Genomic DNA, 57671 nt, shown 5'->3' with positions numbered 1-57671 from the left:
AGTGATGGGAACGAAAGCCGCATTAGAAGCACAACAAGAGGATAGTTCCTATTACATCATCGGAACCCGCTGGGATTTTCATCCCTCTGCGGCGCTAAAACTGGAATACACCAATTACAGTAATGATAAGCCGACCTCCGACGAACAACTCTTAAGCATGGCTGTTGATCTTGTTTTCTAAGGAGTCATTTATGAATTTACCTCACATTGCTAAATACATCGTCAAGCCAATCAGCTTGTGTGCACTCCTATTGCTCAGTCAATGGGCTCAAGCGGAAATCGCCGTAATCGTTCACCCTTCGAACAGTTCAGAGATATCAGCTGCCGATATTTCAAGAATTTATTCGGGAAAGCTTAAAACCTTTTCGACAGGAGGCACGATTGTCGCACTCGATCAAGCGGAAGGCTCACCTGTCAGGGAAGCCTTTGTAAAACAAATCCTCAATAAAACAGAAAGTCAGTTAAAAGCCTATTGGTCAAAACTCGTATTTTCTGGACAAGGACAACCGCCTAAAGTAGTCGAATCCAGTGCAGAGATTCTTACTCTCGTCGCCGCCAATCCAAATATGATCGGCTTTGTGGATGCAGCAGAAGTGACGCCCAATGTCAAAGTTGTAGGTAAGTTTTAGGGATTAACCTGATTGTACCTATTGATGCCTTCTTTCAATAAGAAGGCATCTAATTTTTACATTAATCATTTAAATCATATAGATATATACAAACCCGGCCTAAGTTAAACGAAAAGCTCAGCGTGATTGCACCATGCGCAATAACAGATTTACCCATTCATTCCAGTGTTCCCTCTTTTGCCAACAGTAACATTGAGCTCTTAGGCGCAGGCTAAATAAATTTTATCCAAAAAATTCAAAGCATTAGACAAAATTATTAAACTGTTGATGGAATTAAGTCACGGTCAAACCTGAGTTTAAACTTAATTGGATAGACCAGAGGCCACGATTTTGCTGGTATACTCAATCGCAAAAAAGGTGCGGCTTGCATCATTTAGGGCAAAAGACATTTTAATATGTCTATAAAACAATAGGTTAAAATGAAACTACTCAAACCCTTATTCGATAATAACCGCCGTTGGGCCGGACGCATCAGTCAAGAACACCCTGATTTTTTTGAACAACTGGCAAAACAGCAAAACCCTGAGTATCTCTGGATTGGTTGTTCAGACAGCCGAGTCCCTTCTAACCAAATCATCGATTTAATGCCTGGCGAAGTCTTTGTTCACCGCAATATAGCCAATATGGTGATCCATACCGATCTTAACTGCCTGTCAGTACTGCAATACGCCATCGATGTGCTTAAAGTGAAACATATTATGGTCGTCGGTCACTACGGCTGCGGTGGTGTACGTGCAGCAATGGGTAATCAGCGCCTTGGACTTATCGATAACTGGCTCGGCCATTTGCGCGATGTCTATCGCCTACATCATGATGAATTAATGCAAATGGATGAAGCCAAACGTTTTGATCGCCTGTGTGAGCTCAATGTGATTGAACAGGTTTCCAATGTCACCAGTAGTACTATCGTGCAAGAAGCCTGGTCTCGCGGCCAAGAACTAGCTGTCCATGGGTGGATTTACGGTATCGATAATGGTCTATTAACGGATCTTGATGTTACGGTAGACCGTGCACAAGTCGTGTAAATGCTCATACTGCGATTGAGATTAACACCGAGATTGCATGACAAGGTTACACCACAAAAACCTGCCACTGTGCAGGTTTTTGGTTTTACGCCCTAAAGGCAAATACTCACTATTCATTTACGAGAAATAACCAAAATCTATCTCAAGGAGACCATTTCACTTCATCGCGTTAGACAACATTTATCATTTCATTCATCTAGTATTGCTAAGTGAGCAAAAACTAAGCGCGAAATCTCAACATGACCTTATTTTCATCAAGAAAACATCGCAAGGGATCTTTAGCCCAGTTATAATCCGCCAGTTAATTGCAGCGCGACCATGCGCCACAAATTCTAAGGAGATACCTTCCATGCCCGGTTTTGAATTATTTGGTCCAGAAGAAAAACAAGAAGTCGCCGATGTGATGGAGCACGGCTTTACCTTCCGTTATAACTTCGACCATATGCGTAATGATCGCTGGAAGACTCGCGATATGGAGCAACTGCTCTGCGAGAAAATGAATGTTAAGCATGCGCATCTGTTATCAAGCGGTACAGCCGCGCTGCAAACGGCTATGATGGCCGCGGGCATTGGCGCTGGCGACGAAGTTATCGTGCCACCTTTTACCTTCGTAGCGTCTGTAGAAGCAATTTTCATGGCCGGTGCAGTACCGATTTTTGCCGAAATCGACGAAACCCTGTGTTTATCGCCAGAAGGCATTGAAGCCGTAATCACTCCACGCACAAAAGCGATTAACTTAGTGCACATGTGCGGCTCGATGGCCAAAATGGACGAAATCAAAGCCATCTGCAAAAAGCACAACCTCGTATTACTTGAAGATGCCTGCCAAGCCATCGGCGGCAGCTACAAGGGCCAAGCCCTAGGTACTATCGGTGATGTAGGTTGTTACTCTTTCGATTCTGTTAAAACCATCACCTGTGGTGAAGGCGGCGCGGTGATCACCAATAACACCGAAATTTACGATAACGCCCACCAGTTCTCCGATCACGGCCATGACCATATTGGTAAAGACCGTGGCGCCGAGTCACACCCGATTATGGGTCTGAACTTCCGTATTTCTGAAATGAATGCGGCCTTAGGTTTAGCCCAGTTACGTAAACTCGATACCATTATCGATATTCAACGTAAAAACAAAAAAGCCATTAAAGATGCTATGGCGAGCATTCCTGAAGTCAGCTTCCGCGAAATCCCCGATCCAGAGGGTGATTCCGCTGGCTTCTTAAGCTTTATGCTACCAACAGAAGCCCGTACCCAAGAAATCAGCAAAAAACTGGCTGCAAATGGTGTAGATGGCTGCTTCTACTGGTACGTGAACAACTGGCATTATCTGAAAAACTGGAAACACATTCAGGAGCTTAAGGCCCCTGCTGCGTTACCAATCACATTAATCGCCGACCGACCTGACTATACTCAAATTTCTGTGCCGAAATCTGATGCCATTATGAGCCGCACTATTTCTATGCTCATTAAATTGTCTTGGACCGATGCTCAGATTGCCGAGCGTATTGAAAACATTAAGAAAGCATTTGCCCAATAATTAAACGGGAGTTTTTGCAATGAGTTTTAAAAATTTTAAAGTAGTTGAAAAGATGATCTTCGGTCGTGGCTCTTTCGCTCAGTTAGACGACGTCTTAGCTGCCCAGCGTAAAACCGACGATGACTTCGTGGTATTTTTAGTCGATGACGTTCACCAAGGCAAACCACTCGAAGCACGTATCCCAGTCAAAGCCCAAGACTTACTGATTTGGGTTAACGTTGATGAAGAGCCAAGCACAGTGCAAATCGATGCCCTGACCGAACAAGTGCAAGCTTTCAATAGCAAACTGCCCGTCAGCGTCGTCGGTTTAGGTGGCGGTTCAACCATGGACGTGGCAAAAGCGGTATCGCTAATGCTGACCAATCCAGGCGGCTCAGCCATGTACCAAGGTTGGGATTTAATCAAAAACCCAGCGGTACACCACATTGGTATTCCAACAATTTCTGGTACCGGTGCTGAAGCGTCACGCACCGCAGTATTGTGTGGTCCAGTGCGTAAACTGGGTCTGAACTCAGATTACACAGTGTTCGACCAAATCATCATGGACTCAGAGTTAATCGATGGCGTTGAAACTGACCAATGGTTCTACACCGGTATGGATTGCTATATCCACTGCGTTGAATCCTTAGAAGGTACCTTCTTAAACGAATTCTCTAAAGCCTATGCCGAAAAAGCCATGGAGCTTTGCCGCCAAGTGTACTTAGAAGATCACCCAGAAAAAGACGACAAGCTGATGATGGCGTCATTTATGGGCGGTATGAGTATCGCTTACAGCCAAGTAGGTGCGTGCCACGCGGTATCCTATGGTCTGTCTTATATCCTCGGCTACCACCATGGTATCGGTAACTGTATCGCCTTTGACGTGTTAGAAGAATTCTACCCAGAAGGTGTGGCAGAGTTCCGTCAGATGATGAAGAAACACAACATCACTCTGCCAAAGAACATCTGTAAAGATCTACCAGATGAAACCATCGCGAAAATGGTTGCCGTGACTAAGAGCATGGGTCCATTATGGGCAAACGTGTACGGCCCAACATGGGAAGAGAAAGTCACTGACGAAATGTTGACTGCCCTGTTCCGTCGCATTTAAGCTCTCAAGCAGATGACAAGGGCTCATTGTGAGCCCTTTTGTCTATCTACACTGCATATCTCTGATAAAGTAGGATAATTTAATGAATGTGACTCTGTTAATCCCGGCGCGTTATGGTTCAAGCCGCTTCCCGGGCAAGCCCTTAGCCCCGATTAACGGCAAGCCGATGATCCAACACGTGTATGAACGCGCGTCGTTAGCCAAAGGCCTCACCAATATTTACGTTGCAACCGATGATGAGCGTATTAAAAGCGCCGTAGAAGGTTTTGGCGGCAAAGTGGTCATGACCAGCCCTGATGCGGCATCGGGCACAGACCGTATCAATGATGCGATTAACCAATTAGGTTTAAAGGATGACGATCTGGTCATCAACCTTCAGGGCGACCAACCCTTAATCGACCCAACCTCCATTGAGCAAGTGATCAGCCTCTTCGAACGTCACCCTGGCGAGTTTGAAATGGCGACCCTCGGCTATGAAATTGTCAACAAGGCCGAACTTGACGATCCTATGCATGTGAAGATGGTGTTCGATAACGACTATTACGCGCTGTATTTCTCCCGCGCGCGTATTCCCTTCGGGCGCGATACCAAAGATTATCCAGTTTACAAGCACTTAGGCGTGTATGCTTACACCCGCAGATTTGTGCAAGCCTTTGCAGCCCTGCCATTAGGCCGCCTCGAAGATCTGGAAAAATTAGAGCAACTACGCGCCCTAGAACATGGCCATAAGATCAAAGTTGCCATCAGCGCCTTTGACTCAATCGAAGTTGACACGCCAGAAGATATTCGTAAGTGTGAGCAGCGCTTAGCCGTTGATTAATCAGGGTGTTGCTCAATAAGGAGTTGTTATGTCGAGCTTAGAAGTGTGGATCATTATAATTTTGGTGGTAGGTGTGATTGCCAGCAATCTTGCCGCACTGAAATACAGTGCCAAATTCAAACTGCCACAGTTTGGTCAGCACGATAAAGAGAAACAACTAAAATCCGACATAACTCAACCTCCACACGAAGCCGATGGTAACGAAACGCAAAATCCAGATAAGTCTTCGAATCAGTCCAAATAGACTAAGATTAACATTCATCTTGATCTCCCCTCACAAAAAGGCGCATCGGCGCCTTTTTGCATTTCTTACCATCCCTTTAAATCCTACTTCAGATTTTGTAACAAACGAACTCAAGTGATTCATCCATAAACTAGCGGTTAGCACAAAGCTACAATTAACATTCGCGCATAAAAAAACCAGCCGAAGCTGGTTTTTTATGTATTAAGTCACGCATTAAGCAATCAGGATAAAGCCAAAGAATGCAATAACCGCGGCAATTAGCGCATAAGGTAACTGAGTCACCGCATGGCTTACTAAGTTACAACCCGAGCCTTGGGCAGCTAAAACGGTTGAATCAGAGTAGAAACACGCTTGGCTACCAAAAGAAGAAGCCGACAACAGCGCACCAATCACTAATGGAATATCCGCACCCACCGATTGCGCCAGTGGCATCACAATTGGGATAGTTACTGCAAAAATTCCCCAACTAGAACCCGTCGCAAAGGCCAAAATCGCCATTGATAGGAATACCACGGCAGGTAACAGCTTAGGCGTCATAAATGGGCTTAAAGATTCAATCACGTACTGTGGCAGTAATAGCGCATCACACACATCTTTAAACACAAATGCCGCAATGACAGTACCAATAGCTGGCAACATGCTCTTAAAACCATCAATCATTTGATCCATCATTTCTGAGAGAGGCATCAAACGCTGAACTGCATAGTAAGGGAGCGTGATAACCAGCGTCGCTAATAACCCTTTCCACACGTCGATATCAAAATAAACGGTAAAAGCAACCAGTAATAAAATTGGCACTAAAAAGTTATGCAATTTGCCTTGATTGTCAGCATGCTTAAACTCTTCTTCAATTGCCGCGATGGCATATTCATCAGAGGTTTGCACTTGGTCTAAATCGACTTGCGCTTCAGCGGGCTCGCCTTTTGCTGCGCGCAGCTCGGCTTTTTTCATCGGGCCAATAGCAGGTACCACGCCCAATGCAACCAGTAATACCATCGCGACGGCTAACCAAGCATAAAGCATATAGGGTATAGCTTGCATGTAGACGCTAATGCCCTGACCTTCAGCGGCCACACCGTTATCGACCAGTAAGCCACCAAAAAACACCGCCCACGTGGAGAGCGGCACTAATACACACACAGGAGCCGCTGTGGAATCCACCACATAAGCCAGCATTTCGCGGGAGACTTTAAACTTATCCGTTACACGCTTCATGGTTTCACCCACAGTTAGCGCATTCAGATAGTCATCAATAAAAATCACAATTCCCAGAATAAAGGTCATAAACAGGGAAGATCTTGGCCCTTTTGCAAATTTCAATGCATTTCGACCAAATGCCAAAGCACCGCCAGTACGTACTAACAGCGCAATCAAGGCACCAAAACAGCCACACACCAAAATCAACCAACCGATAGTTTCATCGGCCATGACTTTTAATGAAGTACTTGCAAAATTATTTAAAACTTGCGTTGGATCAAGTAACAAAAAACCCGTTACCGCACCAATGATCAAAGATAAAATGGGGCGGCGTAACCAAATGGCCAACACCAATACCACCAAAGGTGGAATAAGACTTAACGCTGTCGGTTCAGACATGCACTTAGGTCCTCTAAATAAGTCGCCTAAAAGGCAAAAGTTTTTAGAACAGCGCCTGAAATCACCTCGATAACGGACGCCAATATTGCTGCTTCATGATGACTAACTCCGCTGATAAAACCTGCTAAAAGCTTGTTATCTTAGGTGCCCTGCCGAAAACATCGCGCAGAAAATAAAGCGCATCGAATATCGAGTCAACTATAAATTTATGCTAGCGCTAAATAATTTTTTATCTTGAATTAAAAAATGATTTATCAACTTGATTTTAAACAAAATAACTAGAGTGTGATGAATTTTTTATTTCAACCTAAATGCTTAATAAGCATTCAGTTAATCTGCCTAAATATCGAAAAATTACCGAATGCAGGATAATGCGACATTAACTTAAATCAACTCTGATAAATCAGCAGTTAAGCAAACACTGATTAACATTTTTACTAACATCTTGCCCCTAGGGTAATGTGGTTGTAGTAAAACAGAGTGCATGAGCCAATGCAGCCTAATTGATAGGTACAAAGGCTAACCCCATAACAAGATGCAGTATAAAAAATCAAAATTAGACACAATAACGGCACATATAACTTGTATGAATTTATTTAATGCCAGGTTAAAGCATATTTAACTAGTACGTTTAATAAAAAAAACATGGTATTTGTGCTCAATGCCCCTTCCTTAAATCAGATAATTTCGTTATGGTGCACAAACTTAAGCCAAAATTAACTGCATGTTTCGAGGTGTAAATGCGCCCTATCATCAAATCCAATAAGCTGGATACTGTTTGCTACGACATCCGCGGCCCAGTGCACAAGGAAGCCAGACGTTTAGAAGACGAAGGACACAGGATCCTCAAACTCAATATTGGTAACCCAGCTCCCTTCGGTTTTGAAGCACCCGAAGAAATTGTGCGCGATGTGATCCTTAATCTCCCGAGTGCCCAGGGCTACTGTGAATCAAAAGGATTATTCTCAGCCCGCAAGGCGATCGTGCAGCATTATCAAGCGCAGGGTATCTATGGCGTTGATATCGAAGATGTCTATATTGGTAACGGCGTGTCAGAACTGATTATGATGGCCATGCAGGGCTTATTGAACACCGCTGATGAAGTACTGATCCCTTCGCCCGATTACCCACTGTGGACGGCCGCAGCTAACTTAGCCGGCGGTAAAGCCGTACATTATCGCTGTGATGAAGAAGCGGATTGGTTTCCCGATCTTGATGATATTAAGAGCAAAATATCTTCTCGCACCCGTGGTATTGTACTAATCAACCCGAATAATCCTACGGGTGCGGTTTACAGCAAAGAATTACTGCTGCAAGTTATCGAGCTTTGCCGTGAACACAACCTGATTTTATTTGCTGATGAAATTTACGACAAAATTTTATACGACGAAGCCAAACATATTCCTGCGGCTAGTCTGTCGGACGATATTTTAACGGTTACCTTCAATGGGCTATCCAAGGCTTATCGCGCTGCGGGCTTTCGTGTTGGCTGGATGATGTTGTCTGGTAATCTTAAGGCTGCAAAGAGTTATATCGAAGGGTTAGAGATGCTCTCCTCGATGCGCCTGTGTGCCAACGTGCCCAATCAACATGCGATTCAAACCGCACTCGGTGGCTATCAAAGTATTAACGAGCTGATACTGCCTAATGGCCGCCTCACAGTCCAAAGGGATGCCTGTTACGAGCTGTTGAATCAAATCCCAGGCGTGAGCGTGAAAAAGCCTAAGGGCGCACTCTATGCTTTCCCCAAATTGGATATGAAAAAGTTCAATCTCAGGGATGATGAACGCCTAGTACTCGATTTATTAAGGGATAAAAAAATCCTATTAGTGCACGGCACGGCCTTTAATTGGCCGGAACCTGATCATCTCCGTGTGGTGTTTTTACCCTATAAAGAAGATCTGACGAAGGCATTAACTGAATTTGGTAACTTCTTAGAAGCCTATAAACAATAAATGGGTTTAAGCATCACGGTTACTTAGCAAACCTAGGCAATAAAGCGGTCAACAAGATCGCTTTATTTTTGTATTTGTTCTGTAAATCCTGCCATTATTTCACTCACTTATCCTTGCGATAAGTGTTAGGCTTACGCTCAATAGCCGTACTTGCACTTTGCTTTTCACTTATCTTCAGAGTCGAGTGACGCGCCTTTTAGCCTTCATTTAAAGGAGCCTTATGAGTCATTTATTTGCCCACCTTGCCAGAATGAAACTTATCCAGCGCTGGCCTTTAATGTACAACGTGCGCACCGAAAACGTTCAGGAACACTCTCTGCAAGTCGCCATGGTGGCACACGCCTTAGTCATCATCAGTAATAAGAAATTTGGCACGACTCTCGATGCCCATCAAGCAACCAGTTTGGCCATATTCCATGATGCCAGTGAGATCTTAACTGGCGATTTACCCACCCCGGTGAAGTATTTCAATAAAGAAATTGAAGCCGAGTATAAAAAAATTGAAGCCATTGCCGAACAGCGCATGCTCGATATGGTACCTGATGAATTTAAAGAGGATTATCGCAGCCTGTTTATCAGCGATAACGCCGATCCAATCTACAAAGCCATAGTTAAATCAGCCGATACCCTGTGTGCTTACCTGAAGTGTTTAGAGGAAAATCGCGCTGGCAATACTGAATTTAACACCGCACGAAAACGCCTCGAAGCCATGCTCGAGTCCAATCCTAATCCTGCCGTGAAATATTTTATGGATTGCTTTGTACCCAGTTTTACCTTGAATTTAGACGAAATAAACAAGATGCTCTGATGTACCACTCCCGCTAGGAATGCATATGACCGCAAGTGTTTGGCAAGAACGCCGCCATGGTGAAGATAAACAAAGACGTAATGATCATCGCAGCCCATACCAAAGGGACAGGGCGCGGATCCTCCACTCTGCTGCATTTCGTCGCCTGCAAGCAAAAACCCAAGTGCTTGGCGTAGGCATGAATGACTTCTATCGCACACGCTTAACCCACTCACTGGAGGTCTCACAAATCGGCACGGGGATCGCCGCTCAGCTAAGTCGTAAATATCCCGAGCATAAGCCCTTATTAGACTCAATGAGTTTGCTGGAATCATTATGCCTTGCCCATGATATTGGTCATCCGCCCTTTGGTCATGGTGGTGAAGTTGCCCTTAACTATATGATGCGCCACCACGGAGGCTTTGAAGGCAATGGCCAGACATTTCGTATTCTCTCTAAACTCGAGCCCTACACCTTAGATTTTGGGATGAATCTGTGTCGCAGAACCATGTTAGGAATTTTAAAATATCCCGCACCACAATCGCACCTGTTTGTCGCAGGCAATCATCCTGAAATCACCAACCACAGACAGCTTAAACCGTCACAATGGCCGCCAGTTAAAGGCATATTCGACGATGATAATGACATCTTCGACTGGGTGCTTGAGCCATTATCTGCGGCAGATAGAACTCGTTTTACCTCAGTCCAACCAAGTGTTCAGCCCAACTACCCGCACCTGCGTACCCAATATAAATCCTTCGATTGCTCCATCATGGAGCTGGCGGACGATATTGCCTATGCAGTACATGATCTTGAAGATGCCATCGTCATGGGGATAGTAACAGCATCACAATGGCAGCAGGATGTGGCGCCAACATTTGAGCACAGTAATGATCTCTGGATCCGCCAAGAATTGGCCGATATCGGTACTAAACTGTTCTCCCACGAGCATCATCTGCGTAAAGATGCCATAGGTACCTTAGTGAATGGCTTTGTCACCGCCATTATCATCAATGACGATCCGGCTTTCGAGGAACCGTTGCTGCGGTTTAATGCCAGCCTTGAACCCGACTTTGCCCATGCGCTCAATGTATTAAAACAGCTAGTGTATAAATATGTTATCCGTAAACCCGAGATCCAAATGCTCGAATACAAAGGGCAACAAATTGTGATGGGGTTATTTGAAGCATTTGCCTCCGATCCCGAGCGCCTGTTACCGCTTAACACTCAAGAGCGGTGGCGCGCAAGCGAACAACAGGGTCTAAACAGTCACAGAGTCTTAGCCGATTATATATCAGGGATGACGGACGAGTTTGCCGGACGGCTCTATCAACAACTCTTTAGCCCTAAGGCTGGCTCAAACGTGGAGTTGAGTAAAGAAATGTAGCCTTTTGATTTAGTAATAAAAAACCACCGCAAAGGTGGTTTTTTATTCACAAATTAATCCGTGCAATAGCGGATTAAAGTCCGCCAATCGCCTCTTTACAGAGCTGAGTGATACGATCCCAATCGCCCTGCTCCATCGCATCAGTAGGTGCAATCCAGCTGCCACCAATACAATCCACATTTTTCAGCGCTAAGTAATCTTTATAGCTGCTCGGCGTAATACCACCTGTCGGGCAGAAGCGGATATCGGCTAAGGGGCCAGAGAAAGCCTTGAGTGCATCCACTCCACCAGACGCTTCAGCAGGGAAGAATTTAAAGTGGGTGTAACCAAGCGCCATACCCGTCATCACTTCGGAAATACTGGCAACGCCAGGAATTAACGGCACCGGGCCTTGCATCCCCGCTTTGAGCAGTTCAACTGTTGCACCAGGGGTGATAATAAATTGCGCGCCCGCAGCAATCGCTTGCTCAAGCTGGGCTTCATTTAAAATAGTCCCAGCGCCGACTAGCGCCTCTGGTACTTCCTTAGCGATTTTGGTGATCGCTTCAAGAGCACACGGCGTGCGCAATGTCACTTCTAACACGCTAATCCCACCGGCGACCAGAGCTTTGGCTAACGGCACCGCATGTTCAATCTTGTTAATCACCATAACAGGAACAATAGGGCTGCGTTTAAAAATATCTTGTGGTTGTAATGACCAGTTATTCTCAAGCATTGCGTTATTCTTCCTTTGTATTAGTAAAGTTCATCGATGGCGCTAGTACTACGCGCACCGGTTTCTGGACTGCTTAAGTTTGAACGCAGTGCCCCAAATAACTCACGACCCATGCCATAACGAGAATGGCGTAAATCAATTTCAGCGGCAGTTCTGGCTGCAAGCACGGTGTCTGAGACTAATAAACTCAGTTCCCCGGTCAGTGCATCAACACGAATTAAATCGCCGTCTTGTACCTTTGCAATTAACCCACCATCAATCGCTTCTGGGGTTAAATGAATCGCCGCAGGCACTTTGCCCGATGCGCCCGACATACGACCGTCGGTCATCAGCGCCACTTTAAAGCCTTTATCCTGTAGTGAACCTAGCAGCGGCGTTAGTTTATGCAGCTCTGGCATACCATTGGCTTTCGGCCCTTGGCCTTTCACCACCACCACACAATCTCGGTCTAATGCGCCGGATTTAAATAACGCATCGAGTTTGTTTTGATCGTCAATCACCACAGCGGGCGCTTCCACCACTCGATGCTGCGGTTGAACGGCAGACACTTTTATCACCGCGCGGCCTAAGTTGCCCTTAAGCAGTTTTAAACCACCGTTGTTTTGGAAAGGTGTAGCGACAGAGGTTAATACTTCGGTATCTAAGCTGACGGTTGGACCATCGACCCAGCGCAGTTCGCCATCGAGTAATTTGGGCTCTTGGGTGTAACGACGTAGACCAAAACCTGCAACTGTGTTGACATCCTCGTGCACTAAGCCCGCATCGAGTAATTCCTTGATAAGGAAAGCCATCCCGCCCGCGGCGTGGAAATGGTTAATGTCTGCATGACCGTTTGGATAAACCCGAGCCAGCAATGGCACCGCATCGGATAATTCAGAAAAATCATCCCAGTTGACGATAATGCCGGCCGCACGCGCCGCCGCCACGATATGCATGGTTAAGTTTGTTGAACCACCGGTCGCCAGCAATGCAACAATGCCGTTCACTATCGATTTTTCGTTAACAACTTCACCAATAGGCGTGTATTGAGTGCCCAGTTCGGTTAAACGACAAACCTGCTTCGCCGCCATTTTGTTTAACGCTTCACGCAGTGGGTCGTCTGGATTCACAAAAGATGAACCAGGCAATTGCAGCCCCATCACTTCGAGCATAAGTTGGTTCGAGTTAGCGGTACCATAAAAGGTACAAGTACCCGCACTGTGGTAAGACTGGGCTTCCGCTTCGAGCAGTTGTGCTCTATCGACCTTACCTTGGGCAAATTGCTGACGAATACGGGCTTTTTCCTTGTTAGGAATACCCGATTTCATCGGGCCTGCTGGCACAAACAGCATAGGTAAATGGCCAAAACTTAACGCACCAATCAATAAACCGGGCACGATTTTGTCGCAAATACCAAGGAGTAAGGCGCCATCGAACATATTGTGGGATAAGCCAACCGCGGTTGCCATGGCAATCACTTCACGACTCAGTAAGCTCAGCTCCATCCCAGGTTGCCCTTGAGTCACGCCGTCACACATGGCGGGAACACCACCGGCCACCTGCGCAACACTACCCACTTCCTGACAGGCCTTTTTCAGCAAATCAGGATACGTTTCATAGGGTTGATGTGCTGACAACATATCGTTGAATGCAGTAATAATCCCGATATTGGCCTTCGTCAATTGACGTAATGCGTTTTTATCATCGGGGTTACAAGCCGCAAAACCGTGGGCTAAGTTACCGCAGCTTAACGAGCTACGGTGTACGCCATGGTTACGGGCATCGTTTAATGCAGCAAGGTATGCTTCACGTGATGCTTTGCTACGGGCAATAATTCTGTCGGTAACAGATTGAACGACTGAGTGCATGAGAGTGACTCCTTAAGCGCTCCAGAACACGTCAACGGGCGTTTTACGCTGCGCTAATACGGCTCTGATAGGCATAGCATTAACATCATCATTTTCTAAGGCTTGACGATATACGGATAATTTCTGTTCCCCAACCAAATGCAGATAAATCTGTCTGCTATTGAGGATCGCATTCTTAGATAATGTGATCCGACCATGGGGCGCAGTGGTGGGATTGGTTGCCACGCACAAAGCTTGAGTAGTTAAGGCATCGTTTAACTCAGCACTGCAAGGGAACCATGAGCAAGTGTGACCATCGTTGCCCATCCCGAGCACCACCACATCGAAGGGACGCGGGAAGTTAGACAGCAACTCGGCGGTCATATCGGCGCCCGCTTCGGCGGTGGAAAACATATTCTTCAATCCGCGGAACTTGGCATTGGCCGCGCGGTTTTGCAATAAATGCTCACGCACTAAACGTTCGTTAGAGGCGCTATCTTCGACATCGACCCAACGCTCATCGGCAAGCGTAATGTAAACATCACTCCAGTCGATAGATTTCATGCTAAGTAGCTCAAACAGTTTCAGCGGCGTTGAGCCGCCAGAGACCACTAAACTCGCCTTACCACGGGCATCCACCGCCTCTTGTAACTGGCTAGCGATCTTATTCGCTAACTGTTGCTCGAGCGCAGCAGGTGTATCAAAGGATTTAAATACGGTTTCTTTAATCATCAAAGCCCCCTATTCATCCCACGAACGACCGTCTTTGGTGATCAGCGCGACGGAAGCCACGGGGCCCCAAGTGCCCGCAGGATAAGGTTTCGGTTTTTCATTGCTCTGTTCCCATGCTTGGATGATGCCATCAACCCATGTCCAAGCTTGCTCCACTTCGTCTCGGCGAACGAACAAGGCTTGATTACCGAGCATGGCTTCAAGCAATAAACGCTCGTAGGCATCGGCAATGCGCTCGTTTTTGAAAGTATCCGAGAAACTCAAGTCGAGTTTGGTGGTTTGCAGACGTTGTTTTTGCTCTAACCCTGGCACCTTGTTCATCATCTGGATCTCAACCCCTTCGTGTGGTTGCAGACGGATGGTTAACTTGTTAGGTGGCAAGTTACGGTAGCTAGAGCGATACAAGTTATGCGGTGGATTTTTAAAGTACACCACGATTTCAGAACTCTTAAACGGCATGCGCTTACCGCTGCGCAGATAAAACGGCACGCCAGCCCAACGCCAGTTATCGATGTCGACACGCAGCGCCACAAAGGTTTCAGTATGCGAGTGTACGTTCGCACCCTCTTCCTCTAAATAACCAGGCACTGGACTGCCCTTGAGGAAGCCCGCACTGTACTGACCACGGACGGTGTTTTCATAGACATTGTCAGCATTAATCGGCCGCAGCGACTTCAGTACTTTCACCTTTTCATCGCGGATACTGTCAGCATCTAAGTTAACAGGTGGATCCATCGCAACCAGCGTCAACACTTGCAGTAAGTGGTTTTGGATCATATCGCGCATTTGACCAGCTTTATCGAAGTAACCCCAACGGCCTTCGATACCCACTTCTTCGGCAACCGTGATCTGGACATGGTCAATGGTCCGGTTATCCCATTTAGAGGCAAATAAGGAGTTAGCAAAACGCAGCGCAATTAAGTTTTGAACGGTCTCTTTACCGAGATAATGGTCGATACGGTAGACTTGGCTTTCTTTAAAGTAGGCAGAAACTTGATCGTTAATCACACGGGAAGATGCGAGATCAGAACCAATGGGTTTTTCGAGAACGACGCGCGAGTCGCTGTGGATCAGATTTTGTTCATGTAAACAGCGGCAGATATCCCCAAAAATCGACGGTGGGGTGGCAAAGTAACTGACCATGACGCGCTCTTCTGGTTTGAGCAATTCATGGAAGGCGCTGTAACCTGCTGAATCAGTAAAATTAGTGCCGACATAATGACAACGGGACACGAATCGGTTAAGCGTTTCTTCGCAGAGGGGCTCTTTGACGAAGGTGTTTAACGCAAGAATGACTAGCTCTCTAAACTCATCCTGACTAAATTCATCTTTTGCGACACCGATCACCTTAGTATCTTTGTCGAGAAGTTCAGCCTTATCTAACTGGTATAAAGAAGGTAACAACTTGCGTCTTGCCAAGTCGCCTTTAGTACCAAAGAGTACGAAGTCACAAGCTTTGGCGCCTGATGATGTTTTGCCCATTGCGTTACGCTCTCCTTTGTATGTCGTGTCCCTTCATGCTAATGAAGGAATCCACACTTTTGTTGTAATATAACAACAGAATTTGTTAAATGCATCTCTTTTTATCAATATTAACATTCTAGCTAACTAGGCACCTAAGGCATAAATCTGATATGATTTTTGTGCTTAAATTACTGATGATAGTAAATTCTTATTTCAAAAAACGACGTAAAACTTACTTAAGCAATCTTGATTAGTGGGATCGTCAAGCTGATCTGTGGCACTAAACAAAAAAAAATAAAATTACATACTCAATTTAGCGGACATACGCGTATGAATACCCTAGAAAAGGTTCAAAAAAGCCTCACCCATTTTAGTAAGTCAGAACGCAAGGTTGCAGAGGTCATCTTAGCCTCTCCGCAAACAGCTATTCACTCCAGTATCGCCACACTCGCTAAGATGGCAGATGTCAGTGAACCTACTGTGAACCGTTTCTGTCGCCGCTTAGATACTAAAGGCTTTCCTGATTTTAAGTTACATCTGGCACAAAGTCTCGCAAACGGCACGCCTTATGTGAGTCGCCATGTGGAAGAAGATGATTCTCCCGAATCATACACAACAAAAATATTCGAATCTTCAATGGCTTCCTTAGATACAGCACGTCAAAGTTTAGACGTAGCGGCCATCAATAAAGCCGTAGATATTCTGACTCAGGCCAAGACAATTTCATTCTTTGGCTTAGGAGCATCAGCCTCAGTCGCCCATGACGCACAAAATAAATTTTTCCGTTTTAATGTGCCTGTCATCTGTTTTGACGATGTTCTGATGCAACGCATGAGCTGTATCAACAGCAATGAAGGCGATGTTGTGGTTTTAATTTCCCACACAGGCCGCACTAAGTCATTGATTGAAATAGCACGTTTAGCAAGAGAAAACGGTGCAGCCGTTATTGGTATTACGGCTCGTAACTCGCCGTTATCTATGGAATGTACACTACCTGTAACTATGGAAGTGCCTGAAGATACAGATATGTATTTACCTATGGCCTCGCGTTTAGCGCAATTGGTGACTATAGATGTATTGGCGACGGGTTTTACCCTACGCCGCGGCCCTCGTTTCCGTGATAATTTAAAACGGGTAAAAGAAGTGTTGAAAGAGTCTCGTATCAATAAAGATCCGATACTGTAATTCACTTCCTATCTTTAAAAAGGCTAGCGCAAACCCTACGTCTAGCCTTTTTTAAAGCAAATTTCAGCGATACCTCACAATTTTAAAACATAACTTCAGATCAATTTGATTGTAACTTTACTACATAATTTGGAATTGCATGCTAATATAGTCACAAGATTTTTTTAACTTTAACGGAGTATCTTATGTTCCGCAGAACCAAAATCGTCACCACCCTGGGCCCCGCCACTGACCGTGACGATAACTTACGCCGTATTATCGCGGCAGGTGCAAACGTTGTTCGTCTTAACTTCTCCCACGGCTCCCCCGAAGATCATCTCAAACGCGCGACTCAAGCTCGCGAAATTGCAAAAGAATTAGGTGTACATGTAGCGATTTTAGGTGACCTACAAGGTCCTAAAATCCGTGTTTCTACCTTTAAAGACAACAAGAAAGTCCAACTGAAATTAGGCCAAGCTTATATTCTTGATGCTGAACTCCCCAAAGGTGAAGGCGATGAGAATCAAGTCGGTATCGACTATAAGCAATTACCTGATGATGTGAATGTTGGCGACATCCTGATGCTAGATGACGGCCGTGTCCAACTACGCGTTGAGCGCGTCGAAGGTCGTAAAGTCCATACGACGGTAACGGTTGCTGGTCCTTTATCAAACAATAAAGGGATCAACAAGCAAGGTGGTGGTTTGTCCGCTGCGGCACTGACCGAAAAAGACAAGGCTGACATTCTCACCGCAGCGATGATCCAAGTGGATTATCTAGCCGTTTCCTTCCCACGTAGCGGTGCCGATTTAGAATACGCACGTTCTTTAGCACAGCAGGCTGGTAGCAATGCACTGATCGTCGCGAAAGTTGAACGTGCAGAAGCGGTTGCTAGCGATGAAGCAATGGATGATGTGATTTTAGCCTCTGACGTTGTCATGGTTGCCCGTGGAGATTTAGGGGTTGAGATTGGTGATGCTGCACTTGTGGCAGTGCAAAAGAAACTCATCGCCCGCTCGCGTCAGCTCAATAAAATTGTCATCACTGCGACTCAAATGATGGAGTCAATGATCTCAAGCCCAATGCCAACCCGTGCAGAAGTGATGGATGTGGCAAACGCCGTGCTTGATGGTACAGACGCCGTGATGTTATCAGCCGAAACCGCTGCCGGTGACTTCCCTGAAGAAACGGTTAAAGCAATGGCGAATGTGTGTGTTGGTGCAGAATCTCACCCAAGTGTGAAAGTCTCTAAACACAGATTGGATGCACGTTTCACCTCAGTTGAAGAAACCATCGCCCTATCAACTATGTATGCGGCAAACCACCTAGAAGGTGTTAAAGCGATTATTGCTTTAACAGAATCAGGTGCAACACCTAAACTGATGTCGCGTATCAGTTCATCTTTACCAATCCTTGGCCTATCTCGCCATGACACAACACTGGCGAAGATGGCTCTGTACCGTGGTGTATTACCGATTTACTTCGACTCAACGATCTATCCAGCCGATGAGCTCGCACAAAAAGCATTAGAATCATTAACCAAAACGGGTTACTTACACAGCGGTGACTTAGTGTTAATGACCAAAGGTGATGCGATGGAAACCATCGGTGGCACTAACACTTGTAAAGTGCTAATCGTCGCTTAATCTTTGCTGATTGGCTTTCGTTAGACGAAAAAGTTAGGCTAAAAGTCATTAAACTTAAAAACAAAAACCACCTCAGTTGAGGTGGTTTTTTTATCTCTTGTTACGGTGAGAAACTATTGTAGTCGTGCTAGCAAATCAGATTATAAGGCTTCAAAATCATTCACATTGATAGCGGCTAAACGTAACTTATCCGCATGCAATAGTGTTTGATGTTCTTCGCTATTAATCGTGCCCTGCTCTAACGCTTTAGCAAATAGAACCAAGTTTGGTACTTTTGCAGGTAACTCACCGCTGCGCTGTGCTTTTTTGAGTTTTTTGTAAATCTCTTTGCAGGCATACTGTGCTACAAACGCTTGTTCTACTTCAGCAATACCACCCACATCGCCTTCAAACTCAGGACAAAGGAAGGTAATACGCTCACGGGCAGGACTCGGTTTTAACATGCCAGAGACAAGCTCAGTCGCCATTTTATCGCTCGGCGCATTAAAATGATTGCCGATGGGGAAAATGAGTGCTCGCAATAACCAAGCAACTGGACGATTGGGGAAGTTGCGGATCACATCTTCTAGTGCTTTCGCCGCTAAGTGCAAGCGATTAGCCATTACATAACGTACCGCAGGTAAATCATCCTGTTGGCGACCATTGTCTTCAAATAGTTTTAGCGTTGCAGAGCCTAAGTACAACTGACTCAATACATCGCCCATCCGTGCAGACAACATTTCCTTGCGTTTTAAATCGCCGCCCATAATCAACATTGAAATGTCCGTCATAAAGGCCAGCGCCGAAGACAAACGGGACATATCTTTGTAGTACTGTTTGGTTTCGCCACTTACGGGGGCGCTACCAAAACGACTCGCAGTTAAGGCACTAAATAATGCACTGAACGCGTTACGCGTCGCATACCCCATATGACCCATTAGCAACGAGTCAAAACGCGCAAACGCCTCGTGCTGATTTTCCATAGCTGCCGCTTCCATTTCAGCCAGAACGTAAGGATGACAACGGGTTGCGCCTTGACCAAAGATCATTAACGAGCGGGTAAGAATATTCGCGCCTTCTACGGTGATCGAAATTGGATTCGACATATAAGGATGGCCAAGGTAGTTTTTAGGCCCTAATTGGATCCCCTTACCCGACTGAATATCCATCGCATCGTTCATAACAGCTCGGCCAAGTTCAGTCATGTGGAACTTCGCAATAGCCGTCACCACTGAGGGTTTGACTTTAAGATCAATCCCCGTGGTGGTTAACCGACGTGCAGCTTCTAACTGGTAGGTATTGGCAATAATACGAGCAAGGGCTTCTTGCACCCCTTCAAACTGACCAATCGCCATACCAAATTGGTGGCGCACATAACTGTATGCAGTGGTGGTTTTGGTTGCCATATGGCCTGAAGCAGTTGCCAGCGCTGGCAGAGAAATACCGCGACCCGCTGATAAACATTCAACCAGCATGCGCCAGCCTCTGCCCGCAAATTCTGGACCACCAATGATCCAATCGAGCGGAATAAAGACTTCATCGCCCTGGGTTGTACCATTCATAAACGCCATATTAAGTGGATTATGACGGCGACCAATCACCACGCCAGGATGATCGGTTGGGATCAACGCGCAGGTAATACCAAGATTCTTTTTATCACCTAATAGACCGTCAGGATCGCGCATCTGGAAGGCTAAACCCAATACCGTTGCAACAGGTGCTAAGGTGATATAACGCTTATTCCAGGTTAATTTAAGGCCTAAAACCTCTTCGCCGTTAAACTCACCACGGCACACAATGCCCACATCTGGGATTGCGCCCGCGTCACTGCCTGCTTCTGGGCCTGTTAACGCAAAGCAAGGTATTTCATCGCCTTTCGCTAATGCGGGCAACCAACGTTCCTTTTGCTCTTCAGTGCCATAGTGAGTTAATAATTCACCAGGGCCTAATGAGTTAGGTACCATCACAGTTACCGCAGCACTCACGCTACGACTAGCTAACTTGCTCACAATCGTCGAATTGGCATAAGCCGAAAACGCTTTACCACCAAATTTTTTCGGAATGATCAGCGCAAAGAAGCCTTCTTTTTTGAAATAATCCCACAGCTCTGGCGGCAAATCTTTACGATTATGGACAATGTCAAAATCATCGATCATTGTCAGGGCCGTCATGACCTGATTATCAATAAAGTCCTTCTCTTCTGCCGTAAGCGTTGGCTTGCCGTAGCTGTGCAGCGTGTTCCAGTTCGGGTTACCGCGGAATAATTCCCCTTCCCACCATACATCGCCCGCTTCCATCGCTTCGCGCTCAGTATCGGATAATGGCGGTAACACTTTTTTGAAAAAATGGAAAACTGGCTGGGTGATAAATTGCATTCTGAGGCTTTTTACTGCAAACAGCGCAATAACAGCTATCAGGGCAATAATTATAATCGTCAACATAATCAAGACCTTTTTATTAAGAAGCTACGGGAACTGATACGCCCGCGGCCATGTAGGGGATCACTTTACGGATCACGGCTTCAATATCGTTGTGCTCGCCAAATTCGGCCGCAGCAATATCGTTTAAGGCGTCAGCTGAAGCCATAGTGAAAACGATTGTGCCGAGGGTAAAGTGTAAGCGCCAAAACATTTCTGCCTGAGGAATATGGGGAGCACTGGCCGATACCGCCTTCACAAAGGTATCTAGATGTTGTCCATAGTGGGTGGTGATAAACCAACGCAGATGCCCTTGGCTTTCGATATAGCCTCGTCCAAGTAGCTGTAGGAAAATCGTGGTACCTTCCGTGCGCAAGTCATTTAAATCCAATAACGGATCGACTAACGCCGATAAAATATCCTCTAGCGAAGCCTGAGAGGATGCAGTATGTAAACGTTTTATAGCCGTCGATGCTGCGGGCATAAAAACGTCTAAATAGCGGGCTAACACTGCACGGATTAACTCTTTTTTAGAGCCAAAGTGATAATTCACCGACGCTAAATTGACCTCTGCCTTGCTAGTGATAAGTCGTAATGACGTCTCAGAAAAACCTCTTTCGGCAAAGAGTTTCTCTGCAGCATCAAGTATTCTTGTTTTTGTATCAGATCGACTTGCCATTCCGTGACCTTGAATTAATTTAAAACACTCGTTTAAATTAAACATTGGTATGGTCATTGTCAAACGAAAAATGACCAAATAAGCTGCGTCACAACAACGAGGCTTAACAAGCCAATCACAGTGATTGCAAAAAAGAGCCAAAAGCCATCAAGTTTTATTCAAAATACAATCCACTTAGGTAGAATGTGCAACACAAAAACAACAAAGGACTGCGATACATGGTTATTCGATTGAATCGTCCCACAACACTTGCGCTCACTATCGCGCTAACCTTAGGCTTAACCGCATGTAACGATGCACAAAGCAAGGCCGAAGCTACCGCCGCTAAGCCTACTGCTAACAAAAATGCACCCGATAAAGCTCAAGCCATTGCCTTTATTCAAGATGCTGAAGCGCAAATGGCGCTGTTATCCATTGAAGCGAATCGTGCCGAATGGATTTATAGCAATTTCATCACCGAAGATACCGCAGCATTATCGGCCGCAGTGGGTGAAAAAGTCAGCGCCGCGTCCGTCAAGTTCGCCACTGAAGCCGCAAAATATGCCAATGTTGAACTTGATCCCGCCAATGCCCGCAAACTAAATATTCTACGTAGCGCACTTGTGTTACCTGCGCCGCTGGATCCCGCCAAAAATGCTGAACTGGCGCAAATCAGCTCCGAGCTCAATGGGCTCTACGGTAAAGGCAAATATTGCTTCGCCGATGGCAAATGTATGACGCAACCTGAACTGTCTACCCTGATGGCGGAATCACGGGATCCCGCTAAATTACTTGAAGCGTGGAAAGGCTGGCGTGAAATTGCAAAACCAATGCGTCCGCTATTTCAACGTGAAGTTGAACTCGCTAACGAAGGCGCAAAAGACTTAGGCTACGCGAATCTGTCCGAGTTGTGGCGCAGCCAATACGATATGAAACCCGATGAATTTTCACAGGAATTAGACCGTTTATGGGGACAAGTTAAACCCCTCTACGAATCCCTGCATTGTTATGTTCGCGGCGAGCTGAATAACGAATACGGTGATGCCATTGCGCCGAAAACAGGCCCGATTCCGGCACATTTGCTAGGGAATATGTGGGCGCAGCAATGGGGGAATGTGTACGATCTCGTCGCCCCGAATGATGCCGATCCTGGCTATGATGTGACCGAGCTACTTGAGCAGAAAGGCTACGATGAGCAGAAGATGGTGAAACAAGCCGAAAGCTTTTTCACCTCTTTGGGCTTTGCGCCGCTGCCAGAAAGTTTTTGGAGCCGCTCTTTATTCTTACAACCCAAAGATCGCGACGTAGTGTGTCACGCTTCCGCGTGGGATCTGGATAACCTAGATGATATCCGCATCAAAATGTGTATCCAAAAAACCGCTGAAGATTTTACCGTCATTCACCACGAACTTGGACACAACTTCTATCAACGTGCCTATAAACAACAACCTTTCCTATTTAAAAACAGTGCCAATGATGGTTTCCATGAAGCCATTGGTGACACGATTGCACTATCTATCACCCCGAGCTATCTAAAACAGATTGGCTTGCTCGAAGACGTGCCCGATGCTTCGAAGGATATTGGCTTACTGCTTAAACAAGCTCTGGATAAAATCGCCTTTCTCCCCTTTGGTTTGATGATCGACCAATGGCGTTGGAAGGTATTTAGTGGCGAAATTACCCCTGCGCAATATAACCAAGCCTGGTGGGAATTAAGAGAGAAATACCAAGGCGTTAAGGCCCCGACTGACCGCAGCGAAGCCGATTTTGACCCAGGTGCAAAATACCATGTACCCGGTAATGTGCCTTATACCCGCTATTTTCTCGCGCATATTCTGCAATTCCAGTTCCACAAGGCGCTGTGTGAAACGGCTGGAGACAAGGGCCCTGTGCATCGATGCAGTATTTACGGCAATCAAGCGGCTGGAGAAAAACTCAATAAAATGTTAGCGCTTGGTGCAAGCCAACCTTGGCCCGTTGCCTTAAAAGAAGTCACAGGAACGGAAATAATGGATGCGAGCGCCGTACTCGATTATTTTGCGCCACTTAAAATCTGGCTTGATGAGCAGAACAAAGCTGCGAATCGTCAATGTGGCTGGTAATTAAGCCTCAGGTGCGAGTCATATCCACGCCTTAAACTAAACCGATAAAAATGCCCAACGATGTTGGGCATTTTTTTAAGCTCCAGTATTAACGTCTAACGCTCGCGACAATCAGAGAAATCAATGCGTTCGCAAATCCATTAACGCCAACCCATTCCCTTACGATTTGCCTCTTTATTCTCAATCTTAAGCTGCTCGGATTTAGTCAACATCACATATAAGGCGCCCGTGCCGCCCTGCTCGGTTTTCGCAGAATGGTAGGCAAGTACCATATCAAGCTGAGATAACCAGTGACATACCGCTGATTTAAGCAATCCAGCCACGGGTTTACTGTTATGGCCTTTACCATGAATGAGCATCACACAACGTTCACCATGGGCCTGCGCCGCTAACAAATAATTGAGTAACGCATCTCTGGCCTGACTCAAACGGTAGGCATGCACATCTAACTCCATTTTAATACTGTACTGCCCCAGCCTTAAGCGCTTAAAAACAGCCCCCTGAACCCCTTCACGCTTAAAACTGGCTATATCATCGGGTGCCATAATCGGGATCAAGCTTAAATCCAGCGGCATACAAGCTAAATAAGCCTCACGTTGCAGCGCATCACGGCGCTGAATTTGCTCATCCGTTAATGCCTTAGGTTGTAAATTCACCACCTTGACATCACCTTTAAGTGGCACAACTCCCGCCATTTCTTCAAAAAATAGTGCCGATTCATTATCCAGCATGGCAAGCTCCTCCACTCTTCACACTCAGTGTGCACTTTTACAACAGAAACACACTTTGTAAACATTCACCCCTTTAGTTCAGCGGGCGCCTCCATTATAGTGGCGCCATGAATGCTTGATTAGAATAATGTAATGAGATTTTTGCTGCTAGCCCTGATATGCCTATTGTCGCTGCCGAGTTTTGCTACCCCCTCAAAAGCCAAGACCAGCATGACAACAGATCAATTGATAAATGCGAATTATCCTTTGTTTACTCAAGCATTTAATGAACTTAATCACGACGTCACTGCCGAGATTTATGCTAAAGACGCAAGTTATCTGTCAGAAAGTCAAAGTAAAGAAATTTATTATGGCCGTGATAATATTGTCGCCATTTATCAACGCTTTTTTGATAAAATCCGAACCAAAAAGGCCCGTATCGATATCGACTTTCGGGTGCTAAACCGCAAATTATCAGGCAACAGCGCGTTCGACACAGGCTATTATTTAGTGCGTTTTTATCCCGCCGAAGAGACTGGCGAACCCGTGAGTGAATTTGCTGGCAAGTTCGTCATTGGCACACAAAAAGACACCCAGCACCGCTGGAATGTCACCCTTGATATGAACAATCGAGCCGAGCCTAGTTTTTATTTGAATGCGAAGCCTGTACCAAATCTTTACTATGGCCGTCAGTTTCCGCCGTTACCTGACAGTAAAAAACCAAAGTAATAATCTTTATTATTGAGCAAGTTACACTCATGACACCAGAAGCCTATTGTCCCTGTGGCAGCCAAAAACCTTATCAGCACTGTTGTGAAACTTTGCACCTTAATGTTGATTCAGGGACTCAAGTGGCCACCAGTCCCGAACAACTAATGCGTTCACGCTACTGCGCATTTGTGTTGAAAAATTTTGATTACATTATTAAAACTCACCATGTAGACTTTCTCGATGGCTTAACCTTCGAACAACTACAGCAAGGCCCACATCCACATTGGTTAGGGCTTGAGGTCTTAGCTGCGAATGAAAAAATCTATCCCGATGGTACTCAACGCGGCAATGTGACCTTCAAAGCTTGGTATAAACTCGCGGGTGAGATTGATGCAATCTATGAACGATCTGAGTTTATATTTGAACAGGGCCGTTGGTACTATACCCAAGGACAACAAATGCAGGCCAAACGCCCTGGGCGCAACGATCCCTGTGTTTGCCAGAGTGGTAAGAAATTTAAACAGTGCTGCTTAACACGATAGTTTTTTTGATGACAGTATCGACTCATAAAACTATCGATTCATAAAACTATCGACTCATAAAATAAAGGCAATCAATTGATTACCTTTATTTTTTCATCACACCAATACGAACATCTGGTTTAGTGGGCGATAAAACTCGATTGTTTCGCGGCCAGCAAAAACTGCGCAAACTCGGGTTCTCGCAGGGCTGGACTGTATAAATATCCCTGTGCCTGATGACACAAACTCTTGGCTAAAAACGCCTCCTGCTCAACGGTTTCTACCCCTTCTGCGGTCAAGGAAATATTGAGCGCACTCGCCATCGCAATAATGGCCGAGACGATTTCTTGGCTTTCGCGGCTAATCGTCAAATCTGAAATAAACGAGCGATCGATTTTTAACTTACTGATAGGAAACAGTTTAAGGTAGCGCATCGAGCTGTAACCCGTCCCAAAATCATCGATAGCCAAGCCTACCCCCAGTTCAGCCAACTCCTGACACAATAAGGTCGCATGGCGAATATCGCCCATGAGTTCCGTCTCTGTAATTTCCAAAATTAAGGTTTTGGGCTTTAAACGATAACGGGTCAAGAGTTGCCATACTTGTTCATACAAATTACCACTAAAAAACTGCCGCGCAGACACATTAACATGCATGCTAAGATCGGCATTGTGATGCTGCCAAATATTCAATTGCCGACAGGCCGCCTCTAATACCCAACTGCCTATCGCATTGATCATCCCCGATTGCTCGGCAATATCAATAAACGCGCCGGGATATAGCACGCCTCTTTTGGGATGATGCCAACGAATAAGCGCTTCGGCACCGATATAAGTTTGCTGTTCGAGATCCCTTAAGGGCTGGTAATAAAGCTCAAATTGTCGACCGCGAATAGCACTATGCAAATCGCGTTCAATTTGCGCATCTTCCTTAAACGCACTCAGCAATGTACTGTTAAAGACTTGAATTGCTGTGCCCTTTTTCTTCTTCGCATATTGCACTGCAATATCGGCGCAGGTCAGTGGTGCAAATAAATTTGCCACCGACGCAATATCAACCACGGCCAGTGCGGGTTTAGGTTCCACTTGTTCACGGCCAATTAATATCGGCATGGCTAAATGCTGGTATAAGCGGGTGCTGATATAGTCCAGATCATAAACTGCGTTATCGTCGGTCAGTAATACCGCAAACTCATCACTACCGACACGAGCGATTTCAGTCGCTTTATTGATGTCTGAAAAATGCTTTAAGCGCCGGCCAATCTCAATCAACAGGCTGTCGCCATTTTCATGACCATAAGTATCGTTAAAACGCTTAAAGGCGACTAAATCGACTAGCAACAGTAGCCCATGTGTTGTTCGCTCGAGCACTCGATTAAAGTGACTGCGATTGTTAAGTCCAGTCAAGCTACAACGCCACGCCAGACGTTCCAACTCCGCTTTGTAGTTATGCTCATCCGTACTTTCTTCACCCGACACTAAAGCGTAATGATTGCCTCTATCGGTGATAAATTGGCTCACAACATATTTCAGCCAATAACGACTACCATCAGCACGATTAAATTGCACCTCACCTTTTGCCAGTTCACCTCTAAAAATTTTTGCTAAGGTCTGCTCAGCTAACGCATTGTGCTGTTTGAAAAAAGTTAAATCACGTAAATTAGTGCCAACGCTCCTGCTCCGAGAAATACCACTAATATCCTGATGGGCTTGGTTAACGTACTCCACTTTTTCAGTGTGCAAGTTAATCAACATAGTCATTTGACGAGATTGTTCTATGGCGCAGCAAAAAAGGCTGAGACGTTCTTCCTTATCGTAAGCATGTTTGGTAGCAAGAGTGAGGGCTAATTGATCGGCCATTTGGCAAGCCAGATGAATTTCACTATCGTGCCAATGGTGTGTGAGCTGCGCGCGCTCAATGCAGAGCACGCCCTCAAGATGGCCATTGATACGGATGCCGACTTCAAGACTAGATAAAATTTGGCGTGGAATAAAATAACTATCGACTAATTCTGTCAACCGAGGGTCAATAAGCGTATTACCAGCATCTATATGTCTGTGATTTTTTAGTTCATTTAAATAACGCGGCACCGTTTGCAGCAGTTTAGGACGGTAGATGTCCTGTAGCGCCATCGCCCCAAACTGGGCGACGAGAGATTGGGTGTTTTGCTCGGCAGAAAAAATCCACACCGACACCAAGGAGACCGCTAAATTCTGACACAGTAGCTCTGTCGCTAACTCTGCCGTCTTAGTGAAATCACCCTGCTGCTTTGCCGTAGAATGGACTAAAGACTCTAATAAGTGTTGATGCTGACGTCGCTTCACTCTGATCCCTACAAAACTTCGTGTTGGGTAAAACGATACTGCTGCGACTAACACACTAAAGATAGGAGTGTTAATGGAGCCGATTTATCATTGTTTTTGTTGACGCAGATTACACGATCTACAGTTAAAATAGCAACATCGGCCACACTTTATTACAAATTAACCTCGACTTGTATCACAGGGGTTGCGCTATAGACCATTCTCTAACTGGAAAATCATTTTTTCGACACTGACATCAAATACCAGTTTGAGCGTCACACCCGTTTCACCTCGAGTAACGCTCGCTTGCGTGTGTCGAAAACGTGTCTGAGCACGCTCAACCATCTTTGCCGCCTCATTTTCCGCCTCGCCACCCGTAAACTGCAACTCAAGCACAGTATCTTGTTCATCAATCACAGCACCGATGTCAACAAAGCTGCCGCAATCGGTACATGTGTCGTTTACTGTGGGGGTTTGTCCTGCAATGATGCCTTTCATAGGGCTATCCTCTCTAATGGCCTCATGTTAAAAACTCAACATAAGCGACTCAACATTAATATCACTAACGACTAATTATAGGGAATGATGATGAGAGAGACTCTGGTATTGCTCACGCTTATTACCCGAAATAATACCTTTGATAATAAATAGCCTCAGTAGCATTAAGCACTGGCTAAGCGTGGGATCAAATTACGTTGGATCGCTAGTTGATCGGCAAAGTGCATGATTTCAACTTGAGGAGATGGCAATTGTCCCCGCTGACGCAAGCGAGTTGTAAACTCACAGTTACTCAAGGCTTCGGCGATGGCGATGGGTTCACCACCTCGGATCACTAACGCTTCCGGTCGCAAGGCCTGTTGCAATTGAAATGCTCTTGCCCCTTGCTGCATAAACACGGCGCTATTGTCGATAATATGATTGTCTGAGGATAAATCCGCCACTAACGTTTGTTTTGGTGGTAATTCAAACTGACGTTGTAGTTTTTCGGCAGTATCGAGTTCTTTTTGCCATTGAAACTGCGCCATGTCCCTCGCGTCAGCAGACAATAGCGACAGCAACAGGGCAAACTCACCTCGCCTGTTGTGTTCGATTGCCGCATTTAAGCGGGAGCCAATTTGGGCCTCATTGATTAAAGGAACATCGATTTGCATAAAAAAACATCGCTAAAACAACTCGTTGTCAGTTAATCGACCAGTTGAACAAGAACTTTAGGAAAATTTTCATATTTAGACTTTACATGCCTAAGGTTTCTGACTACTATGGCGGCCGCAATTGAGGAGGGGTTCCCGAGTGGCCAAAGGGATCAGACTGTAAATCTGACGGCTCCGCCTTCGAAGGTTCGAATCCTTCTCCCTCCACCATTTGCACTAACAATTAGCGATGCTATAAAAGATACTCGTGGAGGGGTTCCCGAGTGGCCAAAGGGATCAGACTGTAAATCTGACGGCTCCGCCTTCGAAGGTTCGAATCCTTCTCCCTCCACCACTTTTATCTTCTGTGGTTCGTCAATCGTTAGTCTGCTGTAAACTTGCTTTACCCTTAAATCTGGCCAAGATTTAAGATGATTTTTAAGCGCAACTTAAAAGTCGGAAGAAAATATGTGGAGGGGTTCCCGAGTGGCCAAAGGGATCAGACTGTAAATCTGACGGCTCCGCCTTCGAAGGTTCGAATCCTTCTCCCTCCACCACTTCTTTCTCATCTCACGCTATATACCGCTCTATTCCCTAAGTTTTCTTTCTAGCACTCCACCTTATACAAAAATATTTTTATCGCTTAGTTAAAACTATTGTCTTTAATTCATAGATTTTGCTGATAAATAACGCCCCTTTCGGAGCGTTAAAGAAGAGTGCACAGCACTAAGTGGCGATTAATCGATATTTAAGTACTTATGGGTCTGAATCGATAGACGCCAGTTGCGAGCAATACACACCTTCATGGCTAATTCCGTTGCCCTTGGTTTTTGGCTGATCGGTTGTAAACAAATCGTTTTCGCTGACACATCAATCCCTTTGAGTAACTCATCGAGTTCGTCGATATGATGTTCGGTCGCTATCGGATGCTTTATCTCGTTGGCGCGGATCAAGGCCTGCGCTAACACCTGATAACCACCTTTCATATTGATCTTGGGCGAGACAGTCACCCAGGTATCAGCATCACACTTCACCTCAAAGGTGCCACTGGTCTCGATTTGAGTGGCAAAACCGGCAGCGTGAAACGTGAGGGTTAATTCATTCAAATCATACATACAAGGTTCACCACCTGTGATCACCACATGGCGCGCCGTGTATCCCTTAGCGTTGAACGCCTCGATAAGACTCTGCGCCGTATGGTTAGCCCAGCGCCCCACGGAACCGTCGACGGTAATCACTTGTTCGGGTGACACCTTGTTTTCCTCAAGCAGATCCCAAGTCTGTTTGGTATCACACCAAGCACATCCCACAGGGCAACCCTGTAAACGCACAAAAATGGCGGGTACTCCGGTAAAGACACCTTCACCTTGAATAGTTTCAAAGACTTCGTTGACTGGGTAATTCATGCTAGCGTTCCATTTTTCTGGGGCGGCAGTTATAGAGGATTTTAGCTGCAGCTGCAAGTTTTTACCGCCGCTAACATAGTGATGCCAAGAACCGCATGCCCGTCACCACACGCCAGCAAAAAGTTTTCAAGCCCTAGCACCTGGGTTACACTTACGCCCTATTTTTGTGTCACTCTAAAGTGGATCTTATGTCAGCATCAGTTTCAAAGGTCGTGGTCGTATTCAGTGGTGGACAAGACTCAACAACTTGTCTTATTCAAGCCTTAACACAGTATGATGAAGTCCATGGGATCACCTTCGATTATGGACAGCGCCACCGTGAAGAAATTGACGTGGCTAAATCCCTCGCCAAACGCTTAAACATCACCAGCCATAAAGTGATGGATGTGAGTTTACTCAACGAATTAGCCATTTCTGCCCTCACCCGGGATGCAATCCCCGTATCCCACGAATTAATGGAAAATGGCTTACCCAATACCTTTGTGCCAGGCCGTAATATCCTGTTTTTGACTTTGGCGGGGATCTACGCCTACCAATTAGGAGCAGAGGCGATTATTACCGGTGTCTGCGAAACCGATTTTTCGGGTTATCCCGACTGTCGCCACGACTTTGTCCGTGCAATGGAATCAGCACTGGTGCAAGGCATGGATAAAAAGCTTGAGATCACCACGCCATTAATGTGGCTCAACAAGGCCCAAACTTGGGCGCTGGCCGATAAATACCAGCAGCTCGATTTAGTTCGCCACCATACCCTGACCTGTTATAACGGCATTGTCGGCGATGGTTGCGGTGACTGCCCAGCCTGCCACCTTCGCAAACGGGGCTTAGAGGATTACCTGCAAAATAAAGCAGAGGTGATGGCCTCGCTCGACAAGGCAACTGAAACGGGTAAACCAAAGGCGTGAGATTGGTGACGTTTAATAAACTCAGCCCCTATTGGCTGGCGCTTATCGTCAGTCTGCTCTGCGCGCTCTTGTATGTTGCGGGACTTTTTACCCCGAGCGTAGATACTCTGCTTGCCTATCGACGCAGCGATATCAGTGACGGCCAGTGGTGGCGCCTGATTACCGGTAATCTGCTACATACCAATCATTGGCACCTGTTGATGAACCTCGCTGGATTATGGGTAGTACTGTTTTTGCACCACTTTCACTACCAGCTTAAGGGATTAACCGCGCTGTTTATCCTGCTTTGTCTGTTTGAAGGCATTGGTCTGTATTTAGGTTACCCACAATTATTTGGCTATGTAGGCTTGAGCGGCATGTTACATGGCCTATTTACCTTTGGTGCAGTGCAGGATATTCGCCGCAAAATGTACTCTGGTTATTTGCTGCTGCTCGGGGTGATAGTCAAAGTCTGCCATGAACAGTTCTATGGTGCCAGTGATGATGTAACCGCAATGATCGGCGCGCGGGTGGCCACCGAGGCGCATTTAGTTGGTTTGATCTGTGGCTTAGTCTGCGCGCTCTTATTCTTTATGCTCCCACGCACGATGCTAACCAAAGAAAAAGCATAAAGTCTCGATTCTTCTTTGATGATCTAATCCAATAAAAAGCCGCTAACACAATGTGTTTAGCGGCTTTTTATTCAGTAAAACACCTTAGTGGCAGAACGTTAGCATCACAGCTTTGAGTCTCAACGCCTTGCTTAGGCGAGAAACTCATTTATGCGCTGATCAGTAATTCCCTTAAGCGTTTCACCTCATCACGCAAGGCCGCCGCCTGTTCAAACTCCAAGTTACGCGCATGTTCATGCATTTGCTTCTCGAGCTTATCGATATCATGGCTCAGCTGGGCAGCATCTGCATGATAACGTTTGGCTTTAGGCTCAGCGACTCTGCCAAGGGATGCTTGACCATAATCCTTTTCAGACTCTCTGCCGTCGTCCACATCCATCACATCGGTAATACGCTTGACCACGCCTTTTGGCACAATGCCATGCTCAAGGTTGTAGGCTCGCTGTTTCTCACGGCGGCGCTCGGTTTCCCCCATCGCCTTTGCCATCGAGTTGGTGATGCGATCGGCATAGAGGATCACCTTGCCATTAACGTTACGCGCGGCGCGACCAATGGTCTGGATCAGCGAACGCTCCGAACGTAAAAAACCTTCCTTATCTGCATCCAAAATACAGACGAGTGAGACTTCCGGCATATCTAAGCCTTCGCGCAGCAAGTTGATGCCGACCAGCACATCAAACTTACCCAGGCGCAGATCGCGGATAATCTCCACCCTCTCTACGGTATCGATATCTGAGTGTAAGTAGCGGACTTTGACACCATGTTCGTCGAGGTATTCAGTTAAATCCTCCGACATACGTTTAGTTAACGTGGTGACTAACACCCGCTCGTTTACCGCAACCCGTTTAGCGACCTCAGAGAGCAAATCGTCCACTTGAATGCCAACGGGGCGCACCTCAAGCTCAGGGTCGAGCAATCCTGTGGGCCGCACAACTTGTTCAACAATCTCGCCGCCACTCTTATCCAATTCATAGGGATTTGGCGTCGCCGACACATAAATCGTCTGCGGCATTAACTGCTCAAACTCTTCAAACTTCAGCGGCCGGTTATCCAACGCCGAGGGCAAACGAAAGCCATATTCCACCAAGGTGGTTTTACGGGAACGGTCACCCTTATACATGGCACCAATTTGTGGCACGGTGACATGGGATTCGTCGATAACCAATAAACCATCAGCGGGTAAGTAATCGAGCAGCGTTGGTGGCCCCTCACCGGGGGCGCGTCCGGATAAATAGCGGGAGTAGTTTTCAATGCCGGAGCAATAGCCTAGCTCCACCATCATCTCGATATCATATTGCACCCGCTCGTGGATGCGCTGCGCCTCAATCAACTTATTATTGTCGAGCAGATATTGCTTGCGCTCACGCAGCTCTTGTTTAATCAGCTCGGTGGCTTCTAGGATCTTTTCCCGCGGCGTCACATAGTGGGTCTTAGGATACACTGTGGTGCGAGCGATACGTTTGATAATCTGCCCAGTTAACGGATCAAACTCGCTTAAGCGTTCAATTTCATCGTCAAATAGCTCCACCCGAATCGCGTAGCGGTCTGAATCGGCTGGGAAAATATCAATCACTTCGCCGCGAACACGAAAGGTACCGCGCTGCAACTCGATATCATTGCGGGTGTATTGCAATTCACTCAAGCGCTTAAGAATGTCCCGCTGTCCCATGGTATCGCCTTGGCGCAGGTGCAATAGCATCTTTAGGTAAGAGTCAGGATCGCCAAGACCATAAATCGCCGATACCGAGGCAATCAGCACCACATCCTTGCGTTCCAGCAGGGCTTTAGTGGCCGAGAGCCGCATTTGTTCAATATGGGCGTTTACCGAGGCATCTTTTTCTATAAAGGTATTGGATGCGGGGACATACGCCTCGGGCTGATAGTAATCGTAATAGGAGACAAAATATTCCACCGCATTATTGGGGAAAAACTCTTTCATCTCACCATATAACTGTGCTGCGAGAGTCTTATTTGGCGCCATAATAATGGTCGGTCGCCCAAGCTTGGCAATCACATTGGCGATGGTGAACGTCTTACCAGAGCCCGTCACCCCTAATAAGGTTTGGCAAGCAAGGCCTGATTCGAGGCCATCAACCAATTTAGCAATGGCTGTTGGCTGGTCACCTGCGGGGGCAAATTGGGATTCAAGCTGAAAAACAGATTCTGACACGCGCTACATATCCTTGTGGTTAGTCGAACCATTCTAATCAAGAGACAGATTAAGCTCCAGCAGTTATCTTATAATCAGCCTACACTGAACATAAACGCCAATGTAACAAGTAGTAACTTTTATCAAATGTAATTAAATTACAAACCATTTATCTCCAATGTTGGGGATGAAAAATACTCCTCAATCCCGCATGGTTTCTCGCTTATTTCGACTTATCAACAAATTCTGTGGATAACCCTGTGAGTTGCGACTTAAAACAAGCGGCAAACCCTTGGTGCGCGGGCGATGGACTTAAATTGCACTATTTTGGCGATAAAAATATTAATCCTTAAATTTCATATAGTTGACAATTGCAAGCCTTATATTTTTTAGCATAAATTTAAGTTGCAATTTTGTAAGCAGATGAAAGTCCTTCCTTGTGTATTAATTTGGCATTAATCCTGAATTTCAGTGCGTTTTATCGTCAGTTTGAGCACTAAAACGCCGTAGTCAAAAAGTTTCACTTTGCTGCAATCAAATGGTCATCTTGATGTTTAACGGCGCTCATCTAGTGACTAGAAAGAGGATAATGCCCGAGTTGTGGCTCTATTTGCCTAAACGTCAGTGCTCACTACTCACGCAATAGACTCAGCCCAAATAGCATCATTAACATTATAACGAGGTAAGCGATTATCTATGCGGGCAAAATCTTTTCTGAGTAAGGGTTCGCATCTGCCGGAATCCGCATAGACTTTGTTTGCTATTAGTTCCTGTAAACATTCAGCCAATTTTGCACTTTCGTGTATTTATTCAATGCCGTAGTGATTTTGATGCTCAAGCGACGGATCTTTAAGCAATTGAAGATATGAGCCAGCCTTTAAGCACTTTTCATTGACAAATTTTATGGTACCGAACAGCGCTATCTTGCGAAAAGTTAAGTTATTTCTTCATCAAAATGCTGATTTCTACACCATGATGCACATTAGATGAGCACTTAACAGCATAATTACACTTTTTTTAGTAACTCGAGTTGACTCCTCCAACAGAGCGTTTTACTATGCGCTCCGTTCTCAACGAGTCATCGAGACGATTAAAGCGATTCCCCTGTAGTTCAGTCGGTAGAACGGCGGACTGTTAATCCGTATGTCACTGGTTCAAGTCCAGTCAGGGGAGCCACTCTTTAATCATTGATAATCAATGAGAATACAGTTAGATAACTAACGATTCCCCTGTAGTTCAGTCGGTAGAACGGCGGACTGTTAATCCGTATGTCACTGGTTCAAGTCCAGTCAGGGGAGCCACTTAGTTAGCAAGCTGATACGTTAAAACGATTCCCCTGTAGTTCAGTCGGTAGAACGGCGGACTGTTAATCCGTATGTCACTGGTTCAAGTCCAGTCAGGGGAGCCATTTTAAAGTAATATCCAAAGTCGATAGTCATATCGCACCCTCTACTCCCCTGTAGTTCAGTCGGTAGAACGGCGGACTGTTAATCCGTATGTCACTGGTTCAAGTCCAGTCAGGGGAGCCATTTTAAAGTAATATCCAAAGTCGATAGTCATATCGCACCCTCTACTCCCCTGTAGTTCAGTCGGTAGAACGGCGGACTGTTAATCCGTATGTCACTGGTTCAAGTCCAGTCAGGGGAGCCATTTTAAAGTAATATCTAAAGTCGATAGTCATATCGCACCCTCTACTCCCCTGTAGTTCAGTCGGTAGAACGGCGGACTGTTAATCCGTATGTCACTGGTTCAAGTCCAGTCAGGGGAGCCATTTTATTTCACTTCATCTGTTTTTTATCCTACATCTAACGCTTATAGATCACGCTTTTCATTTCTGTTTTGCCTTAAATACGGTTACACTGTGAGCAGTTTGTTAACCAAAATACCGTGTATCATCACGCAGATAACGGTGTTATTTCAAATCTCATGCAATATCTTATTGCACATACTTTGACATATTGAGAGCGAATTTTATGGCGATGTCTAAATCGTATCCCATTTTTTTGTTGCTGATCTTTTTAGGCCTTTTTGGTTGGATTTATCAAAGCGAAAATCACCAGTTGCAGGCAGAACAACAGCAGGAACTCAATAATTTCAAACAATACATGGTCAACTTTGACCAGTGGCAAGGTAATGGTAGCGAACTTTACCAAAGCCTCTCCGAACATTACCCTCTGCAATTTTTTCAATATATTGATGATACTGATGGGCAACTTAATTACACTCAAGGTGAACTCAACGTCCAAATGGCTCACCCACTTGCTGGGTTATTTTCCTTAGATTTGTCACATACACAAAAGCTGCCTGCGGGTCGGTTACAAGTTAAGTTGAGTGTTAACCAAGCCATCGAAAACGCCATTGCCAATACCCAGCAGCTAGGATTCTCATTACTGCTAGCTTACATTGTATTAGTTGTTGTTTTTTTATTACTTATCAATAAATTAAAATCTTCGATCCGTTATGCTGCCGATTATATTATGCATGTTCCGGAGTTGAGTTTTTCAGCCATAGAGTCTTCTAGACTGAATGGCGAAATGACCCCCGTCAGATTAGCGCTTGAGGAATGCCGAACAACGTTAAAATCACGAGTCGATAGCCTCACACAGGAAAACCAGAAACTGCATAAAGTGGCTTATCAAGATCCCATTACGGGGTTTGGCAGTCGTCCTCGTTTTACCTCCAAGTTGGAAAGTATTAGCAATCGTGCCATTCCTCAACTCGGATTAATGGCCATGGTTAAGGCGACTGAACTGGCTCATATCAACCAACTTCAAGGGCGCTCAGCGGGTGACGATTATTTATCGAATGTGGCTAATTGCATACGTAAAGCCTGTTCAAAATATCCCGATGCAGAGTGCTACCGCGTTTCCAGTGCCGATTTTGCGATTTTTTTGCCCGATTTAGTGTTAAAGGATGGACCTAAGTTTTTAGATCAACTGAAAATTTTCCTTGATGAATATCAACAGATGATCAAAGCAGAATCCGCGGCACATATCGGGCTTGTCCCATACCAACAAGGGACAGATCCCGTCAATTTGCTATCCCTTGCAGATACGGCTGTCAGCATAGCGCAAACCCTTGGTCCTAATAGTTATCATATTCAAGAGAAACTCAATGCGGATCAGCAATTTGGTGACGACCGTTGGAAACTGGCAATCAATGACCTAATCACCCGCCAAGCGCTTAAATTTTTCCAACAACCGATTCAACCTTGCCGTAACGATGTCGAGGTATATCGCGAGTTGCTGGCACGCTTCTACAATAGTGAAGGGAAGTTTTTACCGACCACCACAGTCATTGCCATGGCGGAGCGCCATGGAATGAGCACAGAATTAGATAAACTAGTGGTGATCACTACATTAAAAATGCTTAAAGAAAATCCCACCATTAGCGGCAATTTTGGCATCAACATCAGTGCCTTTTCAGCGCATCAAGAACTGTTTGTTGGCTGGTTAAAGGATATTCTTGGTAAGCATAAATATATCGCTTCACGCTTAGTATTTGAGATTAACGAATCCGGTATGCAAGCCAATTTAGGGGCGAGTTATAAGTTTGTACGTGAAGTGCATAGCGTAGGTTCGAGGGTATCAATTGAGCGTTTTGGCATGAGTTTTACCTCGTTCAAATTCTTCAGCGAAGTGCGCCCAGACTACATTAAGCTTGATGGTAGCTACACCTCGGCGATCGATGAAGACAGCAATAACAAATTCTTCGTGCGTATGATGGTAGACGTTGCCAGACGTATTGGTATCCGCGTAATTGCGACCAGTGTTGAGCGCCAAGAAGAAAAATTAACCCTCGAAAAACTTCTCGTTGATGGCCTCCAAGGCTATTACATTGCTCAGCCACAGGCCATCACCCTAACTGATCAAATTTAAACCAATGCAGGGTTAATCAAGCATGCATATTTACAGTAAAGATAGTTAACCCTGCATTCTATATGTTGTTTATGCAAACGGAAAAGTCGATAATACGGCCAAGATCCGTTTAGACAAGTATTGAGATGAGTGAATATCTCCTGTTGTTGATCAGCACTGTACTGGTCAACAATTTCGTATTAGTGAAATTCTTAGGCTTATGTCCATTTATGGGGGTCTCCAGCAAACTGGAGTCCGCTATCGGTATGTCTATGGCGACCACTTTCGTGTTGACCTTGGCATCCATTCTCAGTTACCTAGTGAATCAATACCTATTATTGCCTTTTGATCTCAGTTATCTGCGTACCATGAGCTTTATTCTGGTGATTGCGGTGGTAGTGCAATTTACCGAGATGGTAGTGCAGAAAACCAGTGCAGCCCTACATCGCGCACTGGGAATTTATTTGCCGTTGATCACCACTAACTGCGCCGTATTAGGGGTTGCGCTATTAAACGTGAATGAGAAACACGATTTTATTCAATCTGCTATCTACGGATTTGGTGCTGCGGTAGGATTTTCCTTAGTGTTAATTCTGTTTTCCGCGATGCGTGAACGTTTAGCGGCGGCCGATGTGCCCATGCCGTTTAAAGGCGGTGCTATCGCCATGATCACCGCAGGCCTGATGTCATTGGCCTTTATGGGATTTACAGGATTGGTTAAATAGATGTCCACCATGTTAATTGCCGTTATCTTATTGACCCTATTGGCATTGTTCTTTGGGGTATTACTCGGATTTGCCGCCTTAAAATTTAAGGTTGAAGGTAATCCTATCGTCGATGAACTCGAAGCGATTCTGCCACAAACTCAATGCGGTCAATGTGGTTATCCCGGTTGTCGTCCTTACGCCGAAGCCATTGCCAATGGCGATAAAGTCAACAAGTGCCCGCCCGGCGGCACTGCGACCATGGAAAAACTCGCCAGCTTAATGGGGGTCGAGCCAGAGCCGCTCAACGCCGAGGCTCAGTCCCAAGTCAAAAAAGTCGCCTATATTCGCGAAGATGAATGTATTGGCTGCACTAAATGTATTCAGGCCTGTCCTGTCGACGCCATTATTGGCGCGGGCAAACTCATGCATACCGTGCTCACCGCCGACTGCACAGGTTGCGATCTCTGTGTCGAGCCCTGTCCCGTCGACTGTATCGATATGGTGCCCGTTGGCCAGAATCTTAAAAACTGGAACTGGCGCTTAAATGCCATTCCCGTGACTCTTATCCAAGAGACTCCGCACGAAGAAAAGAGAGGATAAGCGGTGCTGACTTTATTAGATCAATTAGATAAAGGAACCCTTTGGCGCTCACCCGGTGGCATTCATCCACCTGAAGTCAAATTCCTCTCCAATACCACGCCAATCAGCCAACTGCCATTAGCGCAGGAATACCTCGTGCCAGTGCCACAGGTGGGTGAAAACAGCACCCTTGCAGTAATGGTTGGTGACAAAGTATTAAAAGGCGCGCCATTAACCCAAGGTACCTCGATTTGGCATTTGCCCGTACATGCACCAACCTCGGGCACTGTTGTCGCCATTGAGCCAAGAGCCAGTAACCATGCCTCTGCCTTGCCAGTCAATACCTGTGTAATTGCCGCTGATGGTGAAGACCGCTGGTGCGAGTTAACGCCAGGCTCACTTGAGCTGAGCAATCAGGAGATCATTACCAAAATCCATCGTGCAGGAATAGCCGGCATGGGTGGCGCCGCCTTCCCAAGCCATATTAAGCTCAATCCCGTTAGTGAAATTGAATTAGTGATAATCAACGGCGTGGAATGTGAGCCTTATATCAGCGCCGACGATCGCTTAATGCGCGAATACAGCCAAGACATTCTGGCGGGGATTGCGATTATCCATCGCCTTTTGTCGCCAAAACGCATTGTGATTGCTATCGAAGACAACAAACCTGAAGCCATAAAGGTGATGCAACAGGCGGTGAGTCAATCTACGCTCCCTGCCGGCAGCACTCGGGTAACGGTGATCCCAACGAAGTATCCCTCTGGCGGTGAAAAACAGCTGATCCAAATCATCACAGGTCGTGAAGTCCCCTCGGGCGCCATTCCCGCTAAGCTTGGGATTGTGGTGCATAACGTGGGAACCGCCTTTGCGATTCATCAAGCCGTGACCCAAGGAAAACCGCTGATTGAACGTGTGGTAACCGTTACCGGGCAAAATGTGGGTAAACCTGGCAACTATTGGTTACCCATAGGCACGCCCGTTGAACATGTGCTCAAGCAAACTGAATTTAATGCCGAAGCCGAACAAAAAGTGATTATTGGCGGGCCAATGATGGGCCACGCATTGCCAACCATCCAAGTACCGATTTTAAAGGGCACAAACTGTATTTTGGTCCCGAGCAGTCAAGAGATTGGGATAACTCTAGAGGAAAAGGCCTGTATCCGCTGCGGTGAATGTGCCAATGCCTGCCCTGCTCTCTTGCTACCACAACAACTGTTTTGGCATGCAAAAGCCGAAGAATATGACAAGGCGGCCAGCTACAACCTAAAAGACTGTATCGAATGCGGTTGCTGTAGTTATGTGTGCCCGAGTGATATTCCACTGGTGGAATACTACCGCATCGCTAAATCGGCACTAAAACAAGCCGCCGATGAGAAGCATCAAGCCGAGCGCGCCAAACTGCGCTTCGAGGCGCGTATTCAACGCCTCGAAGAAGAAAAACTCGCCCGCGAAGCCAAGGCTAAAGAAGCCGCTGCGCGTCGCCAAGCGACCATGACCTCAACGGATAAGAGTGCCGTTGCTGAAGCTATGGCGCGGATCGCGGCCAAAAAGGCAGCAGCGGCAGAAGCCACAACCGATAACGCGACGGTCGAGGTCGTTGCGGCTGATGCAAGCAGCACTGAGGCGCCTAAGGGTAAGGCGGCCGTTGCCGCTGCGATTGCTCGAGCCAAAGCCAAGAAAGCCGCCGCTGCGGCTCAAGGGGCCGATGAAGCAGAATCGTCTCAACAAGCAGTCTCTTCTGTGCAAACAGCTTCTTCTGAGCCAAGTGAGCCAAGCGAGCCAACTGAGCAATCCGAGTCTTTATCACAAAAAGATAAAGTCGCCGCAGCCATCGCTCGCGCCAAAGCGAAAAAAGCGGCATTAAAGGCCGACTCGGATGCCAATGGCGACACTGACATCTCGACAGACAACACAGATAAGCCAGCAACTGAAACGACGGCTAACGCGGAAGTGGATGACAAAAAAGCCAAGGTTGCTGCAGCCGTTGCCCGTGCTAAAGCCAAAAAAGCCGCCGCGCAGCAGGCTGAATCGAGCGAGGTTACCGAGGTTCAGTCCAAGCTAGCCGCCGACGCTAAGCCAGAATCAGAGTCAAGCTCTATTCCAAGCGCGCCACTCAGTCCTGAAGATGAGAAAAAAGCCAAAGTCGCTGCCGCCGTTGCCCGTGCAAAAGCCAAAAAGGCCGCCGCGCAGCAAGCCGAATCGAGTGAGGTTGCCGAAGTTCAGCCCGAGCATACAGCAGACGCTAAGCCAGAGTTAAACGATGAATCTGGCAATAAATCAGACTCAGCTACTGATCTAAGCGCGCCACTCAGTCCTGAAGATGAGAAAAAAGCCAAGGTCGCGGCCGCCGTTGCCCGTGCAAAAGCCAAAAAGGCCGCCGCACAGCAGGTAGAATCGACTGAGGTTGCCGAAGTTCAGCCCGAGCGAGTAGCAGACGCCAAGCCAGAATCGACCAATGTGTCAGGCAATGAATTAAGCTCAGCCACTGAACCAAGCACATCACTCAGTCCTGAGGATGAGAAAAAAGCCAAGGTCGCTGCGGCGGTTGCTCGTGCTAAAGCCAAAAAAGCGGCCAGAGAAGCGAATGCTAACAGCGATGCAAATGAATAGCACTGCGGATTTTAACTTCAGTGCTTTAAAAATGATTAGCTTAAAAATCAGTGACTCAAGATTAGATAAAAGGGATCACAATGGCGTTTAAAATAGCCTCATCACCCCATGTTACCCGTAATTTGCATACTTCAACGGTTATGCAAAGGGTTATTTTATGCTTGTTACCCGGACTTGTGGTGCAATGCGCCTTTTTCGGCTGGGGTACGCTTATTCAAGTGTTACTGGCAATTATCGTAGCCTTAAGCTGTGAAGCCGCGGTGATGAAACTGCGTAACCGCAGCATCAAAGCGAGTTTAAGCGATAACAGCGCCATGCTGACGGCAATCTTGATCGGGGTTGCGATCCCGCCGCTAGCACCTTGGTGGATGATCGTTATGGGTACAGTGTTTGCGATTGTTATCGTCAAGCATCTCTACGGTGGCCTGGGCCATAACCTGTTCAATCCCGCGATGGCCGCCTATGTGTTACTGCTGGTTTCCTTCCCTGTGCAGATGACCAGTTGGATTGCACCAAGTACGGTTGCGCTCAATACCCCAAGTGTTATCGATAGCTTGCAACTTATCTTCAATGTCGGTGCCCATGGTGGGATGGATCAATTCCGTTTAGGGATTGATGGGATCAGTATGGCAACACCGCTCGATACCCTCAAAACCGATTTGTCTCTAGGGCTGACTACCACTGAGAGTTTGGCCAAAAGCATATTCGATGGCGGCACTGGCGTGGGTTGGTTTTGGGTCAATTTAGCTTATCTTGCTGGCGGTTTAGTGTTACTTAAATTAAAAGCCATCCGCTGGCATATCAGCACAGGCGTGTTGGTGGGATTATTTGTGGCATCCAGCATCGGCTTTTTACTGTCACCCGATATGCAGGCAAGCCCGCTGTTCCATTTATTCTCGGGCGCGACCATGCTCGCCGCCTTCTTTATCGCGACCGATCCCGTCACCGCGGCGACCAGTCCACGTGGCCGTTTAATTTTCGGCGCATTAATTGGTGTCTTGGTATATATCATCCGTACCCAAGGTGGCTATCCCGATGCCTTTGCCTTTGCCGTGCTACTCGCAAACCTGTGCGCGCCATTTATTGATTACTATGTGCGTCCGCGCACCTATGGCCACTCTGCGAGCTAGGCCTGTGGCATAAAAGAATCAAGCGAGCTTGAACAAGGATTCTTGAGGAATAAAAGTGAATAATCCAATGATTAAAAATGGTCTGCTACTTGCTCTATTTGCCCTGCTCTGCACCGGCTTAGTGGCTGTGGTTAATCAACAGACCTTTGATGAAATAAAGCTGCAACAGCAGAAAGAACTGATGGGCATCTTACATCAACTGATCCCAGATGAACTCCATGACAATGAGCTGACCGCGCAGTGCACGTTACTGCAAAATAAAGAGGCGCTCGGCACTGAAGATGCCTTGCCTGCGTATATTGCCACCGCAGCGGGTAAACCCGTTGCTATCGCCTTAGAAGCCATCGCTCCCGATGGTTACAACGGTAATATTAAGCTGATTGTAGGTATCAACACCCAAGGTGAAGTATTAGGCGTTCGTACGCTTTCCCACCAAGAAACGCCCGGGCTTGGGGATAAAATCGAGTTACGTAAATCCGACTGGGTCACTAAGTTTGTCGGAAAAGTGCTGACATCTGAAGATGACAAGCAATGGCACGTACAAAAAGACGGTGGTGATTTCGACCAGTTCACTGGTGCGACAATCACACCACGCGCCTATGTGAAAGCCGTTAAACGCGCTGTATGGTACTTTACTCAGCATCAAGCAGAGATTTTCAGCCAACCACTGAATTGTGAGGCCAACCATGACTAATTATCGCGAAATTGCCTGGCAAGGACTGTGGAAAAACAACCCCGGCTTGGTGCAACTGCTGGGGTTATGCCCACTGCTGGCCGTAACCGCGACCCTCACCAACGCCCTTGGCCTAGGTATCGCGACAATGCTGGTGCTGATTGGCTCAAACGTTTTGGTTTCGATAGTGCGCGACTATGTGCCCAAGGAAATCCGTATCCCCGTGTTTGTGATGATCATTGCGGCGCTGGTGACGGCGGTGCAACTGTTAGTCAATGCCTATGCCTATGGTCTGTATTTGTCCTTAGGGATCTTCTTGCCGCTAATTGTGACCAACTGCATTATCATTGGCCGCGCCGAAGCGTTTGCCTCCCGTAATAATGCCTTTAGCGCCGCCTTCGATGGACTGATGATGGGGCTTGGCTTTACCTTAGTCTTAGCGGTTCTTGGCGCAACGCGCGAAATTCTCGGCCAAGGCACCCTGTTTGATGGCGCCGACCAACTGCTCGGCCCATGGGCTAAAGCCTTAACGATTCAGGTATGGCAAGTCGATACCCCCTTCCTGCTGGCGATGTTACCGCCCGGCGCCTTTATTGTAATGGGCCTACTTATTGCCCTGAAAAACGTTATCGATAAAAAGCTTAAAGAGCGTCAACCCGAAGCAGCAGTGCAGCCAAGCGTAACACGGGCACGGATCACCAAAGTGAGTTAAGCCCTTATTGAGATAACAGCTTAAGTAGTGGGTTTAGCGTTAAACCCACTACTTCCAAGGATCACTATGAATCAACAAAAACGCATCCAAATCCTCACCCGCCTGCGTGAAAACAATCCCAAACCCGAAACAGAGCTGAATTTCTCCAGTCCCTTTGAATTACTGGTGGCGGTGACCTTGTCGGCACAGGCGACCGATGTGAGCGTGAATAAGGCGACCGACAAACTGTTTCCAGTGGCCAATACCGCCCACAGCATTTATGCCTTAGGCGTGGAGGGATTAAAGGAATATATCAAGACGATTGGCCTGTATAACAACAAGGCCATCAATGTGATTAAAACCTGTGAAATCTTAATTGAAAAATACAACGGCGAAGTCCCTGAGGACAGAGAAGCGCTAGAGTCGCTTCCTGGCGTCGGTCGTAAAACCGCTAACGTGGTACTCAATACCGCCTTTGGCTGGCCGACCATCGCCGTCGACACCCATATCTTTCGCATGGCAAACCGCACTAAATTCGCCCCCGGTAAAAACGTGGTCGAAGTCGAGGAACGCATGTTAAAGGTCGTTCCCGCCGAATTTAAGGTCGATGTGCACCACTGGTTTATTCTGCATGGCCGCTATACCTGTCTGGCCCGCAAACCGCGCTGTGGTAGCTGTATTATTGAGGACCTTTGCGAATTTAAGGAAAAGGTCTATCCCGAAGAATAAGGGCGCCATATGGCTGTCGTTAAGCACTCTAACTAACGGAATGAGTAAATAACAAGGGCTTTTAGGCTAGAGAATACTTTCAGGCTAGTTAACTTTTGCTGAAAGCCCTTTGTTATTAGCGTTGTCTTTAACACTGTTATTAGCCCTATTGATATTAGCCCTGTAGTGCAGATTAATTGGTCTGCTGAGCGGCTTTTTGCTGTAATAGGGCTAATAATTCTTCATATTTTGGCCCTTGGCCAAACTGGGGTAGCGCTACCGCAAAAACCACCAGCGCAAAGGCAATATAAATCGCGTACGGGTGACTCCAAAATCCTGCGAGCAACGTAAGTGTGCCAAAGATAAGCAACATAATCACCCCAACTCGCACCCGCTGCGCCATCTGCACTTTTTGTTTCGCGGCAGCGATAAGCGTAAGTTCTGCTTGAGTAAATTCCATATCCAATCCTTTGCAGTAAACCTATCCGATAAAAATAACCCTCAGGTACAGTTTGCACCTGAGGGCGGTTTTACTGCAAACAATTTGATGTGGGTATTACTGAACTAACACTGCCTCGGGGACAGGCCATTGGCTGACTAACCATTCACCCTGCCAATTTTGAATTGACACCCACAGGCTATCCGTTGCCGCCAACTTAGCGCCGGTTATCGCATGCACATGCTGGCCATGTTTACTCCCATGTAAAACCCCATTTTCACCTTTTTGCAATGCTTCTAATGGCAACGCCTCTGGGCCGATATTGGCATACCCTTGACGAATATGGGCGACATCACCCTGTTCAAAGATCAACATAAAATCTTTTACGTAATCATCATGGTGTTTGTAAGGCGCCTTTAAATCTAAGGGCATAGGCGCGATTTTAAATTCACCAAGCTGCTGGCTCGGCCAAGCGGGTGGAAAGCTTGGGCTAAGCGACTGATAGAGAAACACAAAGGGTAAAATCAAAATCAAGCCACTGAGCTTGTATTTATGCTTTAACCAAAATACCGATGATGCCATTAGCGAGCCTCCCCTATCATATCTGCAGCTAAGTCTTTAGTTTCGGCCTGTTTAAAGGCGCGAACATGGCGCAATCCCCACATCATAAAACCAGTGATCGACATTCCAGAAAGTACCAGCCCAAAGCAGAACCAAATCAATTTAGTCCAAATGCCACCTAAGGTGCCGTAATGCAGCGGATCGGCAATATGCATTAAGGTTTGCATGCCTGTCATGGTTTCTGGCGAGGTAGCACTGGCAATTTCGCCAGTCCATGGGTTAATGCTGAGATTATAGGAATATTGATCGTAAAAAATATGATCGCCACTGCCGCTTAAATGGTACATATCCCGTTGATGTTCAGGCAGCATCACATAGCTTGGTTGAAAATCGGGGAAACGCTGCTTGGCTAAACTTAAGGCCTCAGTAAAAGAGACATTGGCGCTTGGCACTTTTAGATCGCCAGCTTCTACTAGCGGCACTTGCTCGGCGGCAATCATTGGCGCATGGGGCTCGATATCAATATCTGCATGCCAGAAGATGGCTTGGACTAAATACCACAGCCCTGTAAGACTCATAATCGCGATAAACCAAATCGACCAGACGCCGGATAATTTATGCAGATCCGACAAGAGTGTTTTCTTCCCTTGGGTTAGCCGCAATTTAGGGGCAAAAAAGCTGCGCCAAAAACGCTTATAAACGATGAGTCCCGTTACCAATGAGGCGAGCATCAAGAGTGCCATAGAGCACACTAAGTAATAACCCACGCTATAACCGCCCTGCCAAGGAAACAACAACCAACCATGTAAGGAACGCATAAAACCGATAAAAGTTATACCTTCATTTATTTGTTGGATCTCACCCGTATATTGATTCACATAAGCAATGGCATAGGGTTTATCGGCATCGGTAAAGGTAATGGCATTGACTAAGTAAGGCTCAAAGGTCATAGCACCCATCACTTGCGCATTTGGATAGGCCTTTTCGACCACCAGCATCAACTCGTCGACGGGTTTTGCGGGTAATTCGTTAGGATTTGTTGCACGAGCAGCTGGATTGGTAAGCCAAGTCAACTCATGGCTAAGCACAGCAACAGTACCCGTTAAACAGATAAAACTGAATAAAATCCAGATGGGTAATGACACCCAACCGTGCAACATAAACCAGAAGCGATTACTTATTTTCGCCATGGGGAGTTGTTCCTACCTCTTTTAAAATCCTGTTAGTGTAAAGTTAATACGAATTATTATCAATACGGTATATGGGTAATCTACTATATTTACAAGATGAGTCACACATTTTGGGACAGCCAGCCTCTGGATATTCAACTCAAGCAGCGCTCAGGATGGATGAAGCGAGATAGGTTTAAATGAAAATGTTTATAGCATGCTGCTGATTACCACCGATTCAAATCGACATATATCCCTAGCCTGTCGAAGGCGCGTCTAGATGAAACTCTGGATCAATTGGTATAGGTTTCTTGCTGAGATACCTGTGTTTATGATGATTAGTGAATAAGTAATACTGATAAACAAAACAGTGTAACGTACTGTTATTATAAAATTTTATTAATTATTTTACCGATAGCTTGTAGGCAATAATTCTTTAGTCAGCACAGAAGATCCAGTACACTAGCCCTCTTTGCTTTAGAGAGTCCTTGCGAGTATGCCCTATTCACACCCCTTAGCCGATGCGCCTCAGCCACATACGCATATGCACCGTCAATTGGCTAAGCCGCAACCTAGGATTTCCCTAAAAGCACTTGCCGAGCAACTCAAGCTTGAGCAAGCCACCATCATTGGCAATGCGTCAGGGGAATGGCAACCTGCCGCGAAAGGTCTCACCTTTATTTTTAATGGTACGCAATGTCCGCAGCATTTCACGCCCCATGGTCATGTGGTTACGATTGCCAATGGTGGCTTTGCCGAATCGCAATATGCTTTTGAAGTACAAGGTCATCCCCAAGGTGTGCAACTGGCGAAAGCATTAACCCAAGTCGCCACCGATCTCACTGCAACTCTCGGTTGCTGGCCATCATCGGGCTTAACGGCGATCGTACTTATGATGACCTTGGCACAACAACTACAAGTTCAGCGCATGTCGCTACTGCCCAGCTTACGGCGCAGTGTTGAATTGCCCGAGACGGTCCATCTCCCCTGCATGGTTCATAACTGGTTAGGGGAAAGAAGAATCGCTAAAGCTCTGCTCTCTGATCGCTTAGACTGGGCTGAATTTACGCTGAAACCTTGGGAGCAAACAACGGAGGCAACACACCAAGTAAACTTCATCAATGAAAGTGAAGATCCCTTTATCAAACTGGATTTATTGAGACAAGATCGCCTCGTTGAGTGTGTAAATAAGGATACCAAGCAAGGAGTTCGGCAGCATTTAGCCGAGTTAGCAGGTACGCCAAGCGCTATTTGGTTGCAGTGTGCGGATAAAGCCAAGCTCATCGCATGTGAGTCGCTGTTTTTTAATCACCAGCCCGAAACACAGCTAAGCCCTTGGTATTTAATGGATTACCACGCCTCACAATGGCTCGATGCCATTCGCCACCAGCTCGCCTATTGCCAGCAACAACTCGCGGAATAACACTGAACGCTTATCCAACTTTCCCTAACGCTATGCCTAATGGCTCAAAGTAGGCTATCAAGGCATTAAAGATACGTTGTCTATGTGATTCATCGGGATAAGCTCCTTCCTTTGCCAGCGCAGAGTAACGTGTGCCAGACACCAAATACGGATTTTGGATCCCTTGATAGGATTCGATACACGCTTCAAAGGCCCGAGCCATCATTTCGGTAGGTTTAGCAAAATACTGCGCGCCATAACGTTTATCTAATGCTATTGCGCGGCGGACATAATCGCTCGGCGCTAAATTGTCCTCAGAGAGTAATGTCACTCGAAAAATTTCAGCTAAACGTTGATTTAACGGATGATCAATGAGCGGCAGATCAGCAAGCCATAAATCGCTGGCGCACTTAAAACGTCCCGTGGTTCGCGAAAACGCCTTAGGCGCCACATAATGGTCAAACGCATGCCAAAACTCATGGGCCAAGGCGCCAGCGCCGGCATTTTTTGCTAATGCCAGCTCTCTAGCCGCGGGAGCATAATGGGCCTGCACACCCTTTTGCCCGCCATGACCAAAGGCAAGACTTAAGGTTTGCCTTAGCCCTAAGGTTAAGGGCGGTAAATGCAGGATAAAGGCAAGGTCTGCCAGCGAATCAAACACTAAATTAGCGGCAATTAAGGATTCTTCCCGCGTAACCCAACGCCCTACGCGCACATGGCTAAAGCCAAAGGTTTGTTTCACGTCGAGAAAAGTCATTTGCTCCCCAAAGCGATAATCGGGGCCATGACGGTGGTATTGCTGATGGATTAGCACAATCCGTTAGAATCGTCGGTTAAGTATGTATAAAGGCCATTCTATGTGAAAGCCGAATGCATTTATAGTGTTCCAGTAGCTATCCTATGCTGGCGTAATTGCCGCTAATTTACTCAAAAATACTTCTAAACTAAAGGGCTTTTGGATAAAGACCACATCGGGAAATCGCCCAAGTGCTGGGATCTCATCACTATCATTGGCTGAGAGCAGAAAATACTGGCATTCCCAAGTACTATCATCCATCTCAATGATAAGCTGGCGCATTTGTTGAATTAACACTAATCCGTCAGTCTCCTTTAACCGATAATCGACAATCACCAATGGTGGCCGCAGCGTTTTAAATAGCCTTAACGCCGATTCAGCCTGATCTGTACAGTGGATTTGGGCAAAATGGGACTCGAGCGCTCCACGGCAAATCTCAAGATTAAACAGATTATCGTCTACTAATAGTAATGTTTGCTGGGTATAACGGTGTATTGGCTCCTGCTTCTGGTGATAAAACTGACACGGAAAGTGCATTAATACCGTGGTTCCTCGTCCTTGCTGACTGCGTATCCGTAATTTACCGCCAATCTGCTCCAATAATCGCTTACAGGTATAAAGCCCAAGCCCTATTCCCGAAATACCATAGGAGCTAGACAGTGATTGATAAATAAAGGGACTATCTAACGCCCGCTTTGCCTGCATAGGCATACCTTCACCAAAATCACGGATCAACACCCTCAACATAGGCGAAGCTGAAGCTTGATTAAATGAAGGATGCAAATCCATATAACAGTGTACCTGCTCACCAGTACTGTATTTAAAAGCATTATTAATAATATTGGTGACAAGTTGGAATAGCTTAGTGCCATCAAGCTTAAGCAAGTCAGGTAACGTATCACTCACCGACACCGTGAGGGTTTTACCCGAAGTAGTATTGAAAGCTTGATAGTATTCTTGAATGCGACCAACATATTCTCTAAGGTTAATCGCATGCTGATCTAATGTGAGTTTTCCAACTTCAGCCTTACTGTAATTTAATGTGTTTTCAGCAACCGAATAAAGCAAATTTGCTGACCAGATCATTTTATCGACAATATGGCTTAGCTCCTGTCTTGATGTGCCCTGCTGTGCTGGCTCGGATGGTATTGAAAGAGTTTTCTTGAGCATCCGGCTATAACCAAGCAACGCATTTATTGGCGTACGGATCTCATGATTAATACTGGCCATTACCGCTAATTTCGAACGATTTTCACATTCAATGCGCTCAATAAGCTGTTGATGTTTCGCTTTAAAAAACCATAGTAGCGAAAATGCTAGCCCAAGAAGCGCAATCGATAGGATTATAACGAAAAGCTCAATCACTTCCGCTCGAGGTACCTGATAATAAACCTGTAAATTGAAACGGGTCTGATATTTGTTCAATGTAATAAACTGACGATCTGAATAGGCAAATAAGCGCCAAATCCCCGTTGCAGCAGGGATATCACAAAAAGCGCTTCGTAAAATTGAATGCTCGAACTGATACGTAATGCATATATCTTGCTCTTGATCGATACGCGTCAAAATCCTTTTTTGGGAAATGGCATAAATCAAATAAGGCATCTGAGGTTCATCAATCTTAACGGTCAAAAGGGTATAATTGATTAGCCTGGCGTGTAAACTCCCGTTGTCCATCATACTTAATGTTAATGGTTTAAGTTCTGGCAAGATGGATGGATCAGAAATATACGCCAGTTCGAGTTCAGGGGTTAATGTGAAGGCAACGGCAGATTTGATCTTCAGCAAATCCTTAGCAAATACTTCAAATTCTTTTGTGGTCACCGCAGCGGAAGCATTAAAAAACGATCGCAATGCATCTAACATAATACGGTGTTGTAAAAACATATCTTGGGATGATGAAAATACTGCCTGAGCTTTTTTTTGATAAACCGCTTTAAATTCATTAATTGAATGGGCAAGCGTTAAGCAAATAATAATCAGCGTAATAAATAACCCGGTAAGCAAGTACATGCTTGAAGTATATTTACTCCCCATTATCTTGCTCCTTTACGGCATTTAACAAAAATTGGATCTGGGTGTTAAAAGCCGATACCGAAGCCAAATTTGAAACACACAACGTCTCATCCAAGGCGAGATAACTCGTCATCCCCAAAAACTCATGCCTAAGATCAGAAAAACATTCTTCAGCGTTGAGTGACATAAGTTGCAGACTCATGCGTTCAAGCTCTATGAGTAAAGCTCGCCTTAACACTTGTTGCTGCGGCTGTTGATATTGCGCCAAAAAAACTGACAGCGCTTGCTTCACTTGGTGTTCAAGCCCATGATTATTCATGTATTAAACACTCACTTTGATAATGGCCTATCCAGTTAATAAGGTAACGACCTTCAATGGGTGGACTATACAAATATCCCTGTGCCACATCACAACCTAAGGCTGTCAAAATAGCGGCAATAGCGGCGGTTTCTACGCCTTCGGCAACCACTTTTACGTGCATCTTTTGCGCTAGGGCAATGGTCGACTCAACAATTAAATAATGTTGATGATTGATATCCATATCGGAGACAAAACTTTTATCAATTTTTATTTCTTTAAAAGGAATAGCATCAAGACGATCATAGGTCGAATAGCTTTTACCAAAATCATCCAGTGAAATATCAATATTATTAATAATGAGCCGGGCAATCGAATTAAGAACTCGATCTTGATTAATGATTTCCTGTGATTCAGTTAACTCTAAAATTAAGTGAATCCCCGTATGAGCACGACTAGACTCGATAATGTATTCAATTAACTCCTCACAGGTGAGATCATCTGCCGTAATATTGATTGATAATGAAAATGGGGTGAGTAGAGGCTGGCGTAGCCAACACTGCAATGCCTGAGAAATCACCATCCGCGAAAAAATACTGTTTAATCCCTGTTGATTGATTAAAGGCAAAAATACGTCGGGATAAATATAACCATGGTGGCGATCACATAAACGAGACAACACCTCAAAACCAGTAATTTCTTGGGTTTTTAAATTAATCTTTGGCTGGTAACAGAGGATCAACTGTTCATCCTTAAGTAACTGTTGAACGTTGATATTTGCATGTCGGTGACCTCGATGACGATGCGTAGTTGACTCAGGCACATCTTCGGTGTCGTTCGTAAGCAATGGCATTAAAATATCACTGGCATTGACAGGCTTTGCAAACACACCCAATAGGTTTAACCTGAGTGTATGAATAATACAGTCTACCAATTCAAGAGTTCGTTTATCGGAAGAACTGATCACGGCAATCGGAATCGACATCCACCGAGGCTCTGTCGCCAACATATTGATGACAGCAATACCATCGCCCTGCTCCATCTTCAAATCGATAATGATGAGATCGAGTGATACATTTAACCCCATAATTAAATCAATCCCTTGATTGCCATTACTGGCTTCATAAATATTAATTTCATTTTCGGCTAAACATTTATTGATATCCGCTTTGAGCGTTTCTCGGATAAATTTTTGATCATCAATAATGAGTATATTCATATATTGGTCTCTAGCTGCATAAAGAAAATAGGATCGATTGTCTGAGACTTAGCCGAAGGAATAACCGATAATTTCAGCAAATTTCGATTAGCCATTACTTCGGTTCTACTGGCGAAAAAGGAATAATTCTTTATAGTTCTATGATTGTTTTCTAAGGTTCTAATTTTAAAAATAGGTAACTTGAATTGGGAAAGCTTCCTTTTTAAGGATTCATCACAGATGCTGAAACTTAAGTACTTTATCGAACGACATAAAGCCATTTCATTCAGGTAGACAGACATCATATAGTTTTCAATATGAGGTGTGACACCAAAAGAAGAAAACACCATTAAGGTATCAGGGCTAGACTGACTGTTATGGCTAATGACCTCAAACAAATCCACTTCATCATTCATAAACTCGAGCGCAACCTTAGCGTGCGTACGGCAAAACAAACAATGCCCAACAATCTGCTCACCAAAACTAAATGCAACAACGAGCGATAATCCCAAAAAAAAGGGTTGCGATAATTGACAATTATTCAAACAAAGCCGGGGGTTGCTCTCATACACTAGGCTCAACTGTAGTAAGGTCAAAAAGTTATCATGATGGTTATCAATAAATTCGACACGATAAGGTTTATTACGATAATAAGGATGTTCGCTACGTTCGACACTCGAATCAAATAAATTAATCGAGGCGAGTCCTTCACTAACAAAACTTTTATCCTGCCGATAAATATCAAATAATTCTGAACCAAAAATTTCTACAATTTCAGCCTGTTTTGCTAGCGATGGAATATTGACTCCTCGCTCCCAACGGCTAATCGTAATCGCATCTAAAGCATCAAATAAACAACTTTTTTCCCTGAGTAAACAACATAAATCTTCCTGTGAAAGTTGATTTTCAGTGCGTGTGTGTTTTAAGAAATTGGAGAATGTCTGTGCACTTGTTTTGCTTTGATAGGAGATAGGTGTACAAATCATAGCGTGTTCCATCAGTCTTTTTTATTTTCTCAAGCAGCTCCATATATGTCTCAAGGTCAACATCATCTATTGGTTCTGGATACCTTAGGGTATAGATAATCCAGATACGTTGCTGTTCTTCCACAAAATAGAGACCAGTGATTTTCTCTTCTTGCATCACTTATACCTTTATAGATTTAGCCATATAACCATATTTTTGCTACGGTAATAGCAGTATAAGTGTCATCTTTTAAATAAGACCATGGCACTATTACAGTGTGTCATGGGAAAAAGTGTCTAGTGAACCATGCGGTAATATCTATTCGAACAAGCTGTATTACTGACGATACAAATAGATACAGAAATCAAACATAGAATTGCAATGTTTTATTACCATTCAGTTAAATATCGGCCTCGAAGAAAATAAAGGCGCAATCGCTAACACCAGTATTTCGATAAGCAGACAACGGCGGCAACTCATGCCAACTAACGAGACTAATTATTGAATCAAGGGGGCATGACAGTGAGGAAGGCACTGAAACCCTAAGCGATTTTTTATTCTAAAATTTGCATAAATAAAAGGCTAACCTCGGGAGTTTTGCTAGAGGATATGCACATTGGTGAATAGTAATTCAAAACAACATGTGCGCTTGGTGAGCAAAACCCCGCGTTAGGGGGTAAACGAGGCGAACCCATGGTGGAAATAAGCAGTAATTAACCACTCCAAGGTTTAAATGGGTACTGCTAATCACGGGCACCACTCAAGGATAAAGGCGCTTCCGTAGATGTCCTTCCCTCGCGGAGCCAAGAGACACTGCATGCTTATTAAACGGGCTTCATCGGCAAGTTTCTTATCTTTAAGGATTTGTTTGTAACTCGCATATTGCGCGTGAAATCGCTATACTGCGCGGCCAAATTATCTTGGCCAAGACTTTGCTGACATCAGCATGATTGTTGCAACGGCGTTTGTCAGCAACGCAGCCGGTTTAAGCCTTTTATTAAGACGTAACTCCTAGGACATCCCCTTGATCTCTACCGCAAATATCACCATGCAATTCGGCCCTGAGCCATTATTTGAAAATATCTCGGCAAAATTTGGCAACGGCAACCGTTATGGTTTGATTGGCGCTAACGGCTGCGGCAAATCGACTTTTATGAAGATCTTAAGTGGCGCCCTCGCCCCGACATCGGGTAACGTGTCCATCACCCCAGGGCTTAAAGTCGGCACCCTAAGCCAAGATCAATTCGCCTTTGAGCAATACACGGTTATCGATGCGGTGATCATGGGTGATACCCAACTGTGGAAAATCAAGCAAGAGCGTGACGCCATTTACGCCAAGCCAGATATGAGCGAAGAAGATGGCATGCGCGTGGGCGACTTGGAGAGTGAGTTTGCCGAGATGGACGGTTACAGCGCCGAGAGCCGCGCGGGCGAAATCCTCATTGAAGCCGGTATCGAAGAGTCTTTCCACTACGGTCCTATGTCTCAGGTTGCGCCTGGTTGGAAACTGCGGGTGTTATTAGCCCAAGCGCTGTTTGCTAACCCTGATATCTTGCTACTCGACGAACCGACCAACAACTTAGATATTCATACCATTAGTTGGCTTGAAACTGAGCTGAATAAACGCAAATGTACCATGATCATCATCTCCCACGATCGACACTTTTTAAATGCTGTGTGTACCCATATGGCGGATATCGATTACGGCGAACTGCGTATTTATCCCGGCAACTATGACTACTTTTTAGCGCAATCGGCATTGTTGCGTGAACAACTCTTAGCTGGCAACGCCAAAAAGAGCGCCGAGATTGAAGAATTACAGGACTTTGTTAACCGCTTTGGTGCCAACGCCTCTAAGGCAAAACAAGCCAGCTCGCGCGCCAAACGCATGGACAAAATTAAACTGGATGAAGTGAAATCCTCCAGCCGAATTACCCCATCGATTCGTTTTGCTGCTGGTAAAAAAATGCATCGCCAAGCCTTAGTGCTGGAAAATCTTGGCCATGGTTTTGATGGCGAAAACTTATTCGAAGGTGGTGATTTAATTCTCGAAGCTGGCGCAAAACTGGCAATTATTGGCGAGAACGGTGTGGGTAAAACCACCCTATTACGCTGTTTAGTCAATGAATTAATCCATAATGAAGGCACGATTAAGTGGTCCGAAAATGCCGCTATCGGCTATTGCCCACAGGATAGTACCAGTGATTTCGATAATGACTTGACTATCATTGAATGGATGGACCAATGGCGCCAACCCAAACATAACGATTTGATGGTACGCGCCATGTTAGGTCGTTTGCTGTTTACCGAAGATGATGCTAATAAAAAGGCTAAAAACTGCTCCGGCGGAGAGAAAAACCGTTTAATTTTCGGTAAGTTAATGATGCAAGATATCAACGTCATCATTATGGACGAACCGACTAACCATATGGATATGGAAGCAATTGAAGCGCTCAATAATGCCCTCAAAGATTTTGAAGGCACGCTGATTTTTGTCAGTCATGACCGCGAATTTGTTTCTTCGTTAGCGACTCGCATTATTGATATTCGTGATAGAAAATTGGTGAACTTTCAAGGGACGTTTGATGAGTATCTGGCAAACCTTGCCAGTGCGTAGCCCTGCGGGTACTAGGTACTAAGCCTTTTTAAAGGCTTTATCCTTTGCCAATAAAATTACCCAATAAAAAAAGACGCTTCACTCTACTCGAGATAAGCGTCTTTTTTATATCACCCTTTTTATATCACCCAGTGACTGACGACCTCATTCCGTCTTAGCTTCCACCAAAGCCGCAAGTTGCAGTAGTGACTCTTGCCAGCCTAAGTAACACATCTCCTCAGGAATAATCGCAGGAATGCCCTCCTGTACTATCTGCAAGCGGGTACCACAGGCTACCTCGGCAAGTTCAATTGTCACCTGCATCACCCCGGGTAGATTAGTATCATCAAATTGGTCGCTATGGCGGATAAGTTTATTAGGGATTAGCTCGGTATAAGTCACCTTAAAAGAATGACTGTACCCGGTCGCAAATTGGGTAAAACTCATGGAATACCCTGCACCGACAGCCAACTCAAACTCATGAATTGCCCCGACAAAGCCATAAGGTGGTAACCAACGTTCTAACGCCGCTTTATCGGTAAATGCTTTGTAGACTAACGCCGCTGGTGCACGCAACACCCGATGTAATCTCACTGTACCTGTGTTATCCGACATATCCTTATCCTTTAAAATGACGTTGAAGCGCCGTGTCTAACATCAGTATTTAGCGCGAGCAAAAAACAAGATTATAGTTGCTCGGGTAATTTCTATAGTTAAAATTCTCCATCTATTGTTGCCTCCATCCCAGCCAATCTCTATTCAATTGACTGATCCCCCCTGGGTAAGAAGCGAGTATTTCGTCAACATTCTTAGTTCCACAACGCTGCGTACTAAGGTGCTCAAATAACCGTCTTAATAACTGTTTGCCATTTTTATGTTGAAACAGGAAGCGAACAAAACTGTGAGAATGTTGATAGAGCACATCTTGCATCTGTCCTTGCCAATCTTGTTCTGATACAAGTAGCTCAACAAGCCCCATTGATAAATGAGCTTTATCATCTACAAAAACCATATTCGACTTATTCCGAGTATTATTGTTAATAATTGATTCATATC

50 protein-coding genes and 9 tRNA genes (2 of these 59 running past the window's edge) are annotated in these 57671 nt (G+C 45.7%); 36 read left to right on the top strand and 23 right to left on the bottom strand.

The features are described 5' to 3' along the window. The 7 genes from KXJ80_RS12680 to KXJ80_RS12650 all read left to right on the top strand — a co-directional run. Positions 1-181, top strand: the final stretch of a protein-coding gene (locus KXJ80_RS12680; RefSeq protein ID WP_172587920.1) for a porin. 998 nt of this gene lie to the left of the window's left edge; 181 of the gene's 1179 nt are visible here — the last part of the coding sequence; the start codon falls outside the window, past its left edge; its stop codon occupies positions 179-181. A gap of 10 nt (positions 182-191) precedes the next feature. Continuing rightward, positions 192-629 carry a substrate-binding domain-containing protein gene (locus tag KXJ80_RS12675; protein ID WP_037418757.1) on the top strand — a complete coding sequence of 146 codons (438 nt, stop codon included), beginning with the start codon at positions 192-194 and terminating at the stop codon, positions 627-629. Positions 630-1048: 419 nt separating this feature from the next. After that, complete coding sequence (gene can, locus KXJ80_RS12670) at positions 1049-1654, top strand: carbonate dehydratase (RefSeq protein ID WP_037418751.1); 606 nt, start codon at positions 1049-1051, stop codon at positions 1652-1654. A 349-nt stretch (positions 1655-2003) separates the two neighbouring features. Beyond that, on the top strand, positions 2004-3191 hold the full coding sequence (kdnA, locus tag KXJ80_RS12665) for an 8-amino-3,8-dideoxy-alpha-D-manno-octulosonate transaminase KdnA (protein ID WP_218738530.1): 1188 nt from the start codon (positions 2004-2006) through the stop codon (positions 3189-3191). 19 nt (positions 3192-3210) lie between these two features. Beyond that, positions 3211-4281, top strand: a complete 1071-nt coding sequence (kdnB, locus tag KXJ80_RS12660) for a 3-deoxy-alpha-D-manno-octulosonate 8-oxidase KdnB (RefSeq protein ID WP_218738531.1) — start codon at positions 3211-3213, stop codon at positions 4279-4281. Positions 4282-4363: 82 nt separating this feature from the next. Beyond that, entirely contained in the window at positions 4364-5101 is a 738-nt protein-coding gene (gene kdsB / locus KXJ80_RS12655; RefSeq protein ID WP_011622622.1) for an 8-amino-3,8-dideoxy-manno-octulosonate cytidylyltransferase KdsB, read from the top strand. 28 nt (positions 5102-5129) lie between these two features. Next, positions 5130-5345, top strand: a complete 216-nt coding sequence (locus KXJ80_RS12650) for a DUF2897 family protein (RefSeq protein ID WP_069455005.1) — start codon at positions 5130-5132, stop codon at positions 5343-5345. A gap of 213 nt (positions 5346-5558) precedes the next feature. On the opposite strand, the gene KXJ80_RS12645 is transcribed toward KXJ80_RS12650, so the two are convergent. Then, positions 5559-6941 (bottom strand): Na+/H+ antiporter NhaC family protein, encoded by a 1383-nt coding sequence (locus tag KXJ80_RS12645; RefSeq protein ID WP_140906663.1) that lies wholly within the window; start codon positions 6939-6941, stop codon positions 5559-5561. A 740-nt stretch (positions 6942-7681) separates the two neighbouring features. On the opposite strand from KXJ80_RS12645, the gene KXJ80_RS12640 reads away from it, so the two are divergent. From KXJ80_RS12640 to KXJ80_RS12630, 3 genes are all read left to right on the top strand, one after another. Then, complete coding sequence (locus KXJ80_RS12640; RefSeq protein ID WP_037418735.1) at positions 7682-8896, top strand: pyridoxal phosphate-dependent aminotransferase; 1215 nt, start codon at positions 7682-7684, stop codon at positions 8894-8896. A 220-nt stretch (positions 8897-9116) separates the two neighbouring features. Beyond that, positions 9117-9704, top strand: a complete 588-nt coding sequence (gene yfbR, locus KXJ80_RS12635) for a 5'-deoxynucleotidase (protein WP_037430288.1) — start codon at positions 9117-9119, stop codon at positions 9702-9704. 25 nt (positions 9705-9729) lie between these two features. Continuing rightward, entirely contained in the window at positions 9730-11070 is a 1341-nt protein-coding gene (locus tag KXJ80_RS12630) for an anti-phage deoxyguanosine triphosphatase (RefSeq protein ID WP_218738532.1), read from the top strand. Positions 11071-11143: 73 nt separating this feature from the next. On the opposite strand, the gene KXJ80_RS12625 is transcribed toward KXJ80_RS12630, so the two are convergent. From KXJ80_RS12625 to zwf, 4 genes are read right to left on the bottom strand one after another with little or no spacing between them, the layout of a single operon-like run. Then, complete coding sequence (locus KXJ80_RS12625) at positions 11144-11785, bottom strand: bifunctional 4-hydroxy-2-oxoglutarate aldolase/2-dehydro-3-deoxy-phosphogluconate aldolase (RefSeq protein ID WP_055648241.1); 642 nt, start codon at positions 11783-11785, stop codon at positions 11144-11146. Positions 11786-11805: 20 nt separating this feature from the next. After that, complete coding sequence (edd, locus tag KXJ80_RS12620; RefSeq protein ID WP_218738533.1) at positions 11806-13632, bottom strand: phosphogluconate dehydratase; 1827 nt, start codon at positions 13630-13632, stop codon at positions 11806-11808. A 12-nt stretch (positions 13633-13644) separates the two neighbouring features. Continuing rightward, positions 13645-14343 carry a 6-phosphogluconolactonase gene (pgl, locus tag KXJ80_RS12615; RefSeq protein WP_037418721.1) on the bottom strand — a complete coding sequence of 233 codons (699 nt, stop codon included), beginning with the start codon at positions 14341-14343 and terminating at the stop codon, positions 13645-13647. Positions 14344-14352: 9 nt separating this feature from the next. Then, a complete protein-coding gene (gene zwf / locus KXJ80_RS12610) occupies positions 14353-15825 on the bottom strand; it encodes a glucose-6-phosphate dehydrogenase (protein ID WP_037418717.1) in 1473 nt (490 codons plus the stop codon). 312 nt (positions 15826-16137) lie between these two features. Here zwf and KXJ80_RS12605 point away from each other — a divergent pair, with 312 nt between their 5' ends. Continuing rightward, positions 16138-16992, top strand: a complete 855-nt coding sequence (locus KXJ80_RS12605; RefSeq protein ID WP_011072455.1) for a MurR/RpiR family transcriptional regulator — start codon at positions 16138-16140, stop codon at positions 16990-16992. Between the two features lie 185 nt (positions 16993-17177). Further along, positions 17178-18617: a pyruvate kinase gene (pyk, locus tag KXJ80_RS12600; RefSeq protein WP_259474432.1), complete on the top strand. Its 1440-nt coding sequence runs from the start codon at positions 17178-17180 to the stop codon at positions 18615-18617. A 140-nt stretch (positions 18618-18757) separates the two neighbouring features. Here the strand turns inward: pyk and KXJ80_RS12595 are convergent, their stop codons facing one another. Both KXJ80_RS12595 and psrA read right to left on the bottom strand, forming a co-directional pair. After that, positions 18758-21037 (bottom strand): acyl-CoA dehydrogenase, encoded by a 2280-nt coding sequence (locus KXJ80_RS12595; protein ID WP_259474431.1) that lies wholly within the window; start codon positions 21035-21037, stop codon positions 18758-18760. A 16-nt stretch (positions 21038-21053) separates the two neighbouring features. After that, entirely contained in the window at positions 21054-21692 is a 639-nt protein-coding gene (gene psrA / locus KXJ80_RS12590; RefSeq protein ID WP_037429545.1) for a TetR family transcriptional repressor PsrA, read from the bottom strand. Positions 21693-21910: 218 nt separating this feature from the next. Here psrA and KXJ80_RS12585 point away from each other — a divergent pair, with 218 nt between their 5' ends. Continuing rightward, positions 21911-23773, top strand: a complete 1863-nt coding sequence (locus KXJ80_RS12585; RefSeq protein WP_249553817.1) for a M2 family metallopeptidase — start codon at positions 21911-21913, stop codon at positions 23771-23773. Positions 23774-23913: 140 nt separating this feature from the next. Here the strand turns inward: KXJ80_RS12585 and smrA are convergent, their stop codons facing one another. Beyond that, positions 23914-24504, bottom strand: a complete 591-nt coding sequence (gene smrA / locus KXJ80_RS12580) for a DNA endonuclease SmrA (protein ID WP_037418703.1) — start codon at positions 24502-24504, stop codon at positions 23914-23916. Positions 24505-24636: 132 nt separating this feature from the next. On the opposite strand from smrA, the gene KXJ80_RS12575 reads away from it, so the two are divergent. Beyond that, positions 24637-25212, top strand: a complete 576-nt coding sequence (locus tag KXJ80_RS12575) for a YybH family protein (protein ID WP_037418700.1) — start codon at positions 24637-24639, stop codon at positions 25210-25212. A gap of 29 nt (positions 25213-25241) precedes the next feature. Next, positions 25242-25736 (top strand): YchJ family protein, encoded by a 495-nt coding sequence (locus tag KXJ80_RS12570; RefSeq protein ID WP_099458144.1) that lies wholly within the window; start codon positions 25242-25244, stop codon positions 25734-25736. A gap of 119 nt (positions 25737-25855) precedes the next feature. On the opposite strand, the gene KXJ80_RS12565 is transcribed toward KXJ80_RS12570, so the two are convergent. The 3 genes from KXJ80_RS12565 to KXJ80_RS12555 all read right to left on the bottom strand — a co-directional run bounded on the left by KXJ80_RS12565 (position 25856) and on the right by KXJ80_RS12555 (position 29169). Continuing rightward, positions 25856-28039, bottom strand: coding sequence for a putative bifunctional diguanylate cyclase/phosphodiesterase (locus tag KXJ80_RS12565; protein WP_218738538.1), 2184 nt, complete (start codon positions 28037-28039; stop codon positions 25856-25858). A gap of 189 nt (positions 28040-28228) precedes the next feature. Beyond that, positions 28229-28516, bottom strand: a complete 288-nt coding sequence (locus KXJ80_RS12560; protein WP_037418691.1) for a DUF406 family protein — start codon at positions 28514-28516, stop codon at positions 28229-28231. A 164-nt stretch (positions 28517-28680) separates the two neighbouring features. Continuing rightward, the gene (locus tag KXJ80_RS12555; RefSeq protein ID WP_037418688.1) at positions 28681-29169 is read right to left on the bottom strand and encodes a VC2046/SO_2500 family protein; all 489 of its coding nucleotides are present in this window, start codon (positions 29167-29169) and stop codon (positions 28681-28683) included. 125 nt (positions 29170-29294) lie between these two features. On the opposite strand from KXJ80_RS12555, the gene KXJ80_RS12550 reads away from it, so the two are divergent. From KXJ80_RS12550 to KXJ80_RS12540, 3 genes are all read left to right on the top strand, one after another. Continuing rightward, positions 29295-29379: transfer RNA gene (locus KXJ80_RS12550), tRNA-Tyr, on the top strand. Between the two features lie 39 nt (positions 29380-29418). After that, a tRNA-Tyr gene (locus tag KXJ80_RS12545) sits at positions 29419-29503 on the top strand. Between the two features lie 117 nt (positions 29504-29620). Beyond that, a tRNA-Tyr gene (locus KXJ80_RS12540) sits at positions 29621-29705 on the top strand. 180 nt (positions 29706-29885) lie between these two features. Here KXJ80_RS12540 and queE read toward each other — a convergent pair. Beyond that, a complete protein-coding gene (gene queE / locus KXJ80_RS12535; protein ID WP_259474430.1) occupies positions 29886-30554 on the bottom strand; it encodes a 7-carboxy-7-deazaguanine synthase QueE in 669 nt (222 codons plus the stop codon). Positions 30555-30742: 188 nt separating this feature from the next. Here queE and queC point away from each other — a divergent pair, with 188 nt between their 5' ends. Both queC and rrtA read left to right on the top strand, forming a co-directional pair. Continuing rightward, complete coding sequence (gene queC / locus KXJ80_RS12530; RefSeq protein ID WP_259474429.1) at positions 30743-31459, top strand: 7-cyano-7-deazaguanine synthase QueC; 717 nt, start codon at positions 30743-30745, stop codon at positions 31457-31459. After that, a complete protein-coding gene (rrtA, locus tag KXJ80_RS12525) occupies positions 31456-32070 on the top strand; it encodes a rhombosortase (protein ID WP_259474428.1) in 615 nt (204 codons plus the stop codon). Before queC ends, rrtA begins: the two co-directional genes overlap by 4 nt. A gap of 148 nt (positions 32071-32218) precedes the next feature. Here rrtA and uvrB read toward each other — a convergent pair whose 3' ends face one another. Next, entirely contained in the window at positions 32219-34240 is a 2022-nt protein-coding gene (gene uvrB / locus KXJ80_RS12520) for an excinuclease ABC subunit UvrB (RefSeq protein WP_259474427.1), read from the bottom strand. 1079 nt (positions 34241-35319) lie between these two features. Between uvrB and KXJ80_RS12515 the strand changes: the two genes are divergently transcribed. From KXJ80_RS12515 to nth, 14 genes are all read left to right on the top strand, one after another. After that, positions 35320-35395, top strand: a tRNA-Asn gene (locus KXJ80_RS12515). Positions 35396-35444: 49 nt separating this feature from the next. Further along, positions 35445-35520, top strand: a tRNA-Asn gene (locus tag KXJ80_RS12510). A 31-nt stretch (positions 35521-35551) separates the two neighbouring features. Then, positions 35552-35627 (top strand) — tRNA-Asn (locus tag KXJ80_RS12505). Between the two features lie 45 nt (positions 35628-35672). Further along, a tRNA-Asn gene (locus KXJ80_RS12500) sits at positions 35673-35748 on the top strand. A 45-nt stretch (positions 35749-35793) separates the two neighbouring features. Beyond that, positions 35794-35869 (top strand) — tRNA-Asn (locus KXJ80_RS12495). 45 nt (positions 35870-35914) lie between these two features. After that, positions 35915-35990 (top strand) — tRNA-Asn (locus KXJ80_RS12490). Between the two features lie 202 nt (positions 35991-36192). Next, positions 36193-38097: a bifunctional diguanylate cyclase/phosphodiesterase gene (locus KXJ80_RS12485; protein WP_088585645.1), complete on the top strand. Its 1905-nt coding sequence runs from the start codon at positions 36193-36195 to the stop codon at positions 38095-38097. Between the two features lie 125 nt (positions 38098-38222). Continuing rightward, a complete protein-coding gene (gene rsxA, locus KXJ80_RS12480; RefSeq protein WP_023267235.1) occupies positions 38223-38801 on the top strand; it encodes an electron transport complex subunit RsxA in 579 nt (192 codons plus the stop codon). After that, positions 38802-39383, top strand: coding sequence for an electron transport complex subunit RsxB (gene rsxB, locus KXJ80_RS12475; RefSeq protein WP_259474426.1), 582 nt, complete (start codon positions 38802-38804; stop codon positions 39381-39383). Positions 39384-39386: 3 nt separating this feature from the next. After that, positions 39387-41972 (top strand): electron transport complex subunit RsxC, encoded by a 2586-nt coding sequence (rsxC, locus tag KXJ80_RS12470; RefSeq protein WP_259474425.1) that lies wholly within the window; start codon positions 39387-39389, stop codon positions 41970-41972. An 80-nt stretch (positions 41973-42052) separates the two neighbouring features. Beyond that, a complete protein-coding gene (rsxD, locus tag KXJ80_RS12465; protein WP_218738543.1) occupies positions 42053-43102 on the top strand; it encodes an electron transport complex subunit RsxD in 1050 nt (349 codons plus the stop codon). Positions 43103-43157: 55 nt separating this feature from the next. Beyond that, complete coding sequence (rsxG, locus tag KXJ80_RS12460; RefSeq protein ID WP_218738544.1) at positions 43158-43796, top strand: electron transport complex subunit RsxG; 639 nt, start codon at positions 43158-43160, stop codon at positions 43794-43796. Next, positions 43789-44487 (top strand): electron transport complex subunit E, encoded by a 699-nt coding sequence (locus KXJ80_RS12455; protein WP_218738545.1) that lies wholly within the window; start codon positions 43789-43791, stop codon positions 44485-44487. Before rsxG ends, KXJ80_RS12455 begins: the two co-directional genes overlap by 8 nt. 66 nt (positions 44488-44553) lie before the next feature. Then, on the top strand, positions 44554-45195 hold the full coding sequence (gene nth, locus KXJ80_RS12450) for an endonuclease III (protein ID WP_023267240.1): 642 nt from the start codon (positions 44554-44556) through the stop codon (positions 45193-45195). Positions 45196-45367: 172 nt separating this feature from the next. Here the strand turns inward: nth and KXJ80_RS12445 are convergent, their stop codons facing one another. The 3 genes from KXJ80_RS12445 to KXJ80_RS12435 form a co-directional block, all read right to left on the bottom strand. Further along, positions 45368-45634 (bottom strand): hypothetical protein, encoded by a 267-nt coding sequence (locus tag KXJ80_RS12445; protein ID WP_099458157.1) that lies wholly within the window; start codon positions 45632-45634, stop codon positions 45368-45370. A gap of 96 nt (positions 45635-45730) precedes the next feature. Next, entirely contained in the window at positions 45731-46195 is a 465-nt protein-coding gene (locus KXJ80_RS12440; RefSeq protein ID WP_099458158.1) for a PA2404 family protein, read from the bottom strand. Beyond that, the gene (locus KXJ80_RS12435; protein ID WP_023267243.1) at positions 46195-47364 is read right to left on the bottom strand and encodes a PepSY-associated TM helix domain-containing protein; all 1170 of its coding nucleotides are present in this window, start codon (positions 47362-47364) and stop codon (positions 46195-46197) included. Before KXJ80_RS12435 ends, KXJ80_RS12440 begins: the two co-directional genes overlap by 1 nt. Before the next feature lie 475 nt (positions 47365-47839). On the opposite strand from KXJ80_RS12435, the gene KXJ80_RS12430 reads away from it, so the two are divergent. Next, the gene (locus tag KXJ80_RS12430; protein WP_218738546.1) at positions 47840-48766 is read left to right on the top strand and encodes a hypothetical protein; all 927 of its coding nucleotides are present in this window, start codon (positions 47840-47842) and stop codon (positions 48764-48766) included. Between the two features lie 10 nt (positions 48767-48776). On the opposite strand, the gene KXJ80_RS12425 is transcribed toward KXJ80_RS12430, so the two are convergent. From KXJ80_RS12425 to KXJ80_RS12405, 5 genes are all read right to left on the bottom strand, one after another. Further along, positions 48777-49559 (bottom strand): CLCA_X family protein, encoded by a 783-nt coding sequence (locus KXJ80_RS12425; RefSeq protein ID WP_037418641.1) that lies wholly within the window; start codon positions 49557-49559, stop codon positions 48777-48779. 84 nt (positions 49560-49643) lie between these two features. After that, positions 49644-51578 (bottom strand): hybrid sensor histidine kinase/response regulator, encoded by a 1935-nt coding sequence (locus tag KXJ80_RS12420; protein WP_218738547.1) that lies wholly within the window; start codon positions 51576-51578, stop codon positions 49644-49646. After that, entirely contained in the window at positions 51568-51876 is a 309-nt protein-coding gene (locus KXJ80_RS12415) for a hypothetical protein (protein WP_055648259.1), read from the bottom strand. Before KXJ80_RS12415 ends, KXJ80_RS12420 begins: the two co-directional genes overlap by 11 nt. Continuing rightward, positions 51869-53074 carry an EAL domain-containing response regulator gene (locus KXJ80_RS12410; protein WP_047537561.1) on the bottom strand — a complete coding sequence of 402 codons (1206 nt, stop codon included), beginning with the start codon at positions 53072-53074 and terminating at the stop codon, positions 51869-51871. Before KXJ80_RS12410 ends, KXJ80_RS12415 begins: the two co-directional genes overlap by 8 nt. Beyond that, positions 53071-54051 (bottom strand): helix-turn-helix transcriptional regulator, encoded by a 981-nt coding sequence (locus KXJ80_RS12405; protein WP_259474424.1) that lies wholly within the window; start codon positions 54049-54051, stop codon positions 53071-53073. The genes KXJ80_RS12410 and KXJ80_RS12405 overlap by 4 nt, the downstream gene beginning before the upstream one ends. Positions 54052-55043: 992 nt before the next feature. Between KXJ80_RS12405 and KXJ80_RS12400 the strand changes: the two genes are divergently transcribed. Further along, positions 55044-56636: an ABC-F family ATPase gene (locus KXJ80_RS12400; protein WP_047537566.1), complete on the top strand. Its 1593-nt coding sequence runs from the start codon at positions 55044-55046 to the stop codon at positions 56634-56636. Between the two features lie 144 nt (positions 56637-56780). Here the strand turns inward: KXJ80_RS12400 and KXJ80_RS12395 are convergent, their stop codons facing one another. Both KXJ80_RS12395 and KXJ80_RS12390 read right to left on the bottom strand, forming a co-directional pair. Beyond that, complete coding sequence (locus tag KXJ80_RS12395; protein WP_259474423.1) at positions 56781-57230, bottom strand: SRPBCC family protein; 450 nt, start codon at positions 57228-57230, stop codon at positions 56781-56783. Between the two features lie 112 nt (positions 57231-57342). Further along, positions 57343-57671 carry the final stretch of a DUF1570 domain-containing protein gene (locus KXJ80_RS12390; protein ID WP_172588312.1) on the bottom strand. The gene runs 823 nt beyond the window's last position, so 329 of the gene's 1152 nt are visible here — the last part of the coding sequence; its start codon lies off the right edge, out of view; it ends in the stop codon at positions 57343-57345.

It is taken from the genome of Shewanella xiamenensis (genome assembly GCF_024971755.1).
Lineage (GTDB): Bacteria > Pseudomonadota > Gammaproteobacteria > Enterobacterales > Shewanellaceae > Shewanella > Shewanella xiamenensis.
Note: the sequence above shows the minus strand (reverse complement) of the source record. Positions and strands in the feature narration are given on the sequence as shown.

Coding starts and splice junctions, on each gene's coding strand:
- KXJ80_RS12650 (WP_069455005.1), top strand. CDS start 5,130: ATGTCGAGCTTAGAAGTGTGGATCATTATAATTTTGGTGGTAGGTGTG.
- KXJ80_RS12645 (WP_140906663.1), bottom strand. CDS start 6,941: ATGTCTGAACCGACAGCGTTAAGTCTTATTCCACCTTTGGTGGTATTG.
- rsxB (WP_259474426.1), top strand. CDS start 38,802: ATGTCCACCATGTTAATTGCCGTTATCTTATTGACCCTATTGGCATTG.
- kdnA (WP_218738530.1), top strand. CDS start 2,004: ATGCCCGGTTTTGAATTATTTGGTCCAGAAGAAAAACAAGAAGTCGCC.
- queE (WP_259474430.1), bottom strand. CDS start 30,554: ATGAATTACCCAGTCAACGAAGTCTTTGAAACTATTCAAGGTGAAGGT.
- rsxA (WP_023267235.1), top strand. CDS start 38,223: ATGAGTGAATATCTCCTGTTGTTGATCAGCACTGTACTGGTCAACAAT.
- KXJ80_RS12675 (WP_037418757.1), top strand. CDS start 192: ATGAATTTACCTCACATTGCTAAATACATCGTCAAGCCAATCAGCTTG.
- KXJ80_RS12570 (WP_099458144.1), top strand. CDS start 25,242: ATGACACCAGAAGCCTATTGTCCCTGTGGCAGCCAAAAACCTTATCAG.
- KXJ80_RS12420 (WP_218738547.1), bottom strand. CDS start 51,578: ATGGGGAGTAAATATACTTCAAGCATGTACTTGCTTACCGGGTTATTT.
- KXJ80_RS12410 (WP_047537561.1), bottom strand. CDS start 53,074: ATGAATATACTCATTATTGATGATCAAAAATTTATCCGAGAAACGCTC.
- KXJ80_RS12455 (WP_218738545.1), top strand. CDS start 43,789: ATGACTAATTATCGCGAAATTGCCTGGCAAGGACTGTGGAAAAACAAC.
- KXJ80_RS12560 (WP_037418691.1), bottom strand. CDS start 28,516: ATGAAAGGCATCATTGCAGGACAAACCCCCACAGTAAACGACACATGT.
- KXJ80_RS12430 (WP_218738546.1), top strand. CDS start 47,840: ATGCCCTATTCACACCCCTTAGCCGATGCGCCTCAGCCACATACGCAT.
- KXJ80_RS12405 (WP_259474424.1), bottom strand. CDS start 54,051: ATGGAACACGCTATGATTTGTACACCTATCTCCTATCAAAGCAAAACA.
- KXJ80_RS12625 (WP_055648241.1), bottom strand. CDS start 11,785: ATGCTTGAGAATAACTGGTCATTACAACCACAAGATATTTTTAAACGC.
- KXJ80_RS12395 (WP_259474423.1), bottom strand. CDS start 57,230: ATGTCGGATAACACAGGTACAGTGAGATTACATCGGGTGTTGCGTGCA.
- KXJ80_RS12445 (WP_099458157.1), bottom strand. CDS start 45,634: ATGGAATTTACTCAAGCAGAACTTACGCTTATCGCTGCCGCGAAACAA.
- smrA (WP_037418703.1), bottom strand. CDS start 24,504: ATGCTGGATAATGAATCGGCACTATTTTTTGAAGAAATGGCGGGAGTT.
- KXJ80_RS12485 (WP_088585645.1), top strand. CDS start 36,193: ATGGCGATGTCTAAATCGTATCCCATTTTTTTGTTGCTGATCTTTTTA.
- psrA (WP_037429545.1), bottom strand. CDS start 21,692: ATGGCAAGTCGATCTGATACAAAAACAAGAATACTTGATGCTGCAGAG.
- KXJ80_RS12585 (WP_249553817.1), top strand. CDS start 21,911: ATGGTTATTCGATTGAATCGTCCCACAACACTTGCGCTCACTATCGCG.
- KXJ80_RS12555 (WP_037418688.1), bottom strand. CDS start 29,169: ATGCAAATCGATGTTCCTTTAATCAATGAGGCCCAAATTGGCTCCCGC.
- can (WP_037418751.1), top strand. CDS start 1,049: ATGAAACTACTCAAACCCTTATTCGATAATAACCGCCGTTGGGCCGGA.
- KXJ80_RS12605 (WP_011072455.1), top strand. CDS start 16,138: ATGAATACCCTAGAAAAGGTTCAAAAAAGCCTCACCCATTTTAGTAAG.
- zwf (WP_037418717.1), bottom strand. CDS start 15,825: ATGGGCAAAACATCATCAGGCGCCAAAGCTTGTGACTTCGTACTCTTT.
- KXJ80_RS12415 (WP_055648259.1), bottom strand. CDS start 51,876: ATGAATAATCATGGGCTTGAACACCAAGTGAAGCAAGCGCTGTCAGTT.
- KXJ80_RS12435 (WP_023267243.1), bottom strand. CDS start 47,364: ATGGCGAAAATAAGTAATCGCTTCTGGTTTATGTTGCACGGTTGGGTG.
- kdsB (WP_011622622.1), top strand. CDS start 4,364: ATGAATGTGACTCTGTTAATCCCGGCGCGTTATGGTTCAAGCCGCTTC.
- nth (WP_023267240.1), top strand. CDS start 44,554: ATGAATCAACAAAAACGCATCCAAATCCTCACCCGCCTGCGTGAAAAC.
- KXJ80_RS12630 (WP_218738532.1), top strand. CDS start 9,730: ATGACCGCAAGTGTTTGGCAAGAACGCCGCCATGGTGAAGATAAACAA.
- yfbR (WP_037430288.1), top strand. CDS start 9,117: ATGAGTCATTTATTTGCCCACCTTGCCAGAATGAAACTTATCCAGCGC.
- KXJ80_RS12575 (WP_037418700.1), top strand. CDS start 24,637: ATGAGATTTTTGCTGCTAGCCCTGATATGCCTATTGTCGCTGCCGAGT.
- pgl (WP_037418721.1), bottom strand. CDS start 14,343: ATGATTAAAGAAACCGTATTTAAATCCTTTGATACACCTGCTGCGCTC.
- rsxD (WP_218738543.1), top strand. CDS start 42,053: ATGGCGTTTAAAATAGCCTCATCACCCCATGTTACCCGTAATTTGCAT.
- pyk (WP_259474432.1), top strand. CDS start 17,178: ATGTTCCGCAGAACCAAAATCGTCACCACCCTGGGCCCCGCCACTGAC.
- edd (WP_218738533.1), bottom strand. CDS start 13,632: ATGCACTCAGTCGTTCAATCTGTTACCGACAGAATTATTGCCCGTAGC.
- queC (WP_259474429.1), top strand. CDS start 30,743: ATGTCAGCATCAGTTTCAAAGGTCGTGGTCGTATTCAGTGGTGGACAA.
- KXJ80_RS12595 (WP_259474431.1), bottom strand. CDS start 21,037: ATGTTGACGATTATAATTATTGCCCTGATAGCTGTTATTGCGCTGTTT.
- kdnB (WP_218738531.1), top strand. CDS start 3,211: ATGAGTTTTAAAAATTTTAAAGTAGTTGAAAAGATGATCTTCGGTCGT.
- KXJ80_RS12440 (WP_099458158.1), bottom strand. CDS start 46,195: ATGGCATCATCGGTATTTTGGTTAAAGCATAAATACAAGCTCAGTGGC.
- KXJ80_RS12640 (WP_037418735.1), top strand. CDS start 7,682: ATGCGCCCTATCATCAAATCCAATAAGCTGGATACTGTTTGCTACGAC.